This is a genomic window from Arthrobacter sp. C9C5 (genome assembly GCF_013359735.1).
GTDB lineage: Bacteria > Actinomycetota > Actinomycetes > Actinomycetales > Micrococcaceae > Arthrobacter.
In genome coordinates this window covers 1-54951 of the sequence record NZ_JABFMX010000018.1, presented here as the reverse complement: position 1 = coordinate 54951, position 54951 = coordinate 1, and the positions used below count along the sequence as shown (strand labels likewise).

Annotated in this window: 56 protein-coding genes (1 of these 56 only partly in view); 21 read left to right on the top strand and 35 right to left on the bottom strand. The window is 68.6% G+C overall.

Features of this window, described 5'->3' with window-relative positions:
- Positions 1 to 376, top strand: partial view of a helix-turn-helix domain-containing protein gene (locus tag HNO80_RS14255; RefSeq protein WP_249777355.1) — the 3' portion only. Its footprint begins 71 nt before the window's first position; only the last 376 of its 447 coding nucleotides appear in the window; its start codon lies off the left edge, out of view; its stop codon occupies positions 374 to 376.
- A 74-nt stretch (positions 377 to 450) separates the two neighbouring features.
- Positions 451 to 693, top strand: a complete 243-nt coding sequence (locus HNO80_RS14250) for a hypothetical protein (RefSeq protein ID WP_175323511.1) — start codon at positions 451 to 453, stop codon at positions 691 to 693.
- Between the two features lie 10 nt (positions 694 to 703).
- Here HNO80_RS14250 and HNO80_RS14245 read toward each other — a convergent pair whose 3' ends face one another.
- Positions 704 to 1924, bottom strand: coding sequence for a PucR family transcriptional regulator (locus HNO80_RS14245; protein ID WP_175323510.1), 1221 nt, complete (start codon positions 1922 to 1924; stop codon positions 704 to 706).
- 244 nt (positions 1925 to 2168) lie between these two features.
- Here HNO80_RS14245 and ald point away from each other — a divergent pair, with 244 nt between their 5' ends.
- Complete coding sequence (gene ald, locus HNO80_RS14240; protein WP_175323509.1) at positions 2169 to 3287, top strand: alanine dehydrogenase; 1119 nt, start codon at positions 2169 to 2171, stop codon at positions 3285 to 3287.
- 179 nt (positions 3288 to 3466) lie between these two features.
- Here the strand turns inward: ald and HNO80_RS14235 are convergent, their stop codons facing one another.
- The 6 genes from HNO80_RS14235 to HNO80_RS14210 all read right to left on the bottom strand — a co-directional run bounded on the left by HNO80_RS14235 (position 3467) and on the right by HNO80_RS14210 (position 11635).
- On the bottom strand, positions 3467 to 4555 hold the full coding sequence (locus tag HNO80_RS14235) for a Gfo/Idh/MocA family protein (protein WP_175323508.1): 1089 nt from the start codon (positions 4553 to 4555) through the stop codon (positions 3467 to 3469).
- A gap of 110 nt (positions 4556 to 4665) precedes the next feature.
- Positions 4666 to 6360, bottom strand: coding sequence for an ABC transporter family substrate-binding protein (locus tag HNO80_RS14230; RefSeq protein ID WP_175323507.1), 1695 nt, complete (start codon positions 6358 to 6360; stop codon positions 4666 to 4668).
- Between the two features lie 53 nt (positions 6361 to 6413).
- Positions 6414 to 8666, bottom strand: coding sequence for an ABC transporter ATP-binding protein (locus HNO80_RS14225; protein ID WP_175323506.1), 2253 nt, complete (start codon positions 8664 to 8666; stop codon positions 6414 to 6416).
- Positions 8663 to 9628 carry an ABC transporter permease gene (locus tag HNO80_RS14220; RefSeq protein ID WP_175323505.1) on the bottom strand — a complete coding sequence of 322 codons (966 nt, stop codon included), beginning with the start codon at positions 9626 to 9628 and terminating at the stop codon, positions 8663 to 8665. Before HNO80_RS14220 ends, HNO80_RS14225 begins: the two co-directional genes overlap by 4 nt.
- Before the next feature lie 2 nt (positions 9629 to 9630).
- Positions 9631 to 10617: an ABC transporter permease gene (locus tag HNO80_RS14215; protein ID WP_175323504.1), complete on the bottom strand. Its 987-nt coding sequence runs from the start codon at positions 10615 to 10617 to the stop codon at positions 9631 to 9633.
- 364 nt (positions 10618 to 10981) lie between these two features.
- Positions 10982 to 11635: a TetR/AcrR family transcriptional regulator gene (locus HNO80_RS14210; RefSeq protein WP_502707860.1), complete on the bottom strand. Its 654-nt coding sequence runs from the start codon at positions 11633 to 11635 to the stop codon at positions 10982 to 10984.
- A gap of 125 nt (positions 11636 to 11760) precedes the next feature.
- Between HNO80_RS14210 and HNO80_RS14205 the strand changes: the two genes are divergently transcribed.
- The 3 genes from HNO80_RS14205 (at position 11761) to HNO80_RS14195 (ending at position 14259) form a co-directional block, all read left to right on the top strand.
- Positions 11761 to 12324, top strand: coding sequence for an NAD(P)H-dependent oxidoreductase (locus HNO80_RS14205; RefSeq protein ID WP_175323502.1), 564 nt, complete (start codon positions 11761 to 11763; stop codon positions 12322 to 12324).
- 131 nt (positions 12325 to 12455) lie between these two features.
- On the top strand, positions 12456 to 13748 hold the full coding sequence (locus HNO80_RS14200; protein ID WP_175323501.1) for an aminotransferase-like domain-containing protein: 1293 nt from the start codon (positions 12456 to 12458) through the stop codon (positions 13746 to 13748).
- 79 nt (positions 13749 to 13827) lie between these two features.
- Positions 13828 to 14259 carry a universal stress protein gene (locus tag HNO80_RS14195; RefSeq protein WP_175323500.1) on the top strand — a complete coding sequence of 144 codons (432 nt, stop codon included), beginning with the start codon at positions 13828 to 13830 and terminating at the stop codon, positions 14257 to 14259.
- Between the two features lie 57 nt (positions 14260 to 14316).
- Here HNO80_RS14195 and HNO80_RS14190 read toward each other — a convergent pair whose 3' ends face one another.
- Positions 14317 to 15906: an AMP-binding protein gene (locus tag HNO80_RS14190; RefSeq protein ID WP_175323499.1), complete on the bottom strand. Its 1590-nt coding sequence runs from the start codon at positions 15904 to 15906 to the stop codon at positions 14317 to 14319.
- A gap of 226 nt (positions 15907 to 16132) precedes the next feature.
- Here HNO80_RS14190 and HNO80_RS14185 point away from each other — a divergent pair, with 226 nt between their 5' ends.
- Positions 16133 to 16480, top strand: a complete 348-nt coding sequence (locus tag HNO80_RS14185) for a hypothetical protein (protein WP_175323498.1) — start codon at positions 16133 to 16135, stop codon at positions 16478 to 16480.
- A gap of 29 nt (positions 16481 to 16509) precedes the next feature.
- Here the strand turns inward: HNO80_RS14185 and HNO80_RS14180 are convergent, their stop codons facing one another.
- The 4 genes from HNO80_RS14180 to HNO80_RS14165 all read right to left on the bottom strand — a co-directional run bounded on the left by HNO80_RS14180 (position 16510) and on the right by HNO80_RS14165 (position 21511).
- Entirely contained in the window at positions 16510 to 18006 is a 1497-nt protein-coding gene (locus HNO80_RS14180) for a dihydrolipoamide acetyltransferase family protein (protein WP_175323497.1), read from the bottom strand.
- Between the two features lie 11 nt (positions 18007 to 18017).
- Positions 18018 to 18998 (bottom strand): alpha-ketoacid dehydrogenase subunit beta, encoded by a 981-nt coding sequence (locus HNO80_RS14175; RefSeq protein ID WP_175323496.1) that lies wholly within the window; start codon positions 18996 to 18998, stop codon positions 18018 to 18020.
- Positions 18998 to 20245, bottom strand: coding sequence for a thiamine pyrophosphate-dependent dehydrogenase E1 component subunit alpha (locus tag HNO80_RS14170; protein WP_175323495.1), 1248 nt, complete (start codon positions 20243 to 20245; stop codon positions 18998 to 19000). Before HNO80_RS14170 ends, HNO80_RS14175 begins: the two co-directional genes overlap by 1 nt.
- Positions 20246 to 20392: 147 nt before the next feature.
- The gene (locus tag HNO80_RS14165) at positions 20393 to 21511 is read right to left on the bottom strand and encodes a histidinol-phosphate transaminase (protein ID WP_175323494.1); all 1119 of its coding nucleotides are present in this window, start codon (positions 21509 to 21511) and stop codon (positions 20393 to 20395) included.
- 59 nt (positions 21512 to 21570) lie between these two features.
- On the opposite strand from HNO80_RS14165, the gene HNO80_RS14160 reads away from it, so the two are divergent.
- Positions 21571 to 21999, top strand: a complete 429-nt coding sequence (locus HNO80_RS14160; RefSeq protein WP_175323493.1) for a phage holin family protein — start codon at positions 21571 to 21573, stop codon at positions 21997 to 21999.
- A gap of 44 nt (positions 22000 to 22043) precedes the next feature.
- Here HNO80_RS14160 and HNO80_RS14155 read toward each other — a convergent pair whose 3' ends face one another.
- Together HNO80_RS14155 and HNO80_RS14150 are read right to left on the bottom strand one after the other, a co-directional pair.
- Entirely contained in the window at positions 22044 to 23531 is a 1488-nt protein-coding gene (locus tag HNO80_RS14155; RefSeq protein WP_175323492.1) for a hypothetical protein, read from the bottom strand.
- Entirely contained in the window at positions 23531 to 23827 is a 297-nt protein-coding gene (locus HNO80_RS14150; RefSeq protein ID WP_175323491.1) for a hypothetical protein, read from the bottom strand. Before HNO80_RS14150 ends, HNO80_RS14155 begins: the two co-directional genes overlap by 1 nt.
- 199 nt (positions 23828 to 24026) lie before the next feature.
- Here HNO80_RS14150 and purB point away from each other — a divergent pair, with 199 nt between their 5' ends.
- The 4 genes from purB (at position 24027) to HNO80_RS14130 (ending at position 27847) form a co-directional block, all read left to right on the top strand.
- Positions 24027 to 25469 carry an adenylosuccinate lyase gene (purB, locus tag HNO80_RS14145; RefSeq protein ID WP_175323490.1) on the top strand — a complete coding sequence of 481 codons (1443 nt, stop codon included), beginning with the start codon at positions 24027 to 24029 and terminating at the stop codon, positions 25467 to 25469.
- 109 nt (positions 25470 to 25578) lie between these two features.
- Positions 25579 to 26493: an endonuclease/exonuclease/phosphatase family protein gene (locus tag HNO80_RS14140; protein ID WP_217500940.1), complete on the top strand. Its 915-nt coding sequence runs from the start codon at positions 25579 to 25581 to the stop codon at positions 26491 to 26493.
- Positions 26494 to 26552: 59 nt separating this feature from the next.
- Entirely contained in the window at positions 26553 to 27224 is a 672-nt protein-coding gene (locus HNO80_RS14135; RefSeq protein ID WP_175323489.1) for a histidine phosphatase family protein, read from the top strand.
- 119 nt (positions 27225 to 27343) lie between these two features.
- Positions 27344 to 27847 carry a GNAT family N-acetyltransferase gene (locus HNO80_RS14130; RefSeq protein WP_175323488.1) on the top strand — a complete coding sequence of 168 codons (504 nt, stop codon included), beginning with the start codon at positions 27344 to 27346 and terminating at the stop codon, positions 27845 to 27847.
- Between the two features lie 26 nt (positions 27848 to 27873).
- Here the strand turns inward: HNO80_RS14130 and HNO80_RS14125 are convergent, their stop codons facing one another.
- The 4 genes from HNO80_RS14125 to HNO80_RS14110 all read right to left on the bottom strand — a co-directional run bounded on the left by HNO80_RS14125 (position 27874) and on the right by HNO80_RS14110 (position 31583).
- Entirely contained in the window at positions 27874 to 28266 is a 393-nt protein-coding gene (locus HNO80_RS14125; protein ID WP_175323487.1) for a nuclear transport factor 2 family protein, read from the bottom strand.
- Positions 28267 to 28382: 116 nt separating this feature from the next.
- Entirely contained in the window at positions 28383 to 29573 is a 1191-nt protein-coding gene (locus HNO80_RS14120; protein WP_175323486.1) for a 4-hydroxybenzoate 3-monooxygenase, read from the bottom strand.
- Positions 29574 to 29691: 118 nt separating this feature from the next.
- Positions 29692 to 30471: an IclR family transcriptional regulator gene (locus HNO80_RS14115; RefSeq protein WP_175323485.1), complete on the bottom strand. Its 780-nt coding sequence runs from the start codon at positions 30469 to 30471 to the stop codon at positions 29692 to 29694.
- Positions 30472 to 30506: 35 nt separating this feature from the next.
- Positions 30507 to 31583 (bottom strand): FUSC family protein, encoded by a 1077-nt coding sequence (locus HNO80_RS14110; protein ID WP_249777360.1) that lies wholly within the window; start codon positions 31581 to 31583, stop codon positions 30507 to 30509.
- Between the two features lie 187 nt (positions 31584 to 31770).
- Between HNO80_RS14110 and mscL the strand changes: the two genes are divergently transcribed.
- Positions 31771 to 32298, top strand: coding sequence for a large conductance mechanosensitive channel protein MscL (gene mscL / locus HNO80_RS14105; RefSeq protein ID WP_175323484.1), 528 nt, complete (start codon positions 31771 to 31773; stop codon positions 32296 to 32298).
- Positions 32299 to 32404: 106 nt separating this feature from the next.
- On the opposite strand, the gene HNO80_RS14100 is transcribed toward mscL, so the two are convergent.
- Positions 32405 to 33364, bottom strand: a complete 960-nt coding sequence (locus tag HNO80_RS14100; protein ID WP_175323483.1) for a diacylglycerol/lipid kinase family protein — start codon at positions 33362 to 33364, stop codon at positions 32405 to 32407.
- A 213-nt stretch (positions 33365 to 33577) separates the two neighbouring features.
- On the opposite strand from HNO80_RS14100, the gene HNO80_RS14095 reads away from it, so the two are divergent.
- Positions 33578 to 33811, top strand: a complete 234-nt coding sequence (locus HNO80_RS14095) for a hypothetical protein (RefSeq protein ID WP_175323482.1) — start codon at positions 33578 to 33580, stop codon at positions 33809 to 33811.
- A 113-nt stretch (positions 33812 to 33924) separates the two neighbouring features.
- Positions 33925 to 34551 (top strand): hypothetical protein, encoded by a 627-nt coding sequence (locus HNO80_RS14090; protein ID WP_175323481.1) that lies wholly within the window; start codon positions 33925 to 33927, stop codon positions 34549 to 34551.
- A gap of 22 nt (positions 34552 to 34573) precedes the next feature.
- On the opposite strand, the gene HNO80_RS14085 is transcribed toward HNO80_RS14090, so the two are convergent.
- The 12 genes from HNO80_RS14085 to HNO80_RS14030 form a co-directional block, all read right to left on the bottom strand.
- Complete coding sequence (locus HNO80_RS14085) at positions 34574 to 35392, bottom strand: IclR family transcriptional regulator domain-containing protein (RefSeq protein WP_175323480.1); 819 nt, start codon at positions 35390 to 35392, stop codon at positions 34574 to 34576.
- 104 nt (positions 35393 to 35496) lie between these two features.
- On the bottom strand, positions 35497 to 36168 hold the full coding sequence (locus HNO80_RS14080; protein WP_175323479.1) for a 3-oxoacid CoA-transferase subunit B: 672 nt from the start codon (positions 36166 to 36168) through the stop codon (positions 35497 to 35499).
- A complete protein-coding gene (locus HNO80_RS14075; RefSeq protein ID WP_175323478.1) occupies positions 36168 to 36827 on the bottom strand; it encodes a 3-oxoacid CoA-transferase subunit A in 660 nt (219 codons plus the stop codon). The genes HNO80_RS14080 and HNO80_RS14075 overlap by 1 nt, the downstream gene beginning before the upstream one ends.
- A gap of 4 nt (positions 36828 to 36831) precedes the next feature.
- Positions 36832 to 38028: a thiolase family protein gene (locus HNO80_RS14070; RefSeq protein WP_175323477.1), complete on the bottom strand. Its 1197-nt coding sequence runs from the start codon at positions 38026 to 38028 to the stop codon at positions 36832 to 36834.
- The gene (gene pcaC, locus HNO80_RS14065; protein ID WP_175323476.1) at positions 38025 to 38507 is read right to left on the bottom strand and encodes a 4-carboxymuconolactone decarboxylase; all 483 of its coding nucleotides are present in this window, start codon (positions 38505 to 38507) and stop codon (positions 38025 to 38027) included. Before pcaC ends, HNO80_RS14070 begins: the two co-directional genes overlap by 4 nt.
- Positions 38504 to 39322, bottom strand: coding sequence for an alpha/beta fold hydrolase (locus HNO80_RS14060; RefSeq protein ID WP_175323475.1), 819 nt, complete (start codon positions 39320 to 39322; stop codon positions 38504 to 38506). The genes pcaC and HNO80_RS14060 overlap by 4 nt, the downstream gene beginning before the upstream one ends.
- Complete coding sequence (locus tag HNO80_RS14055) at positions 39315 to 40799, bottom strand: lyase family protein (protein WP_349627359.1); 1485 nt, start codon at positions 40797 to 40799, stop codon at positions 39315 to 39317. The genes HNO80_RS14060 and HNO80_RS14055 overlap by 8 nt, the downstream gene beginning before the upstream one ends.
- Positions 40796 to 41407 (bottom strand): protocatechuate 3,4-dioxygenase subunit alpha, encoded by a 612-nt coding sequence (pcaG, locus tag HNO80_RS14050; protein WP_175323474.1) that lies wholly within the window; start codon positions 41405 to 41407, stop codon positions 40796 to 40798. Before pcaG ends, HNO80_RS14055 begins: the two co-directional genes overlap by 4 nt.
- Positions 41400 to 42305 carry a protocatechuate 3,4-dioxygenase subunit beta gene (gene pcaH / locus HNO80_RS14045; protein WP_175323473.1) on the bottom strand — a complete coding sequence of 302 codons (906 nt, stop codon included), beginning with the start codon at positions 42303 to 42305 and terminating at the stop codon, positions 41400 to 41402. The genes pcaG and pcaH overlap by 8 nt, the downstream gene beginning before the upstream one ends.
- A 45-nt stretch (positions 42306 to 42350) precedes the next feature.
- Complete coding sequence (locus tag HNO80_RS14040; RefSeq protein ID WP_175323472.1) at positions 42351 to 44303, bottom strand: sugar phosphate isomerase/epimerase and 4-hydroxyphenylpyruvate domain-containing protein; 1953 nt, start codon at positions 44301 to 44303, stop codon at positions 42351 to 42353.
- Complete coding sequence (locus HNO80_RS14035; protein ID WP_175323471.1) at positions 44303 to 45184, bottom strand: shikimate dehydrogenase; 882 nt, start codon at positions 45182 to 45184, stop codon at positions 44303 to 44305. The genes HNO80_RS14040 and HNO80_RS14035 overlap by 1 nt, the downstream gene beginning before the upstream one ends.
- Before the next feature lie 126 nt (positions 45185 to 45310).
- The gene (locus tag HNO80_RS14030; protein WP_175323470.1) at positions 45311 to 46153 is read right to left on the bottom strand and encodes an IclR family transcriptional regulator; all 843 of its coding nucleotides are present in this window, start codon (positions 46151 to 46153) and stop codon (positions 45311 to 45313) included.
- 226 nt (positions 46154 to 46379) lie between these two features.
- Here HNO80_RS14030 and HNO80_RS14025 point away from each other — a divergent pair, with 226 nt between their 5' ends.
- Positions 46380 to 47699, top strand: coding sequence for an MFS transporter (locus HNO80_RS14025; RefSeq protein ID WP_175323469.1), 1320 nt, complete (start codon positions 46380 to 46382; stop codon positions 47697 to 47699).
- 141 nt (positions 47700 to 47840) lie between these two features.
- Here the strand turns inward: HNO80_RS14025 and HNO80_RS14020 are convergent, their stop codons facing one another.
- A complete protein-coding gene (locus HNO80_RS14020) occupies positions 47841 to 48917 on the bottom strand; it encodes an ATP-dependent DNA ligase (RefSeq protein ID WP_175323468.1) in 1077 nt (358 codons plus the stop codon).
- A 214-nt stretch (positions 48918 to 49131) separates the two neighbouring features.
- On the opposite strand from HNO80_RS14020, the gene HNO80_RS14015 reads away from it, so the two are divergent.
- Complete coding sequence (locus tag HNO80_RS14015) at positions 49132 to 49368, top strand: hypothetical protein (protein WP_175323467.1); 237 nt, start codon at positions 49132 to 49134, stop codon at positions 49366 to 49368.
- Positions 49369 to 49372: 4 nt separating this feature from the next.
- Here HNO80_RS14015 and HNO80_RS14010 read toward each other — a convergent pair whose 3' ends face one another.
- Genes HNO80_RS14010 through HNO80_RS14000 form a run of 3 tightly spaced genes read right to left on the bottom strand, consistent with a single transcriptional unit; the run spans position 49373 to position 51050 of the window.
- Positions 49373 to 49660, bottom strand: coding sequence for a MoaD/ThiS family protein (locus tag HNO80_RS14010; protein ID WP_175323466.1), 288 nt, complete (start codon positions 49658 to 49660; stop codon positions 49373 to 49375).
- Positions 49661 to 49668: 8 nt separating this feature from the next.
- A complete protein-coding gene (locus tag HNO80_RS14005) occupies positions 49669 to 50799 on the bottom strand; it encodes a WD40/YVTN/BNR-like repeat-containing protein (RefSeq protein ID WP_175323465.1) in 1131 nt (376 codons plus the stop codon).
- Positions 50800 to 50849: 50 nt separating this feature from the next.
- Positions 50850 to 51050, bottom strand: a complete 201-nt coding sequence (locus tag HNO80_RS14000) for a hypothetical protein (RefSeq protein ID WP_175323464.1) — start codon at positions 51048 to 51050, stop codon at positions 50850 to 50852.
- 103 nt (positions 51051 to 51153) lie between these two features.
- Here HNO80_RS14000 and HNO80_RS13995 point away from each other — a divergent pair, with 103 nt between their 5' ends.
- The 4 genes from HNO80_RS13995 (at position 51154) to HNO80_RS13980 (ending at position 54895) form a co-directional block, all read left to right on the top strand.
- On the top strand, positions 51154 to 51663 hold the full coding sequence (locus HNO80_RS13995) for a universal stress protein (protein WP_175323463.1): 510 nt from the start codon (positions 51154 to 51156) through the stop codon (positions 51661 to 51663).
- Between the two features lie 235 nt (positions 51664 to 51898).
- Positions 51899 to 52246: a metal-sensitive transcriptional regulator gene (locus tag HNO80_RS13990; RefSeq protein ID WP_175323462.1), complete on the top strand. Its 348-nt coding sequence runs from the start codon at positions 51899 to 51901 to the stop codon at positions 52244 to 52246.
- A 73-nt stretch (positions 52247 to 52319) separates the two neighbouring features.
- On the top strand, positions 52320 to 52550 hold the full coding sequence (locus tag HNO80_RS13985; RefSeq protein ID WP_175323461.1) for a heavy-metal-associated domain-containing protein: 231 nt from the start codon (positions 52320 to 52322) through the stop codon (positions 52548 to 52550).
- 74 nt (positions 52551 to 52624) lie between these two features.
- The gene (locus tag HNO80_RS13980; RefSeq protein ID WP_175323460.1) at positions 52625 to 54895 is read left to right on the top strand and encodes a heavy metal translocating P-type ATPase; all 2271 of its coding nucleotides are present in this window, start codon (positions 52625 to 52627) and stop codon (positions 54893 to 54895) included.
- Positions 54896 to 54951 lie beyond the last annotated feature (56 nt).

Genomic DNA, 54951 nt, shown 5'->3' with positions numbered 1-54951 from the left:
CAACGGCAGCAACGACATCACCGTCTTCGTCGACGGCACCGTGCACCGCCTGCCGCCCGCGGCGAGGGATGCCGTCGTCGACCTGCTGGGCCGCTTCAGCCGGGGCGAGTCGGTCACCGTCAGCAGCGTGGAGGAGATGCTGACCACCTCGAAGGCCGCGGAGCTGGCGGGCATCTCGCACACGTACCTGCGGAACATGACGGACCGCGGCGAGATCCCGGTAGAGTACCGCGGCACGCACCGGCGGATCCGGCTGGCCGACATCATGGCGTGGCTGGAGACGCAAAAGAAGAAAACCGCGGCGGAAAATACGGCACCCGCGGCCGTCGGCGACTCTGCTCTCAGCAAAGGTAGCGGCGGCGCGGATGCTTCGTGACAGCGTGATAAGGATCAAACAACGATCCCGTCCCGGCGCGGAAACGCGGCAGAGACCGGGGTTACGCTTGAATTGTGGGTAAGTTCAGAGGGTGGCACATCCTGGCCGGCATCGCCGCCATGGTGCTCACCGGCATCCTCGGAACGGTGATGGGGCTGAACAACACCGCGGCCTTCATGGCCAGCTGCGTCGCATTCGTAGCTGTCGCCCTGTGGACGGACAGCCGGATATCGCGCCGGAGGCGCACAGCGCGGGAGACGGCGCCCGGCGCCGCGCCCGGCCCGGAGCGGAATTCCGCGCTCCGGGACGAACGCTGACCCCCGGCGCCTAGATCCTTGGCCTTTCGGCCCAGCGCCGCGCCTTCAGCGCCGCGTGCAGTTCCAGTCGGACCATTCCCTTGAGCGGATCAACGCCCAACACTTGGCGGATCCTGCCGAGCCGGTTGTAGATGCTGCTCCGGTGCAGGTGCAGCTTGGCCGCCACCTCCTGGACCGAGCTGTCATTGTCGTAGAAAAGCTCCAGCACCGGCAGCAGTTCACCGTTCCGGTCGTGGTCCTCCAGCATCCGGAAGTACACCGAGCCCGCATCCGCCCACGCTCCGGCCCCGCCGCCCGCCGAGGCCAGCAACTGGTAGAGGCCGGTGGCGCGGCAGTCCACCAGTTCGCCCAGCTGGGGGTCCACGGCCGCGGCCTGCGCCGCCTGCCGGGACTGCCGGTACGCCTCGGCCAGTTCGCGGGGCCGGGAGAAGCCCTCGGAGGTGCCGAGGATGATCCGGCGGACCGGGCGGCCTGCGCGTTTGGCCAGTTCCAGCTGGTAGTGGACCAGCACCTGGGCGTGGTCGGCCCGTCCGGTGGATTCCTTGAACAGCACGACGGCGTGCGTCTCGGTTCCCGCGCTGAACAGCGCCGCGTCCACGCCGATGGTGGCCTGCAGCGCCGCGGACCGGTGGATCAGTGTGGAGGCGATCGGGTCCGAGCCCTCGGCCCAGCCATCGGCGTCGAGGACGGTCACCAGCTGCCACGGCCCGCGGCCCTGCACTTCCTTCCAGCCTGCGACGGCGGCGACGGCGTTCGCCTCGCCCCGGCAGGCGGCGAGGAACTCCTGTTCGCGCCGGCGGCGGAACTCGGACTCGGCGGTGTTCGAGTCCAGCAGCAGGGCGGAGAGCTCCTCCAGCTCGCGCGCCACCTCCGGCAACTGGGCCAGGACGGTGCCCGCGGTGGGCTCCTCGGCGTCGAGCTGGACCCAGAGGTAGCCGACCCGGAATCCGCGGACCAGCAACGGGACACAGACGCGCCCCAGCATGCCCAGTTCCTCGTTGGCCGGCACCACGACGGGCCGCACCGCCGTCGCGATGCCGTGCGAGAGCTGCCAGGCGCTGACGTCCACCGCAACGCGCTTGCTGAGCAGGAAGTTCACCCGGACCCGGTCCGCGTGGGACTGGTTGGAGCTGTAGGCGAGCAGGACGCCGTCGAGGTCTTCGAGCGAGAGCCCGCGCCCGAGCCGGAGGGCCACGCGCTCGACGAGCTGCTCTACGTCCTGCTGCTGCATGCTGCCACATTACTGCCCCGCGGGTCCCGGCGCCGAACGGAACGGCGACGGACAAGAGGCGACACCTGACGTTTCCTGACTCGACAGCTGTCGAGCCGGGCTTTTGTTAATCCCCGGAAATACGGGGGCGGGGCGCGGGGCGGGACCGGCGGCCCTGTCGCCTGCCTCACAGCCGGTCCTATTCTGGAATCACGACTTCCCCTGCACACCCGGCCCGCACGGCCACCACCCCTGGAGCCCAAAAATGATCATCGGCGTCCCCAAAGAAATCAAGAACAACGAATTCCGCGTCGCCATCACGGCCGCCGGCGTGCACGAATTCCGCCACCACGGCCACACCGTCCTGGTCGAGCGCGGCGCAGGCCTGGGCTCCGGCATCACCGACGAGGAATACGCCATTGCCGGTGCCGAGATCGTCACCGAGGCCGACGACGTGTGGTCCCGGGCCGACATGGTCATGAAGGTCAAGGAACCGGTCAAGGCCGAATACCACCGCTTCCGCAAGGGCCTGATCCTCTTCACCTACCTGCACCTGGCCGCCGAGCCGGAACTGACCCAGGAGCTCATCAACTCCGGCGTCACCGCCATCGCCTACGAGACCGTGCAGGAGGGCCGTGCGCTGCCGCTGCTGGCCCCGATGTCCGAGGTTGCCGGCCGCCTGTCCGTTCAGGTCGGCGCCACCTCGCTGATGGCTCCGGCCGGCGGCAAAGGCGTGCTGCTCGGCGGCGTCCCGGGCGTCCGCCCGGCCAAGGTCGTTGTCCTGGGCGCCGGCGTGGCCGGCACCAACGCAGCCGCCATGGCCCTGGGCCTCGGCGCCGACGTCACCATCCTGGACATCAACATCAACCGCCTGCGCGAGCTCGACGCCCAGTACCAGGGCCGCCTGAAGACGGTTGCCTCCAACGCCTACGAGATCGAGAAGTCCGTGGTCGACGCCGACCTCGTGATCGGTTCCGTGCTGATCCCCGGCGCCAAGGCCCCGAAGCTGGTCACCAACGAGCTCGTCTCCCGGATGAAGCCCGGCTCCGTGCTGGTGGACATCGCCGTGGACCAGGGCGGCTGCTTCGAGGACACGCACCCCACCACGCACCAGGAACCGACGTACAAGGTCCACAACACGATCTTCTACTGCGTCGCCAACATGCCCGGCGCCGTGCCGAACACGTCCACCTACGCCCTGACCAACGTCACGCTGCGCTACGCGGTCTCGCTGGCCAACCTGGGTGTCAAGGCCGCGTTTGAGCGCGACGCCGCCCTCGCTGCCGGCCTCAACATCGCCGCCGGCCAGGTCGCGCACCGCTCGGTTTCCGAGGCACACAATCTGCCCCTCGTCGCCGACTGGCACCAGCTGGTCTCCGCGTAACCAACCGATCCCGGCATCGTCCTGCTGCGCTGGACGACACACATCCTCTGCGTGCTGCTCCCCATCGTTCCCCTCGCCTCGCAAGCTCGGCCAGGGAACCCGAACGGTGTGGGCCCCCTTCGTCGCTTTGACGCACGCTGCCGGATGTCTGTCGTCCAGCGTTGCGTGCGTTAAGCCCTCTACGCGGCCAGTTCCCGCGCCTTTTCGATTAATTTCAGCACTTCCACCGGCCCGGCGGGATCCACCGGGAGCGGCAGGGCCGAGGACGTGCCGCCGTCGATGATTTTCTCGGCCAGGATCCGGTAGAACTCCGGGTAGGCGCCGCGCTCGGTGGGCAGGCGGTCCAGGTGGCCGTCGCGGCCCAGCAGGCCGGCCCACTCGCGGTCCTCCACGCCGTAGTCTGCGTCGAGCGGACTCCCGCCGGCGGCGAGATAGGGCTCCTGCGGGTCCACGCCGTGTTTGGTGAAGCCGCCTTCGCTGCCCAGCAGGCGGTAGCGCGGCCCCTGCTGGGCGCACAGCAGGTTCATCGAGAGGTGGCTCGTCACCCCGGAATCATGCCGCAGGGCCACAAAAACGTCGTCGTCCGCCCGTTCCCCGGGGCGCCGGGCCGCCAGTTCCGCGTGGATGACGGCGGCCGGGCCGAAGAGCTCGAGCGCCTGGTCCAGCAGGTGCGTGCCGAGGTCGAACAGCACCCCGCCGCCGTCGTCGGGGGTGGCCGCCGCCTTCCACGCTTTCGTGACATTAGGCGCCCAGCGCTCGAAGCGTGATTCGAAGCGCGTGACCGTGCCCAGGACGCCGCTCTCCAGCAGGGCGCGCACGGTCAGGAAATCCCCGTCCCAGCGCCGGTTCTGGAAGACGGTGAGCACCCGGCCCAGCCGTGCCGCGAGTTCCATCAGCTCCTGGCCCTCGGCGCTGCGCACCGTGAAGGGCTTGTCAACGACGACGTCGAGCCCGGCCTCCAGCGCGGCTTTGGCCAGCGGGTAGTGGGTGGCCGGCGGCGTCCCCAGCACCAGCAGGTCCAGCCCGCCGGCGAGTTCGAGGATGGCGGCCGGGGTGTCGACTATCCTGGCCGACGGGTAGGCCGCGGCGCCCGCCGCCTTCCGGCCCGCGTCGGAGGTGGCAATGACGTCGAGGAAAAAGGCCGGGTTGGCCGCGATCAGCGGCGCATGGAACACGCTGCCGGAGAGGCCGAAGCCGGCGACTGCGGTGCGGATCGGGGCCGGTTCAGGCGGTGCGACGGGGGCGGAGCGGGCGGGATCGGAGGTCATGGCACCACGCTACCCGCCGACGCTCCCTCAGGTCCGGCAACAATTCGGGCGACGCTCCCCCCACGAAGTGAGGGAGCGCCGCCCGAAAAGCCGCTATAGGTGACGGAGCGTTACTTCTGCCAGCCGACGAGGCTCCAGTCCGGGGTCTGGAACAGGGACGCGCCGTAGTTGGCGAGGCCCGTGCGGGCGAAGTAGATCTGCGGGCCGTTCATGATGACGCCCATGGAGTAGTACTTCGCCATGTGCTTCTTCTCGACCTCCATGGCCGCCTTGTTGCGCTCGGCGTCGTCCTGGATGGACGCGAGGTCCTTGATCGCCTTGTCCAGTTCGGCGTCGCCGAGGCCGTTTTCGTTGGTCTTGGAATCGTAGAACTGCTTCACGCCTGAGGTCGCGTCAGCACCGACGGTGTAGCCGCTGATGGTCAGCTGGAAGTCCCGGCTGCCCAGGACCTTGCCGAAGTCGGCGTCGCCGCGCTGGTCGATGCCGACCTCCATGCCGGCGGCCTGGAGCTGCTTCTGCAGCGTCTGGACCGTGGCGAGCGAGGTGGGGTCATCACCGAAGTTGGTGATCTTGAAGGAGACGGCCTTGCCGCCCTTCTCCATGGTGCCCTTGGCGTTGGGAGCGTAACCGGCCTCGGTCAGGACCTTCTTGGCCTGCTCGGCACCGGGTTCGGCGACGGGGTAGTTGTCCTGGTAGTACTTGGAGAACGGCATCAGCATCATCGATCCTGAGCTTTCCTCTTCCCAGTTCAGGCCGCCGAAGCGCACAGCGCGGACGGCCGGACGGTCAACGGCGGTGAAGATGGCCTTGCGGACCGCGACGTCGGTCAGCGGGGCCTTCTGGGCGTTGAGGTTCAGGCCGCCGGCGAACAGGCGCTGGCCGCGGCGGACCTCGGAGTTCTTGGTGCCTTCGAGCTGCTTGTACTTCGTCAGCGTGCGGCCGTCAGCCATATCGATTTCGCCGTTCTTGAACGCGGCGATCTCGGCGCTGGCCTCGAGCTGGCGGAAGACGACCTTTTCCAGGACCGGCTTTTCGCCCCACCACTTGTCGTTCGGGACCATGGTGACGGTCTTGGCGGCGGAATCGAACTTGTCCACCTTGAACGGGCCGGCCATCCACTCCGGGTGCAGTTCGCCGGCGAAGCCTTCGTTGAAGATCTTAGGGGTGTTGACGGCCTGCGGGATGAAGCCGCCGAAGATGTCGCTCAGAGGGTAGACCGGCTGGGTGGTGGTGGCAATGACTTCCTTGTCGCTGCTGCCGGCCTTGACGGAGTCGATGAACTCGTAGGCGCCGGACGAGACAATGTCGATGTCCTTGTTGGTGCCGTTGAGCATCTTCCAAGTGTTCACGAAGGTCTCGGCGTTGATGGGGGTGCCATCGTTGTACACGGCCTTCGGGTTGATCTTGATGGTGATGGTCTGCTTGCCATCCTTGACCTCACTCTTGAAGTCTTCGCAGAAGTTCTTGTTCAGGTTGGCGGTGCCGTCGAAGTCGAGCTTCCAGCAGCCCACGTAACCGGCCTCGTCAATCGGGTAGTGCAGTTCGGTGTTGTCCGCGGAGTTGCCCGCGTTGGAGTAACCGTTGAAGTCGGGGCCGATGTTGCCTACCGGCAGCGTCACGGTGCCGCCCTGCTTCAGTTCATCCGCCTTCTTGGCGTTGACGCTGATGAGCTTGTTGATATCGCCGGAGGCATCCTGGGCCTTGGCGCTCTCGGCGGTCGTGGTGGCGCCGCCTCCGCCGCAGCCGGTCAGCGCGAGGGCTGCCGCTACGGCGGCCACCCCGCCGATCCTGGTCAGATTCTTCATAATGATCCCCTTCATTCTTGGTGCGAGTTGTGGTTCAGGTGCGGTTTGGTGCGTCAGAGGGACTCGTGGACAACCAACATGTCCGCGTCCAGTTCGCCGTCCGGGTAGAAGCAGGCGAATTGCTGGTCTGTGGGGGCCGACGGAGGGCCGTCGGCCGGGCGGCCCGTGGCCGGGGCAGGCGCCGTCGCGGTTTCCAGCGGCGGCTCCAGGGTCAGGCACTTTTCCTGCTTGGCGGCCGGGAGCGCGGCGAAGACCGGGCAGCGGGTGGCGAAGTTGCAGCCCGTCGGCGCATCGAGCGGTGAGGGCAGGTCGCCCTGCAGGATGATGCGTTCGCGGGTGCGCTCCAGCTGCGGGTCCGGCACCGGGATCGCCGAGAGCAGGGCCCGGGTGTAAGGGTGGCGCGGGTTGTCGAAGACGTTGTCGACATCCCCGATTTCCACGATTTTGCCCAGGTACATCACGGCCACGCGGTTGGAGATGTGGCGCACCACGGACAGATCGTGGGCCACCATCAGGTAGCTCAGCCCCAGTTCGGCGCGGAGTAGGTCGAGCAGGTTGATGACGCCGGCCTGGACGGATACGTCCAGCGCGGACACCGGCTCGTCCAGGACCACCAGTTTGGGGTTCACCGCCAGGGCGCGGGCGATGCCGATGCGCTGGCGCTGGCCGCCGGAGAACTGGTTCGGGAAGCGGTTGACGTGGTCCGGCTGGAGGCCCACAAGTTCCATCAGCTCCATGATCCGCTTCCGGATGGCAGGCTTCGCCATCCCGGAGTTCTCCAGCGGTTCGGCCAGTACCTCGTAGACGGTGAAGCGCGGATCCAGCGCCCCGGTGGGGTCCTGGAACACCATCTGGAGTTCCTTGCGCATGGCGGCCTTGGTCTTGGCGTCCGAGGCGGCTTTGTTGCTCAGGCCGCCGATCTTCACCTCGCCGTCCTGGTCGCGGTGGAATTCCATGATTTCCAGCAGCGTGGTGGTCTTGCCGCAGCCGGACTCGCCGACGATCGAGAAGCACTCGCCCTCGCGGATATCGAAGCTCAGGCCGTCCACGGCCTTGACCGTGCCGATCCGGCGTTTGAGCAGGGCGCCCTTCATCAGCGGGAAGTGCTTCTTGACGTCCGTGAGCTCCAGGACGGCCTTTCGCTCGGCACGGGGCACCGCGTCGAACCGGGAGACGGGTACCTCGGGGGCGTGGAAGATCTGGTGGACATCCACGTCCGCGCCGAGGTCCTCGCTCTTGATGCAGGCCGCCCTGTGCTCGAGGGTGCCGTCGCCGGTTCCGCCGACCGGCGCGAGCGCCGGTTCGCCCTGCAGGCAGGCGTCGCTGACCAGCGGGCAGCGCGGGGCGAAGGAGCATCCGGTGGGTGCATGGATGAGGTTCGGCGGGATGCCCTCGATCGGCACCAGCGAGGTCTTCTCGGCCACGTCAACGCGGGGCACGGCGCCCAGCAGGCCCATGGTGTAGGGCATCCTGGGGTTGTAGTAGATGTCGTCGACGCTGCCGGTCTCCACCGGCTTGCCGGCGTACATCACCATGATGTCGTCGGCCATGCCGGCCACGACGCCCAGGTCGTGCGTGATCATCACGACGGCGGCGCCGGTTTCTTCCTGCGCGGTGTGCAGCACCTCGAGCACCTGCGCCTGGATGGTGACATCGAGCGCCGTCGTCGGCTCATCGGCGATCAGTACGCGCGGGTTGTTGGCAATCGCGATGGCGATCATCACGCGCTGGCGCATGCCGCCGGAGAATTCGTGTGGGAAGGCCTTGAGCCGGTCCTTGGGGCTGGGAATTCCCACCATGCCCAGGAGTTCGACGGCGCGGGCCTCCTTGGCCTGCTTGCTCATGGTCGGGTTGTGCACCGTGAGCGCCTCGATGATCTGGTTGCCCACGGTGTACACCGGGGTCAGCGAGGACAGCGGGTCCTGGAAGACCATGGCCATCTCGTTGCCGCGGTAGCGGCACATGGCCTTGTCGCTGAGCCCCAGCAGTTCCTGGCCCTTGAGCCGGACCGAGCCGGTGACCTCGGCGGTTTCCGGCAGCAGGCCCATGATGGCCATCGAGGTGACGGACTTGCCCGAGCCGGACTCGCCGACGATCCCGAGGGTCTTGCCGGGCATCAGGTCGAAGTCGACGCCGCGGACCGCGTGCACCACGCCGTTCTCGGTGTTGAAGCGGACGTTGAGGTCGCGGACGGAGAGCACGGCACCCGCCGGGGCATCACTGTAGTGCCCGTGGGCGGAGTGCAGGCCGGCCACATGCAGCCGTTCGGCGGTGCTGAGGTCGGTGGCGGTGGTTTCGCTGCTCATGAGGTCTTCTTCTTTTTCTTGGCGCTGCCAATGGAGCTGGAGCTGGGATCGAACGCGTCGCGGAGACCGTCGTTCATCATGGCGAGCGAACCGGTCAGCAAGAACATCACGGTCAGCGGCACCCAGAACATCCACGGGAAGGTGGAGACCTGGGAGGTCGCCTGGCCGATCAGCACGCCCAGGCTCACATCCGGAACCTTGATGCCGATGCCGATGAAGGAGAACGCGACCTCGGCGAGGATGGCGCCGGTCACGCCGCGGGTGATGTCCAGGACCAGCAGCGAGCCGATATTCGGCACGAGATGGCGCCAGACGATGCGCCGCGCGGGGATGCCCATGTACTGGGCGGCCTTGACGAAGTCGCGCTGCATAAGCGACATCGAGAGCGAGCGGATCAGGCGGGCGGTGCCCATCCAGTTGAAGATCAGCAGGACGATGATCAGCAGCAGCCAGCTGGGGAGGTTCTGCTGCAGCCCGTTGCCGCCGCCGCTCGTGGCCACGGCCACGACCAGGAGGGCCGGCATCATGATCAGGGCTTCCAGGATGAACAGCATCACCTTGTCGACCTTGCCGCCGAAGTAGGCCATGGTGCAGCCGTACACCGCGGCGATCAGCACGGACACGAGGCCGACGACGAGGCCGATCAGGATCGAGACCCGGGTGCCTTCCACGGTCAGGGCGTACAGGTCGATGCCGGCCTGCGAGGTGCCCAGCAGGTGCTCCGAGGACGGGCCCATGCCGATGTTGAAGGGGTCGATCGTCTCCTTGTCCCAGCTGGAGAAGATCCCGCCGATCAGGGACAGCACGGTGAGCAGGACGAAGATCACCAGGCCGGTCACGGCGGTCTTGTTGCGCAGGAAGCGCCGCACGATGATCCTCGACTTCGCGATCACGACGTCGTTGTTCTCGATCTTGGCTTCTTCCGCGACGGCGGCCGGATCGATGGCGTTCAGGTTCGTCATGGCTACTGCACCCGCACTCTCGGGTCGACAAGGGTGGTGGCGAAGTCGGCGAGGATCGCCCCGATCGCGAAGATCACGGAGCCGTAGGCGAGCGTCGCCGTGGCCGCGTTGACATCCTGCAGCGCGATCGCGTCGATGCTCCAGGACCCGACGCCGTGCCAGGCGAAGATCTTCTCGGCGAAGAAGCCGCCGGCGAAGATGGCCGGGATGGTGAAGGCGATACTTTGCGCCACCGGGATGAACGAGACGCGCAGGGCGTGCCGGGTGATGGCCTGGTTGCGGGTGAGGCCCTTGGCCCGGGCGGTGCGGACGAAGTCGGCGTTGACGTTGTCCAGCAGGTACTGCCGCTGGGCGATCTGGTAGGCGCCCCAGCCCACGATCGTGATCGCGAAGGTCGGCACGGCGTAGTGGGCCAGCATGTCGAGGAACTGCACCCAGCCGTCACCGTCCAGCCCGGGGGTGGAGATCCCGGTGACGAACAGGAGGCGGTCGCCCACTGCTTCGTTGATGTTGATGGCGCCGAGCTGGACCAGGAAATAAGCGATCGGGGCCGGCACGATGTAGACGAGGTAGCTGTACGAGGTGATCGCGCGGTCGGAGAACTTGTACTGCCGGGCCGCGGTGTAGACGCCGAGGGCGACGCCGATGATCAGGGTGAGGATGATCGAAGCCAGGAACAGTCGGGTTGAGATCCAGACCCGGTCGCCGAACTCGGCGTTCACGAAGGCGCCGTTGGGGCTGCGTCCCCAGTCCCAGCGCGTGACGACTCCGGTGAGCCAGTCCACGTAGCGTTCCCAGGGACTCAGAGCCGGATCCAGTCCTTTGAGCCGGAAAGAGTTGGCGATCTGTTCCGGCGTGGGACGCGGAATTTTTTCCTGCTCCAGCAGCGCGGGCTGAAGGCTGGTGACCGCCAGGAAGTACCCGGCGCTGGTGGTCAGGAAGATCATGAACGCATACGTGACGGCACGTTTGGCAAGGTATCGGAGCATGGGGCTAGTTCAGGATCGCCGTGGCCTGCGCGGTTCCGGAGGCCACCGGACGGGCTGGACCAGCCTGTCCGCGGGCCGGGGTCGTTACAACATTCACAGCGTGGATCCTTCCGTCGTCCCCCCATAAGGCAGCGGGGTGTCCGCTGCCGATCCGGGATCTCGGCCAGCGGGTGCCTGGCCGCCCGCAGGCCTTGCGGCCAGCCCAGTCGGGCTATGTTGCGGGTCACATTCCAGAGGAAACTACCACATAGGAATTGCGGGGAGGAGCGCGAAAGGGGGCGAAACGGTACGCCCACTACCAGATCGTTATGAATAACTCATTTGAATTGATTTGACTTGGCAGTCTCCGAGCCGATCGGTTAGCCTACGCGCCGCGCACCACCCGGGTGGCCAGCTCCCGCCAGGACTCAACCAGCCGGTCCGGGGCGACCCCGTGGACCCAGACGGCGTGCAGGATGCGCTCCGGCTCGAGGGTCACGCTCAGGGCGCCCGCCATCAGCCAGGGATCCGCGGTGACCCCGGCTTCGCGCAGCAGCAGTTCCAGATGCCGGCGCCAGAGCACCGCGGGGGGCACATCGAACCGGTTGTGGGCCGACGCGTCCGCGGCGCGGGCGAGTTCACCAAATTCCAGCACCCAGGCGATCCGCTCCGCGCCAAAGGCGATCAGCCGTTCCAGGGGCGGCGCACCGGGCCCCAGCGGGGGCGGCCCGAACATGAACCGGCCCTGGAACTGCGCCTCGGCGTCACTGAGCAGGCTCATCATGAGTCCCGCCCGGCTGCCGAAGCGCCGGAAGACGGTCCCCTTGCCCACGCCGGCGCGCCCGGCCAGGGACGCCATGGTGAGGCCGTCCGCCCCGCACTCCTCGATCAATTCCCGGGCGGCCCGGAGCAGCAACTCACGGTTGCGGGCGGCATCCCTGCGTTCGGACTCGGCGGCGCCCCGGACGCCGGGGGGATGGCCGGGTTGAACTGGGGGGCCGGCTGCTTGACCACCGGGACGGATTGGGATGAGGCTCACAGCGCCCATTGTAGCGCCGGGGAATATTAACCGGACCGCAGTCCGTTTAGTCCTGGTGAAGGCCACCAAAGCCTCCGCGACCATCCAGCCGCCGGAACCTCCGCGGCGCGATACAAGGAGTTCCCATGACCACCAACACCGTTCTCACCCTGGTCGGCAGCCTGCGCGCCGGCTCCACCAACGCCCAGCTGGCCGAAGCCATCCAGCTCAACGCTCCCGAGCAGGTCGACGTCGTCATCCACGAGAGCCTCGGCAACATCCCGTTCTACAACGAGGACATCGACGTCGAGGGCCAGGTTCCCGCCGCCGCCGCAGCGCTGCGTGCCGCCGCGAACGACGCCGATACCCTGCTCCTGGTCACGCCGGAATACAACGGCACCGTTCCCGCGCCGCTGAAGAACGCCATCGACTGGCTCTCCCGGCCTTTCGGTGCCGGCGCCCTGAGCGGCAAGCCCACCGCCGTCGTCGGCACCGCGTTCGGCCAGTACGGCGGCGTCTGGGCCCAGGACGAGGCCCGCAAGGCCGTCGGCATCGCCGGCGCCAAGGTGCTTGAGGACGTCAAGCTTGCCGTCCCCGGCTCGATGGTCCGCTTCGCCGAGGTCCACCCGAAGGACGATGCCGAGGTCGTGGAGCAGATCAAGGGCGTGTTCGAAGCCCTGGCCGAAGCCCGGACCGCCGACGCCGCCTAAGCAGGCTCCCCACAGACCGACACCCCCGGCAGCGCCCCCCACTGCCGGGGGTGTCCTGCGTCCGGGATCCCCCGACGATCTTTGTGAACAAAAGTTTTCCCAGTGACAACGTGGACCTGTATCCTAGGACTGTGACCCACGAAACACTTGATGCCGCCGCAGAGCTCCTTCCGGCCGAGGCAATTGACGCAATTGAACGTGCGGCTACGTCCGCCCACCGCCACGAGAGGCTTTTCTCGGAGCGCGCAGCAAATATCAAGCAGTCGGCCGTCCGGGACGTCTTCGACATCTCCCTGCGTCCGGGCCTGGTCTCCCTCGCCGGCGGCAGCCCCTACCTCCAGTCCCTTCCGCTGGAGCGGCTGGGCCAGTCCGCGGCGAAGATCATCGCCGAACAGGGCCTGACGGCGCTGCAGTACGGCGGCGGGCAGGGTACCGAGGAGCTCCGCACGCAGATCTGCGAGGTCATGGCCGCCGAGGGGATTCTCGACGCGAAGCCCGAAAACGTCGTCATCACCGCAGGCTCCCAGTCCGCGCAGGACGTCGCGACCAAGGTCTTCTGCAACCCGGGCGACGTCGTACTGGTGGAGGATCCCACCTACGTCGGCGCGCTTAACACTTTCGAGGCCTACCAGGTCGAGGTGGGGACGGTGCCGATGGACGAGCACGGAATCATCCCGGATCTCCTCGAGGCCAGGATCGCCGCCCTGCAGACCGCGGGCAAGAACATCAAATTCCTCTACACGATCCCCAGCTTCAACAATCCGTCCGGGATCACACTCGCCGCGGAACGCCGGCAACAGGTAGTCGATATATGCCGTAATGCGAATATTTTGGTCCTGGAGGACAACCCGTACGGCCTCCTGCGCTTCGACGGCCAGCCGCTGACCCCGCTGCGGGCCGGCAACCCGGACGATGTCATCTACATGGGCTCCTTCTCCAAGATCTTCGCCCCGGGGCTGCGGATCGGCTGGGCCCTGGTCCCGGCGCACCTGCAGCGCCGCTACTACCTGGCCTCGGAAGCCGTCACCCTGTGCCCGCCGACGCTCAACCAGATGCTGGTCTCCGCCTACCTGCGCGACTACGACTGGCGCGGCCAGATTGCCACCTACCGCGGGCTATACCAGGAGCGTTGCGAGGCCATGCTCGCAGCCCTCGAGGAGCACATGCCCGAGGGGCTGAGCTGGACACGGCCGGAAGGCGGCTTCTTCATCTGGGTCACGCTGCCCGAGGGCATCGACACCTACCCCCTGTTGCAGAAGGCCATCGATGCCGGCGTGGTGTTCATTCCCGGTGCGGCATTTACCCACTCGGACGAGCCCTCCAACAAGCTGCGGCTCGCCTTCAGTGCGGTGCCGCCGGACGCAATCGAGGAAGGCGTCCGGCGCCTGGCGCCGGTGCTGCGGGAAGCCGTCGCGGCGTTGTAGCCTGAACTATTGCTGTTGACTGAACGGCGCCTGATCTATTCATGCCAGACGTATTCATGCCAGACCAGAGGAGTCCCCTATGACCGGAATCATCGTTGTCGGCGTCGATGGCAGTGAGACTGCCCTGAAGGCGGCCCAAACGGCCCGGGACCTGGCTGTCTCGCTCGGCGCGACGCTGCACGTGGTCAGCGCGTTCGACAGCGACCGGACCGAGGTGTTCGGCAGCGGCAGCGACCGGTGGATTGTTTCCGACGCCGACGACGCCGAGAAGGTTGCCAAGGGTGTCGCCGACAGTCTCCGGACGGCCGGGATCAACGTCACCTACGCGGCAGCCCGGGGCAAGCCCGCGGAAGCGCTGATTCACGAGGCGGAACGTTCCGACGCGCAGATGATCGTGGTCGGCAACCGCCGGATGCGCGGCCTGGGGCGCGTTCTCGGGAGCGTTGCCAACAGCGTGGCCCACGGCGCCCCCTGCGACGTCTACATCGCCAAGACCGACAGCCCCGAGTAGCGGCGCAACTGCAGATGCCGGCGCGCGGGCCCAAGGCTGCGCGCCGGCTCTGCTGTCCTAGGCGTCCACTGCCTTCAGCATCCGGCGCAGGATCTTGCCGGAGGAGGACTTCGGCACCGCATCGATGAATTCCACGCGCCGGATCTTCTTGAACGGCGCCACCCGTGCGGCCACGAATTCCTCCACCCCGGCTTCGTCCAGCAGCTCGCCCTCGGCGTTTGGCTGGCGCACCACGAAGGCCATCGGCACCTCCTGGCCGTCGGCGTCGGGGGTTCCGACCACGGCGGCGTCGGCGATGCCGGGGTGGGTGAGCAGCAGCGCCTCGAGCTCGGCCGGCGCAATCTGGTAGCCCTTGTACTTGATCAATTCCTTGAGCCGGTCCACGATCGACACCACGCCGTCCGCCCGCACCGTGGCGATGTCCCCGGTGTGCAGGAAGCCGTCCGCGTCGAGGGTGTCCGCCGTCTCCTCGGGCCGGTTCAGGTAGCCGAGCATCACGTTGGGCCCCCGGCACAGCAGGTGGCCCGGGGCGCTGGTCCCCTCCGCGGGGACCTCGATTTCCTCGCCCGTGGCCGGATCCACCAGCCGGCAGTCCATGTTGGGGACGGTGTAGCCCACCGAGCTGACCGGAACGTCCGTCGCATCGACCGGTATCAGGTGGGAGACGGGACTCATCTCGGTCATGCCGTAGCCCTGGAGCACCCGGCAGCCCAGCCGCTCGGCCAGCCGCGCCCCCAGTTCCCCGTCCAGCGGCGCCGCGCCGGACAACGTGGTGTGCACGGAGCTGAGGTCGTAGTCCGCCACCAGCGGGTGCTTGGACAGTGCCACGGCAACCGGCGGGGCGATGAAGAGGTAGCTGCACTTGTGGTCCTGGACCATCCGCAGGAATTCCGCGAGGTCGAACTTCGGGATGGTGACCAGGCGGGCGCGCTCCCGAAGGGCCAGGTTCAGCAGCACCGTCAGTCCGTAGATGTGGAAGAACGGCAGCAGTGCCAGCAGCCGGTCGTCCGGCCGGACCTTGAGCAGCCCCCGCGACTGTTCCACGTTCGCCACGAGGTTGCGGTGGCTCAGCATCACGCCCTTGGGCCGTCCGGTGGTGCCCGAGGAGTACGGCAGCACGGCGAGGTGGGTGGCAGGGTCGAAGCTGACATCCGGGGCGGGTGCGCCGCTGGTGAGCAGCTCCGTCAGCGAGGGGTGACCCTCAGCGCCGTCGAGCACCACCAGCCGTTCCGCGGGTATGCCCACCTGGCCGGCCGCTTCCCGGGCGGCGGGCAGCAGGGCGGAGATCGTAAAGAGCCAGCTGGCTCCGGCGTCGGTAAGTTGTTTCGCGATCTCCTCGGCCGTGTACAGCGAATTGACGGGAGTGACGGTGGCGCCGGCCCGGAGCAGGCCGTGGAAGACGACAGTGAACGCCGGGATGTTCGGGCAGAGGATGGCGGCGACGCCGTGGATGCCCAGCCCCTGGGCGGCGACGGCGCCCGCGAGGGCGTTGATCCGGTCGCGCAGCTCGCGGTAGCTGGTTTCCGCTCCGCTGCTGCCGTCGACGACGGCGACCCGGTCCAGGTCCGCCTCCTGCAGGCCGCCGAAGAGGTACTCGTAAAGGCTGACGTCGGGAATTTCAACAGCGGGGAACGGGCTCGAGAACACGCAAAATCTCCTTTGATCGGCGTTCGCCGGCTCGGCGGCGGCTGGTGCCACTCTAGTGCCGCCGCGTGGCTTCGGGACAGGATTCCAATGGATTTGACCGCCGTCACCCTTCGTCGTGGGCAGGCTCACCCGGATTTGCCGGCACCGGCGCGGTGCGCGGCGGTAAAATTGGAGGTGCCCCCGATGGCGCGGACAGTCCTATCCGCCCACTCCCCGGGGAGAAACCATGCCTACTCTTCAGCGCCGCCAGCTCGTCGGCCACGATATTCTGCTGGCCCGCCACGGAAACCACATCAGCACCATGCGGGTCGACCGTGCCGCCGGCCGGGTGGTCGCGTACCTCGACGACGGCTCGGTGGACAGCGCCCCCAATTTGATCTCCCCGGCGCTGCGGATGCCCGATACGGTCCGGAGCATCCTGCGCGAGGACTGGAAGTTCCTGGGCGCGGTCACGGCCGCCAGTTTCGGTTTCGCCGGCGTGGTGTTTGCTGCCGCGGCCGCCGTTGCCGGCTGGGGCAGCGACCCGGGCATGACGGAGCTGCTCTCGTCCTTCGCCGCCTACGGATCGAACTAGGCCGCACGCACTCGGCGTCAGTCCAGCACTCAGTCCAGCAGCAGGGCGGGCTCTTCCAGGATGGCTGCGACGTCGGCCATGAAGCGGGCCGAGAGGTCTCCGTCCACCACCCGGTGGTCGAAGGACCCTCCGAGCGTCGTGATCCACCGGGGAATCACCTCACCGTCGAGCACCCAGGGCTTCTGCTTGATGGTGCCGAAGGCCACGATCGCCACCTCGCCGGGATTGATGATCGGCGTTCCGGTGTCGATGCCCAGGGCGCCGATGTTGGTGACCGTGAGGGTGCCGCCCTGCATCTGCGCCGGCTGGGTCTTGCCCGCCCGGGCGGTGGTGGCCAGCTCATTGAGGGCCAGCGCGAGTTCCTTGAGCGACAGATCCTGGGCGTTCTTGATGTTGGGCACCATCAGGCCGCGCGGGGTGGCGGCCGCGATGCCCAGGTTCATGAAGTGCTTGACGTGGATCTCGGCACTGTCGCTGCCGTCTTCCGCATCCACCCAGCTGGCGTTGACGCTGGGGTTGCGCGCCGCGGCCCAGATGACGGCCTTCGCGAGAATCAGCAGCGGCGAAACCTTGATGCCCTCGAAATCGCGCGAAGCCTTGAGCCGCTTGACGAACTCCATGGTGCGGCTGGCGTCCACGTCCACGAAGATGCTCACATGCGGGGCCGCGAAGGCGGACTCGACCATGGCCCGTGCGGTGGCCTTGCGGACGCCCTTGACCGGGATGCGCTCGATCCGCTGCTCCTGGGGGCGGCCGGTCTTGCCCCAGAACGAATCCGCCTGATCCAGCTCGGCGTCGCGCTGGGCCTGGTAGCTGACGAGGTCCTCACGGGTTACCTCACCGCGCGCGCCGGTGGGAACGACGTCGGCCAGGTCGATGCCGAGGTCGCGGGCAATCTTCCGGACCGGGGGCTTGGCCAGGACGCGGTTGACGAGGCCGGTGATGGCCCCGCCCAGCGTCGGGCGCTGGTCGACAGCTTCGGCTTCCGCCGCGACGGGACGTGCCGCATCGGAGACCGCTTCCGGGCTGATCCAGATGTCGTGCGCCTCGATCCCGGCCCGTTCGACGGCGGGAGCGGAGGCCGCCGGGGACGCCGCAGCTGGCGCTGCGATCCGGCGGCGGCGTTTGACGGCGTCGGCCTTCGGGCCGGAACCAACCAGCGGGCCGCCGGCCGGAGGCCCGGCCGACTCTGCGGCGTCGGACGCGTCCTGCTCCAACTTTCCGTACATCGGCGCTTCGGGAGCCGGCGCAGCGGCAGCCGTCGGGGTTGCGGCGGGCGCGGCAGCGGCGTCGGAAACACTGATGATCGGCGTTCCGACGTCGACCGTCACGCCCTCCGGGACCAACAGCTCGGTGACTGTTCCGGCGTACGGCGAAGGAAGCTCCACGAGGGACTTGGCGGTCTCGATTTCGCACAGCACGTCGTTGACGGCCACGGTGTCACCGGCCTTGACCTTCCAAGACACGATTTCGGCCTCGGTCAGGCCCTCGCCCACGTCGGGAAGGTTGAACTTGTTCACGGTCATGGAGGTCCCCGTCAGTAGGCGAGGGCGCGTTCCAGCGCCTCAAGGATGCGGTCGATGTCCGGAAGGTAGTCTTCTTCCACCTTGGCGACCGGGTAGGGCATGTGGAAGCCGCCGACGCGGATGACCGGGGCTTCGAGGGAATGGAAAGCCCGCTCGCTGACCCGCGCCGCGATCTCGCCGCCGATGCCGCCGAAGGTCGGCGCTTCGTGCGCCACGATCAGCCGGCCCGTTTTCCGGACCGAGGCCGTGACGGTGTCGAAATCGATCGGCGAAATGGAGCGCAGGTCGATCACCTCGACGCTGTGGCCGTCCTCAACCGCGGCGGAGGCGGCCGCGAGGGCCACGGGGACTAGCGGGCCATAGGCCACGACGGTAGCGTCCGACCCCTCACGCAGCACATGGGCCTTGAACGGGTCCGCGGACTGGCCCGGGGAGTCGGTGTCGACCTCGCCTTTGAGCCAGTAGCGCCGCTTCGGCTCGAAGACGATCACGGGGTCCAGGCAATCGACGGCCTGCTGGATCATCCAGTAGGCGTCGTGCGGGTTGGACGGGGTGATGATGCGCAGCCCGGCGGTGTGGGCGAACAGCGCCTCGGGGGACTCGGAATGGTGTTCAATCGAGCCGATGCCGCCGCCATAGGGAATGCGGATGACGACGGGGACGGTGAGGTTGCCGTTGCTGCGCGAATGCATCTTCGCCAGCTGCGTGGTGATCTGGTTGAAGCCCGGAAAGACGAAGCCGTCGAACTGGATCTCGCAGACCGGCAGGTAGCCGCTCAGCGCCAGGCCGATCGCGGTGCCGATGATGCCGGATTCGGCGAGCGGGGTGTCCACGACGCGGTCGGCGCCGAACTCCCCGATCAGGCCGTCGGTGACGCGGTAGACGCCGCCGAGCGGGCCGATGTCCTCGCCCATCAGCAGGGTCCGGGGGTTGTTGCCCAGCGTCGCGCGCAGGCCCTCGTTGATGGCCTTGGCAATGGTCATGGTGGTCATCAGTTGGCCGCCTCCGTGTCGGCAGGCTCTGCCTCGTCGGCGAAGCCCGCGCTGTATTCCTCGAACCACGCCAACTCCTCGGCCACCAGGGGGTGCGCCTCGGCGTAGGTGTTGGCGAAGGCCGTCCGGATGTCCGGGGTTCCCAGGTCGTGGATGGTGCTGCGGACGTAGGCCGCGAGCTCGTCGCCGTCGGCCCTGACCTGTTCGAAGAAGGCGTCGTCGGCGAGGCCTTCGGCGCGCAGGTACTTCTCGAGCCGCTCCAGCGGATCCTTCGCCCGCCATTGCGCTTCTTCGTCCGAGCCGCGGTATTTCGTCGGATCGTCGGCGGTGGTGTGCGCGCCGACGCGGTAGGTGAAGGCCTCGATCAGCACCGGGCTCTTGCCTTCGCGGGCGCGTTCGAGGGCCCACTCGGTGACGGCGTGGACCGCGATCACGTCATTGCCGTCCACCCGGATGCCGGGGAAGCCGTAGCCCTTGGCGCGGTTGGAGAGCGGAATGCGGGTCTGGACGGCGGTGGGAACCGAGATGGCCCAATGGTTGTTCTGGCAGAAGAACACCACGGGGGCGTTGTAGGAGGCGGCGAAAACCATGGACTCGTGGACATCGCCCTCGGAGCTGGCGCCGTCGCCGAAATAGACCATGACGGCGGCCTTGGGCTCCTGGGAACCGGCCGGCGCCTCCCCCGCTGCCGCCTGGGCCGCGGCAAGCTTCTGGTCGCGCTGGATGCCCATCGCGTAACCGACCGCATGGGGCGTCTGGGCGGCGAGGACCAGCGTGTAGAGGTGGAAGTTGGTGTCCTTGGGGTTCCAGCCGCCGTTGGACACCCCGCGGAACTGCCGCAGCAGCTCGGCCAGGTCGACGTTGCGGGTCAGCGCGACGCCGTGCTCCCGGTAGGTGGGGAAGATGTAATCCTGCGGCTGGCTCGCCCGGCCGGACCCGATCTGCGCGGCTTCCTGGCCGGTGAGCGGGACCCAAAGGGCCAGCTGGCCCTGCCGCTGCAGGGCGGTGGCCTCGACGTCGAAACGGCGGATCTTTGCCATGTCCGCGTAGAAACCGCGGAGCTTCCCAGCGTCGAGCCGCGCGGCGTACTCGGAAAAGACCGGATCTGAGCCCAGGGTGCCGTCCGGACCCAGCAGCTGGACCATCGGGACAGCGGGGTCGCCCAGCACCGCCTCGGCCTGCGCCTCGAGCTGGTCATCCACCTCGGTTCCGTCGAACTCGGTAGAGGGCAGATGTGTGGCGCCCATACCGTCTCCTTGCCTGCCGCATCCGAATGCGCCGCAATCGCTGGGATATATGCCGGACCGGGCATGCATTCCAGGTCCGGCATATATTTTGGCTTACTCGTCCCTACTTTATCCGCAGCGAACTGCCGGCGGACTTCGTGTTAAGCGCTAGGAACGCTGTGTGGGTTTTGTATAGATCGCACACAATTCGAGGAAACGGGTGTTGGCTTCGGCCTCGCCGATGCTCACCCGCACCCCTTCGTTGCCGAAGGCCCGGACGGACAGTGCCCGCTCCCCCGCCAGTGCGGCAAATTCCGCGCTGTTGGCGCCCAGATTGAGCCAGACGAAGTTGCCCTGGGCGTCCGGTACGAACCAGCCGAGCTCGCGCAGGCCCTCGGTCACGCGGTCCCGTTCATCGACCAGGCTTTGTACCCTTTCTACAACCTCGCTGAAGTGCTGCAGCGACGTGACGGCCGCCGCCTCCGCGATTTGGGAAACCGCGAAGGGCGTCGCGGTGACGCGCAGGTGCTGCGTGAGGTCCGGCTGGGACACGCTGTAACCCACGCGCAGTCCGGCCAGGCCGTGCGCCTTGGAAAAGGTCCTCAGGACGACGACGTTCGGGTACTTGCGGTACATCGCGATGCCGTCGACGGCGTCCTCGGCCCGGACGAACTCTTGGTAGGCCTCGTCGATGACCACCACAATGTCCGAGGGGACAGTCTTGAGGAACCGTTCGGTCTCCTCGGTTGTGAGAATGGGGCCGGTGGGGTTGTTAGGGGTGCACAGCAGGATCATCCGGGTGCGGGCCGTCACTGCGGCAGCCATCGCGTCCAGGTCGTGCCGGCCGTCGGCCGTCAGCGGGACCTGCACGCTCTCGGCGCCGGCGAGGCCAACGCTGATGGGATAAGCCTCGAAGGAGCGCCACGCGTAGATGACCTCATCGGCCTTGCCGTCGTCGTTCTGGCCGGCAAAGGTGGCCAGTAGTTGGTTGAGGGCACCGAGGCTGCCGGCGCCGGTGACGATGTCCTCGGCCGGGACGTCCAGGAAGCCGGCGAGCGCCCCGCGCAGCTTGCTGCTTAGCGGGTCCGGGTAGCGGTTGAAGTCGGTCTGCGCCGCGATGGCCTGCTGCACTGCAGGGATCGGGGCCAGCGGGTTCTCGTTGGAGGAAAGCTTGTAGCTCACGAGCCCCTCGACCGGGACCGGCGGTTTTCCGGCGGCGTAACGGGGAAGGAGGTCCACTACCGGCCGCGGGCGGATCCCTCCGGCCTGGTTGTCTGATGAAGTCATGCCTCTTAGCCTACTTCGCCCTCCTGCCGGTACGACCGGTGATGTGACAGCATGGGGCCATGCGCTCACTCTTCGTGCGGGTCATCGTCAATGCTCTGGCCCTCTGGATCGCCAGCTGGATCCTCCCCGGGCTGGATATTTCCACGTCCGCCACCACCGGGGCCGTGGCCAATAGCGGCGTCACGCAGGGCACGGACACGATCGGGATCATTCTGGCGTACCTGTTCATCGGGCTGATCTTCGGCCTCGTCAACGCCCTCGTCAAGCCGCTGGTCAGCCTGCTGTCGCTGCCACTCACCATCCTCACGCTGGGGCTGTTCACGATCGTCATCAACGCCGCGATGCTGTACCTCACCTCCTGGCTGAGCGCCTACACGCCGGTGCACTTCACCATCGACTCCTTCTTCTGGACCGCGGTGTTCGCCGCCATCATCATCACCGTGGTTTCCCTCGTCGCCGGGCGGCTCCCGGGCGGCCGGCGCCGCTAGCCGGGCCCACGCGAACACTCCCGCCGGCACTACCCGGCCACCCCCTAGCCGGACACCCCCGCCGGCGCCGCACCCGCCGCCGCAACCGGTGCCGCAGCCGGCCGCGCGTCCGTCGCGGCCCGGGCTGAGGGCAACACGCCGGTCCCGCGGTTGGGCCCCGGAGCCGTGACCACTCCCTGCGACGGCAGCGGCTCCCGCCGCAGGGAAAATCGGGTCACCGTTGCGGTGCCGCCGGCACCAACCACGGCGGCCAACGCGGCGGTGGACGCCCGCAGCGAGGGATCCCGGCTCGCCGCGACCGCCTCCGCCCCGACCGCATAGTTTTCCAGTCGGTGGCCGGGACCGAGACCGAAATCCTGCGGCGGCGGCATGACCAGGTCATTGGTCAGGGTCACGGTCACGCGGTCCTTGGTGTCCGCATTGGCCAGTCCGTCGGCTCCCGGCACCCAGTCGTGCTGGTGCTCCAGGTGCAGGCTGCCGATGCCCGGCTCAGGGGTGATGCCGCCAACCGGGGAACCGGCGGTCAGTACGAACTTGAGGTCGAATTCAGCCAGGAAGGCTTTGTCCCTGCTGAGGTTCATGGCGTGGATGCCGCCCTGGCTGTAGCCGACGATGGCGAGCTGTTCGCCCGCCTCCACGCCGGCCTCGCGCAGCGCCTGCCTGATGGCAGCGGTGGTCGCCTGCGAATCGTAGCCAAGCCCCTCGGCGATGCCTGCCGCATCGAAGGGGTTCGTTCCCTCGGGCAGCCCGCCGAGCTGGGTTCCCGGGATGACGACAACCCAGGCGCGCCGGCTGCCGCCGTCGACCCGGATGACTTCAATGTCGCCGCTGTTCCGGCCCACCGTGTCCGCCCGCCGCAACAGGCCCGCCGGGGACAGGTCCACGTCCGAGGCGGCGGTTTCGCTGCCGACAACTGTGACCGGCCGCGGTTTCAGGAACCCCAGTCCCGGCGCGGCCGCCAGGTCCCGGATTGCGCGCCGGACATCCGTGGGGCCGCTGAGCGCGCCGACGGCCCCGGCCAGAGGAACGGGCAGGCCCAGCAGGAGGGCCAGGCTGCGCGGAGCCATGGCCACGCCGTGTTCGACGTGGTCGCGGATCCCCGGAAGCTCGAAGAGTCTTTGCGGGGATCCGTATTCGGGCGCGTAGAGCCCCATCCGGAGCAACAAGGCGTTCCGGGCTTCGGTGAATTCGTATTCCCGGTGGCTGGCCCGGACCTGGGCGGCGATGTGTTCCAATTCGGCCCTGACGCGGCTGACGTCCCGGCCGGCCTCCCCCACCGCGATGATCGCGTTGCTGCCGCTGCGGTAGGAGTCGGACTGATAGTCGAACAGCGCCCGGCGGACGCCGTCGGCCTCCGCCTCCAGGGCGTAGAGCTGGCGCACCACCCCATCCAGGGCCGCCGCGCCCGCCAGCAGTTCCTCGAACTGGAAGCTGAGGCCGCCGATCCCGCCACGGATCCGGAGCATCCCGTCCGGGGGCGGCGCGGAGGGGCGGGGGACTGCTCCGGAGCCCGCCGGGGTGGCCTCCGCCATCAGTACCCCGGCCGTCCCGACGAAAGCGTCACGTTCTGGGCGTGCCGCAGGACCACTGCCGCCGCGTCCTGCAGCCCGTCCCGGCCCCGCCGCACGGCCGCGGCTTGAAGCGACAGCGTGGTGCGGTAGGCGCGGCCGGCCGGGGACTGCCAGCCTTGGAGTTCCATCCGGCTCAGTGCGGCCAGGGCGGCACCCGCCTGCTCCGCACATGACGCAACCCTGGCAGCCAGCTGCTGTACCTCATAGCTGCGTGAGGCGCACGCCGCCGCGTCCGCCGCCGTCAACGTGCCGCTCATGATCCGGGCCCCTTTCATCTGCAGTTCAGTCCCGGGTTCGAGGCTAGGGGCCGGCCGGCGGCGCCGAAAGCGGCCGGGACAGCTATGTGGAAAAGCAGCCGCCTCGCGCAGGAGCGCGGAATGAGCCCCGTCCGCGGCGGGAATGTCACACGGAACTGCCCGCTTAAGGCCCGGCGGCACTTCGTGAAAGAATCGGACCATGCCTGAAACTGCCGCCACAGCTGAGACCCGCACGCCGTCCGGACGCGTGGCCCTCGCCGCGTCCGACCACCAGATCGCGCTCGGCCCGCTCGACGGCCGCTACCAGTCGGCGGTCGCGCCGCTGGTGGACTACCTCTCCGAAGCCGCCCTGAACCGTGACCGGGTCGCCGTCGAGGTGGAGTGGCTGATCCACCTGACCAGCAACAACGTACTGCCGGGCGCCGGACCGCTGAGCGCCGGGCAGCAGGAGCAGCTGCGCGCCATCGTCACCGAATTCGACGCCGCGTCGGTCGCCGAACTGGCCGAAATCGAGGCCGTCACCGTGCACGACGTCAAGGCCGTGGAGTACTACATCGGCCGCCGTCTGCCGGGCATCGGGATCGAGCACCTGACCGCCATGGTGCACTTCGGCTGCACCTCTGAGGACATCAACAACCTCTCCTACGCGCTCGGCGTCAAGGGCGCCGTGGAAGACGTGTGGCTGCCCGCGGCCCGCAAGCTGGTCACGCAGATCAGCACGATGGCCGAGGCCAACCGCGCGGTCCCGATGCTGTCCCGCACGCACGGACAGCCCGCCACCCCCACCACGCTGGGCAAGGAACTGGCCGTGATCGCCCACCGGCTGACCCGCCAGTTGGACCGCATTGCCCGGACCGAGTACCTCGGCAAGATCAACGGCGCCACCGGCACCTACGCCGCCCACGTCGCCTCCGTGCCCGGCGCGGACTGGGAGCAGGTCGCCAAGAGCTTCGTGGAAGGCCTGGGCCTGGTCTGGAACCCGCTGACCACGCAGATCGAAAGCCACGACTGGCAGGCCGAGCTGTACGCCGACGTCGCGCGCTTCAATCGGATCCTGCACAACGTGTGCACCGATATCTGGAGCTACATCTCAATCGGCTACTTCGCGCAGGTCCCGGTTGCCGGTGCCACGGGGTCCTCCACGATGCCGCACAAGGTCAACCCGATCCGCTTCGAGAACGCCGAGGCCAACCTGGAGATCTCCTCGGGCCTGCTGGACGTACTGGGCTCTACGCTGGTCACCTCCCGCTGGCAGCGCGACCTCACCGACTCCTCCTCGCAGCGCAACATCGGCGTGGCTTTCGGCCACTCCCTGCTGGCCATCTCCAACGTGGCCAAGGGCCTGGACCGCCTGGACGTGGCGGAGGACGTGCTCGCCAGGGACCTCGACACCAACTGGGAGGTCCTCGGCGAGGCGATCCAGATGGTCATGCGGGCCGAGGCGATTGCCGGCGTCGCGGGGATGGAAAACCCGTACGAGCGGCTCAAGGACCTGACCCGCGGCCAGCGGGTGGACGCCGCCCGGATGCAGGAATTCGTCCAAGGCCTGGGCCTGTCAGCCGATGCCGAAGCCCGGCTTCTGGCCCTGACCCCGGGCAAGTACACCGGCATCGCGGACAAGCTGGTCGACCACCTGGCCTAGCCATGCTCGCCCTGAATTCACCTTCCGGCAGGCCGCCGTTTACGCGGCCGTCGAGGACTGGCCAGCTTCAGAAAGGAAGCTGGGGCTGTTACCGACCCGAGGAGACCCCTTGCCGAGCGACGCACCGTCGACAGCACGGACCGTTCTGACCGACCCCGGCCCAGCGGCCGGTCCCGACGCCGACCCCGGCCCAGGAGCCGGCGCGGCTGCTGACGCCGCGGCCGACGCGGCTGCCTTGAGCCTGATGAGCTTCAACATCCGCTGCGACATCGCGGAAACCCTCCCGGGCCAGGCCGACTACTGGCCGGAGCGCGTTCCGGCATTGCAGGCCGTACTGGCCGAGGAGCTGCCCGAGGTGCTGGGCATCCAGGAGGGCCTGGAGCACCAGCTTGCCGTGATCGGCGAGGCCCTTCCGGACCATTACCGGATGATCGGCCACGGCCGCGAAGGTGGCCGTCGGGGCGAGCACTCCTGCATCTTCTACGACTCCCGCCGCCTGCGGTTGCACGAGTGGGACCAGTTCTGGCTCTCGGATACGCCCACGGTGGCCGGCTCGGCGACGTGGGGCAACCACGTCACCCGCATCGCCACCTGGGGCCGGTTCGAAGACAACCACACCGGACGTGAGCTGATGGTGGTCAACACCCACTTCGACCACGAGTCCGAGAACGCGCAGCTGCGCAGCGCCGAGGCCATCGTGGAGCACGCAACGCGCTTCGAGCCGGGGCTGCCGACCGTGCTGATGGGCGACTTCAACGCCGACGCCGGTGCCTCCGGCGCGTACAGCACCCTGGTGGGGAGCGGCACCTTCCGGGACTCCTGGACCGCGGCCAAGCAGCGGCTGACTCCGGAGTACGGGACGTTCCCGAACTACAAGGACCCGGTCATCGGCGAAAGCCGCATCGACTGGATCGCCGTCACGCCGGAGATCCAGGTGGCCGAGGCGGCGGTCAACACCTTCCGGCTGGACGACCGTTACCCCAGCGACCACGCCCCGATCCAGGCCACGGTCCGGATCCCTTGACCGCTGGAATCACGGGCGGCAAGCGGAGCCGGGCCCGGCACAGCCGGTAAAATCGCTGCATGAGGCTTCTGCTGATCCGCCACGGCCAGACCCCGGGGAATGTCCTGGGGCAGCTGGACACCGCCCATCCGGGCCCCGGACTGACCGAACTCGGCGAACGCCAGGCGGCCGCGCTGGCCCGCTCCCTGGCGAACGAGCAGATCGGGCTGCTCTACGCGTCGACCCTGATCCGCACCCAGCTCACGGCCGCACCGCTCGCCACCACCCGCGGGCTGGAGATTGAGGTGCTGGAAGGGCTGCGGGAAATCGAAGCCGGGGCGCTGGAGAAGCTCACCGACCGCGAATCCCACCTGCGCTACCTCGGCACGGTGTTCGCCTGGACCGCGGGCGAGCTGGACCGGCGGATGCCCTCCGGCCCCAGCGGCCACGACTTCTTCGAACGCTACGACGACTCGATCGCGAGGATCGCTGCCGCTGCCTCCGCCGGCGGCGCGGACGCCGCCGTCGCCGTCGTCAGCCACGGCGCCGCAATCCGGGTCTGGACCGGCCTGCGCGCCGCCAATGTCGAGGCGGAGTTCGCCGCGCGGCACGTGCTCGCCAACACCGGCATCGTGGCGCTCGAAGGCGATCCCGACGCCGGCTGGCGGCTGATCCACTGGGACGACAGCCCGGTGGGCGGACTCGCCCTGGCGGACCCGACGGCGGAGGACCCTATCGGCCGCCCCGCCTGACACGAAGGGCGCACCCGGCCGACCGGCGATTTCGCAGAACCCTAACCTGCAGGAAACACCACGGAAACCGCCGCTCCGTAGCCTTGGTCTGCATAACCCTTCGGCGAATCGAGGCAGCGATGCAGACCAACCCGCGGCTCAACATCCGGCAGGTCCCCTGGTCCAACCCCGTGGGAGCCGACCTGCGGGCAGCCCAGCAGGCGGAACTGGACGCCCGCTTCGGCCACCGCGGGCACGAGTCCGGGCCGCCGCCGTCGGAAGCCGACACCGCGGTGTTCCTGGTCGCGCACGACAAGGCGTCGGGCCAGCCGGTGGGCTGCGGCGGGTTGCGGCTGCTGGACGAGCAAACTGCCGAGATCAAGCGGCTTTACGTGCTGCCGTACACGCGAGGTTCCGGCGTGGCCAGTTCCATCCTGGCGGCGCTCGAGGGGCACGCCCACGCCCTCGGCATCACCACCCTGACCGCTGAGGCGGGGTCGGTGCAGACCGACGGGCGGCAGTTCTACCAGAACTCGGGCTTCGTGGCCGTGCCGAACTTCGGCCCGTACATCGGCGTGGAGCACTCGTACTGCTACGCCAAGCCGATCGATTCGCACAGCGCCGCGCACACCGCCATGGCGTGAGGCAACCGTTGTACCGGGGCACTCAGTCAGGTCCAGAAATCGTCTGACTTGGCCGTGTCCTCGAAGTACTCCCGCCCCTCGGCGATCTTGCCGTCACGGACGACAAACGCGATGACCGAGCCCATGTCCAGGCTCTTGCCGTTATTTTCCGCAACGGTCTGCTGGATCGCGACCGTGTGGCCGTCCCCGCCGACGATGTCCTGGACCTGGGCTTGGAAGTTACCCTGCGTCCGCGCGCCCAGTTCGCCGAAATACGCCAGGATGGCGTCACGGCCCTGTTTCGTCCCCGATAGCACGCCGCTTCCGGCCACGTGCCAGACTGCGTCCTCAGCGAAGATTTCGCTAAGAGTCGCCATATCCCCTGAGTTGAAGGCCTCGTACCCCCGCCGGACCAGTTCAACATTGTCTGCGCTTCCCATGATCGGACACCTCTCTGTCGTCCTTGTCGGGTCATGCTGGGACGGTTAAAGGCTAGTCCTGGCCCGGGGTGGTGTCGATGAAAATATGTCCGCCCGCCAGTGCCCAGAAGGCTGTCCTAGCGGCCTGCCGGCCAGCCCGTGTAGGCCTCGGCAAGGTAGGCGCGGCCGTGCCGCGAAGACACCACGGAATTGAGTTCGCCGAGCTGGCGGGCGCGGGCGAAGTCGTCGGCGCCGGTCGGGGTGTGCAGCATGGAAGTCATCCAGTAGGAGAAGTGCTGCGCCTTCCAGACCCGGTCCAGGGCGCGGTCGCTGTACAGGTCAAGGAGCTTCGTGGAGCCGGTCTTGTAGAAGCTGTCCAGGCCTTCGAACAGCACCTTGACGTCGTGGATGGCCAGGTTCAGGCCCTTGGCTCCGGTCGGCGGGACGGTGTGGGCGGCGTCGCCGGCCAGGAACAGCTTGCCGTGCCGCATCGGGGCGTGCACGAAGCTGCGGAACTTCAGGACCGTCTTGTCGATGACCGGGCCCTCCTTGAGCTGGAAGCCGTTGCCGTTCACGCGGCTGCGGAACGCCTCCCAGATCCGCTCGTCGTCCCAGTTGGTGACGTCCTCGCCGGGGTCGCACTGGAAGTACATCCGCTGCACGGTCTCGGTCCGCTGGCTGATCAGTGCGAAGCCGTTCTCCGAGTTGGCATAGATCAGCTCATCGGAGCTGCGCGGCGCCTCGGCCAGGATGCCGAACCAGGCGAAGGGGTACTCGTGGAAGTACCACTTGCGGTCTGCCTCGGGAATCTGGACACGGCAGTGGCTGCGCGAGCCGTCCGCGCCCGCGATGAAGTCGGCCTGAAGCTCGAACTCGGTGCCGTCCGCGTCCGTGAACCACACCTTCGGCGAACCCTCGATGTCATGGACGCTGGTGTCCGTGACGCTGTACCGGACGTCGCCGCCGTCGGCCTCCCGGCGCGCGGCGAGGTCCATGAAGACGTCGGTTTGCGGGTAGAGCCAGACCGACTCGCCAACCAGGTCCTGGAAGTCGATGCGGTGGCTTTCGCCGTTGAACCGCAGCTCGATCCCGTCATGCCGGTCGCCGTCGCGCAGCACGCGGTCGGAGACGTCCGTGTCCACGAGGAGGTTGACAGTGCCGTGTTCGAGGATGCCGGCCCGGACGGTTTCCGAGATTTCGCGCCGGCTGCGCAGTTCGACCACGGTGGACTCGATGCCCTCTTTGGCCAGCAGGTGGGAGAGCATGAGCCCGGCGGGGCCCCCGCCCACGATGGCCACCTGGGTGGTAATGACTTTTCGGGCTGCCATGCTGTCCTCGCTTCGTTGCGGGGCCCGGAGCGGCGTTCCAAGCTGTCGGCCGCACGCCGCGGCTCCGGACCGGATCGGTCTTCTGCCTAACAGTGTGCGCCCGGAGCAGTGATCTACGTTACAGGTCTTCCATTGAACGGAATTCAGCTGCCGTGCGGGAGTCCCCGAGCCTGCGTCCGATGCCCCGCGCCGCGGTCTGCAGCGCCGGTACCAGCGCCTGCAGCCGCATCTCGCGCAGCGGAACCACGACGCCGAGCGCAGCGACGGTCCGTTTCCTGGCGTCCCGCACCGGGACGGCGATCCCCCAGGTGTCGGGGTCCACGACGCCGGCCAGCTGGGCGTAGCCTTCGTCCGCAGCCTCGGCCAGGAGCGAGCGGAGGTCCCCGGCGCGGAGCCTGTCTGCGGGGTCCTTGAACTGGCGTAGGTACGCCGCCTGCACCGAGGCCGGCTGATGGGCCATCAACGCCAGCCCGGCCGAGGACAGGTGCACCGGCATCCGTCCGGCGACCTTCGCCCGGTTCGCCACCGAGCCGCGGCGCGACAGACGCTCCACGAACAAGGCGTCCCAGCCGTCCAGGACGGCCAGGTTCACGTTCTGGTTGAGCACCTGCTGGATGTCTTCCATGAGCGGCATCGCCGCCTGCCGCAGGGCCAGGGTCGGCGAATTCCGGTTGACCAGCTCCCACAGCCGCAGCCCCAGCCGGACCGATCCCCCGCTGCCGAGCTCCAGGAGCCCGTGCCCGGCCAGTTGCCGGACCAGTCGGTGGGCGGTGGTCAGGGGCAGGCCGGCCCGGTCCGCGAGTTCGGAGAGCTGCAGGGCGGCGGAGCCCTCGGGGAAGGCCTCGATCAGGCGCACCACGCGGTCCACCACGGAGTCCCCCGACCCGGAATTAGCCACGCTTCCTGCTTCCCCGAACTATTGAACGCCTGGGATCAGTCTTCCATTGAACGGTGGCCGGCGGCCACCCGGCGCCAGAGGGCCGGCGCCAGCACGACGGCGACGCCGACGGCGGCTCCGATGACCGTCTCCAGGAACCGGTCCCGCAGCAGGGTTCCCGCGGGCACCGGGGCCACCAGCAGGGTCGAGATCAGCGCCAGCGGGGTGACGAAGACCTGGGCCAGCATGTACTGGCGGGCGATGAACATTTCGGCGCCGAACTGGCAGGCGGCAATCACCAGCACGGTCTGCCACGGGGCCGGCTCCAGCAGCAGGATGGCGGCCAGCAGCACCAGCCCCAGCGCGGTGCCGATTATGCGCTGCACGCCGCGGCTGATGCGGTGCCGCGTGCTGTGCCCCACGAGCGGCACGACGGCCGCCACCATGGCCCAGTAGTTGTGGCCGAAGCCGAGCCATTCGCCGGCCAGGGTCGCGAGGGTGCCGGCCAGACCGGCCGCCACGAGGTAGCCCACGGCTTCGAGCCAGGCAACGCGGCGCTCCGCGGCGGTCAGCCGGACCGGTCGGGGCCACGACCACGGCTGCCGGCGGCTCGGGGCCACCCGGGCGGACAAGCCGATCAGGAGCGAGAGCGCGACGGTCAGGACGGCCACCAGCATGCCCTGCCCGAGCGGGGGCTGGTTGGGGATGGAGGCGATGGCCGCGAAGGCGAAGATGTGGAACAGCGAGCCTGCCGGGCGGAGCCGCCACCAGGCGACGATCAGGGAGCAGCCGCCGGCCACCACCGTGGTCGCGAGGACCTGCAGCCAGATGGTGCCTGTCGGCGTGAGCGCGAACACCGCCCCGGCGCGGGCCGCCAAGGCGCCGAGCAGGATCACGGCGAGCATGAGGGTGCCGGCGCGCAGCTGCAGCACGAACCGGCGGCCGTGGGGCTCGTTGCGGCCGTAGATTCCGGCGAAGGCGCCAAAGGAGGCAAAGATGGCCAGATCCAGCCGGCCCAGCAGCACCAGGGTGATCAGCGGGACAAAGACGCCGACGGCGCAACGGATCGCGACCTGGTGGTCCTTGTTGGCTGGAGCCATGGTGAACATCTCGGCGAGCAATTTCGCGGGCATCACAGGTGGGATGGGTCTTCCTTTGCAGTCGGTTGAGAACGACGGCGGCACTGGCATCCAGCTGAATCGTACGCCGGAAACCGCGGCCAGTCGGCTTCAAATTCCATTCAACGGAAAGAGCCGGGGGCCCGCTGGATGGTAGCGTCTATCGGTTGAACCACCCACACGGCACCCTTCCGGAGGACCCATGCTCAAAGGATTCAAGGACTTCATCCTGCGCGGCAACGTGATCGAACTGTCCATCGCCGTCGTCGTCGGTACGGCCTTCACCGCCCTGGTCACCGCGTTCACCACGAACATCGTGAACCCGATCATCGCGGCAGCCGGCGGCGTCGAGGCCGAAGGGCTCGGCTTCCACATCTGGCCCGGAAACTCCAAGACGTTCGTCAACTTCGGCGCCGTCCTCACGGCCTTCGTGACCTTCCTCATCACCGCGGCGGTGGTGTACTTCATCTTTGTGGCTCCGATGAACCGGATCAACAGGATGGTCAAGCACCGGCTGTCCACCCCGGAGCCGGAGGAGAAGCCGATCCCGGCCGACACCGCACTGCTGGCGGAGATCCGCGACCTGCTGGCCGGGCTGGCCGGCACCGGCGGGACCGCCGCGCATCCCGACGCCGACGGCGGGTCCGCCGGGCTCCCCGACCGCGGTGAAGACGCATCCGGGCTCCCGGGCGGTCGCACGGCCGAGCTCTCGGGGGAACGCAGCCGCTAAACCGGGCATGCTCCCGACGGCCTGGCACGGCCCGAGATCCCCGCCCACCGGCCTGCCGGGCCCCGACACTACCTAGCGGTAGCTCCGGGTCCCGGGCCCGGAACGGCTAGGCCGCCTTCGTCATCCTGATGGTCAGCGCCTCGTGCTCCACCGCGACCTTGAGGTGCTTGGCCTTGCCGATGTGGTCGCCGTCGAGCTGGAACTCCTGCTCGTGGTCGAGGCTGATTTCCGCTGACTTCCCGGCGAAATACTCGACGGACTTGTTCTTGCCGTTCTTCCGGCCGAACATGCCGGCCAGCACGCTGAACCAGCCGAGCTTGCCCACCGGTGCCAGGATGAGGACGTCCAGAATATTGTCATCGATCCTGGCGTCGGGGAAGACCTCCACGCCTCCCGTGATCTGGCCGCAGTTTCCCACCATCACGCTGCGGATCCGGCGCCGGACCGGGTGCTGTCCGTCGATGCTGATCTGCGCCTTGACCGGTTTGCCGGGCAGGTGCCGGATGCCGGCCTCGACGTACGCGAGCCAGCCCACGCGGTCCTTGAGTTCGTCCACGGTGTTCGCCATGATCGCCGCGTCGTAGCCAAGGCCGGCCATGACCAGGAAGAGCTGCTCATCCCGGGCGTGGTCCAGGGTGGCCTTCACTACGTCGACCTTGATGTCGGCGCCGTTCAGGACGTCGTAGCTGGCGGCCACGGGGTCGGTGATGTCGACGCCGATGTTGCGGGCCAGCAGGTTGCCGGTGCCCATCGGGACCAGGCCCATCGGCGTACCGGTGCCGGCGAGGACCTCCGCCACGCAGCGGACGGTTCCGTCACCGCCGGCGGCAATCACGACGTCGACCCCCGCTTCGAGCGCCTCACGCGCCTGGCCCAGTCCGGTGTCCTCGGCCGTGGTTTCGAGCCAGAGCGGCTCCGTCCAGCCCTGGGTCTCGCAGAGCCGGTAGAACGCAGCCTTGAAGTCCTCGCCGGAGGACTTCATGGGGTTGATGATCACGGCGGCGCGCTTGGGCTGCACGGTATTGTCCTGGGCGGCATTGTCTTGGGCGGCATTGGTCTGTGGCATGGCGTCCTTCGGGCATGTGGGCGGGATGGGCCCCGCAGGGAAATCCTATCGGGGTGGGGCGGGATAACTTGCGCGCCGTGGCAGGGAATCATGGACGCGCTGTCCGCCCGGTCACTACACTGGCCATGTTCAGGAACTGAAGCGTGCCGGCACGTCCGGATGCCACTCCGGATTCGCCGGGGCGGCCGCGTTCCAGGCGCGGAAGGCGGCCACATGACCGGACCAGAGGAAAACTACTCAGCCGAAGCTGAAGCCTCGAGCAGGGATCCACACGACTGGGGCCGGGCGATGGCGCTGGCCCTCACCCGGCTCGCGGAGCAGCTGGCCCCGGAAGACGGCGAAGAAATGCATGCCAGCCTCGTGGACCGGCCGCTGCACCTCAGAATCCGTGACGACGCGGCGGGGGTCACAATCACGGTGTCGACGACGGCGGAGTCCGCCAGCTGACGCCCGGGCGGAAATCAAAGCCGCGCAAATCATCAATTCCCTCCCTTGGTGTGCCAGAATAAGCGGGATTTACCGGCACACAGTGAGCCGGGACACTCATCTCATTTGGGGGAATGATGACAGAGCGCGCAGGTTTTGACGCCAGAAAAGAATCCGAATCCTTCGGCAGGGCCGAGCCGTCTTACAGTCAGCGCTGGCCGGACGGGGCCCCTTGGCCGGACTCCTCCGAACACCGGCAGGCGCAACTGCCCGCGCTGCCCCTCCCCCGGGTCCGGACGGAGTCCCTGGAACACTCGGTGCGGGGCACGGTCTTTGCCCTGGCCGTGATCCCGGTCGGCGTCGGACTGTGGCTGATCCTGTGGAAGCTGGGCTGGATGGGTTCGATTGTTGCCTTCGTGACGGCGGCCGGCGCGGCAAGGCTGTACATCGCCGGCAGCACCGTGGGCAGCGGCGGCACCATGCCCAGGCGCGGCGCCTGGGTTGTCGTGGCCGTGACCGTGGCGACGGTGCTGCTCTCGTTCCTGGGCGGCATCTGGCTGGACCTGGCCGATTACCTTGGCGGCTCACCGCTGGCGCTGCTGTTCGAACCGGAGGCCTGGGACCTGCTGGGCTACAACCTGGCCAACAACGCGGACCTGGTCGAAGGCCTTAAGGGTGAGTTCCTGATGGCGCTGCTGTTCAGCGCCCTGGGCTGCTTCTTCACGCTGCGGCAACTGTTCGCCCAGTCCCGCCGAAGCTAGGACCCGTCAGCGTCCGGCAGAGTCAGCGTCCGGCAGAGAGGTCCGCGGAGATGAGTTCCGCGGTGGCGACGGCGGCCTCGCGCACCGAATCCAAGTACGCCTCAGGGTCCGGCTGCGCGGCAACGGCCTGCGCCTGGAGTGAGACGTTGATGGCGGCGACCACCTTGTCCGGCCCGTCGTAGATCGGTGCCGCCAGGGACATCAGCCCGAGCTCCAGTTCCTGGTTCAGCAGGCACCAGCCCTGGGCCCGGACTGTGGCCAGCTCCGCCAGCAGCTCGTCGCGGGTGCCGATGGCGCGCGGGGTGAGCGGCCGGATCCGGGCCGCGTCCAGGTATTCCTGGAGCTCCGCGGGCGGCAGGGCCGCCAGCAGGACCCGGCCCATGGAGGTGGCGTAGGCCGGGAACCGGGTGCCCACGGTAATGCCGACGGTCATGATCCGCCGCGTCGCCACCCGGGCGATGTAGGCGATGTCCGTCCCGTCCAGCACGGCGGCCGACGTCGACTCCCCCAACTTCAGGGACAGCTCCTCCAGGTGCGGCTGGGCGATTTGCGGCAGCGACAGCCCGGACAGGTAGGCGTAACCGAGCTGCAGCACCTTGGCGGTCAGCGCGAAGGCCTTGCCGTCGGTGCGGACGTAGCCGAGTTCCACGAGCGTGTGCAGGAAGCGCCGCGCCGTGGCACGGGTGAGGTCGGTCCGGGCCGCGACCTCGGTCAGGGTCATCAGGGGGTGCTCCGCGTCGAAGGACCGGATCACCGCCAGTCCCCTCGCCAGCGACTGCACGTACTGGTCGCTGGCCGCGGGCGCCCCGTCGGCACGGGTGGCCTTTGCTGCCTCAGTCATTTCACGCCTCTCGATCACGCATCACTTTATACGCGCGAACGTACACTTGAGGCCCCGAAACGGCGCTCCGGCCGGGCCCTAAGTGTACGTTCGCGCGTGGGTGGTCAGGCTGAGGCGGCGGCGAGCGGCACCGGCACGAGCGCTTGCAGTTCCTCGAGGCTGCAGCCGAAGGTCTCCCGGACTTGGACGCCGTCGGGGCCGGTCAGGAAGACGGCTTTGTCGGTGTAGACCCGCGTGACGCAGCCGATCCCGGTCAGCGGGTAGCTGCAGGACTCCACCAGCTTGGACACACCCTCGCGGGTCAGCAGCGTCATCATCACGAAGACGTCCTTGGCGCCGGTCGCCAAGTCCATGGCGCCGCCGACGGCGGGAATCGCGTCCGGTGCGCCGGTGTGCCAGTTGGCGAGGTCACCGGTTGCGGAGACCTGGAAGGCGCCCAGCACACAGATGTCCAAGTGCCCGCCACGCATGATCGCGAAGGAGTCGGCGTGGTGGAAGTAGGAGGCGCCGGGCAGTTCGGTCACGGGAATCTTGCCCGCGTTGATGAGGTCGCCGTCGATCTGGTCGCCGGTGGCTTCCGGGCCCATGCCGAGCATGCCGTTCTCGGTGTGGAGCGTGATGTTCTGCTCCGGTTCGAGATAGTTGGACACCAGTGTGGGCTGGCCGATGCCGAGGTTCACGAAGGAGCCGGGGCTGATGTCCCGGGCCACCAGGCGGGCGAGGTCGTCGCGGCCCAGCGGCTTGTCGGAGGTCTGGATACTCGTCGCGCTGCTCATCAGGCCACCTTCACGATGCTGTTGACGTAAATTCCGGGGGTCACGATGACCTCCGGGTCCAGGCCGCCCGTCGGGACGATCTCGGAGACCTGGACGATGCTGTGTTTGGCCGCGGCGGCCATGATCGGGCCGAAGTTGCGGGCCGTCTTGCGGTAGACGAGGTTGCCCTTGCCGTCGGCCGTGAGCGCCTTGATCAGCGCGACGTCGGCGTGGATGGGGGTCTCGAACACCTGCCACTTGCCGTCCAGGAAGCGGGTTTCCTTGCCCTCGGCCAGCATGGTGCCGTAGCCCGTGGGGGTGAAGAAGCCGCCGATTCCGGCGCCGGCGGCGCGGATCCGTTCGGCCAGGTTGCCCTGCGGCACGAGTTCGAGTTCGATCTCCCCGGCGCGGAACTTGGCGTCGAAGTGCCAGGAGTCGGACTGACGCGGGAAGGAGCAGATCATCTTTTTCACCCGCCCCTCCTTGATCAGCAGCGCAAGGCCCTGGTCGCCTTGGCCGGCGTTGTTGTTGACCACGGTGAGGTCCGTGGCCCCGCAGTCCATCAGGGCGTCAATGAGTTCAAACGGCTGCCCGGCGTTACCGAAACCGCCGATCATGACGGTGGAACCGTCCTGGATCCCGGCGACGGCCTCGCCGACGGTATCTACGAAGTTGAGCATTCCCTTAGGCCTTTCCGGCGGTGACGTTTTCGAGGACGACGGCGAGGCCCTGGCCGACGCCGATGCAGATCGCGGCGACGCCCCAGCGCTCACCGGAGGCCTGCAGGGACCGGGCCAGGGTGCCGAGGATACGGCCGCCGGAGGCGCCCAGCGGGTGGCCCATCGCGATCGCCCCGCCGTGCCGGTTCACGATCGCCGGGTCGATGCCCCAGGCGTTGATACAGGCCAGGGACTGCGCCGCGAACGCCTCGTTCAGCTCCACCGCACCGACCTGGTCCCAGCCGATCCCGGCCTTGGCGAGGGCCTTGTTCGCGGCCTCGACCGGGGCGTAGCCGAAGAACTGCGGATCGTTCGCGTGCACGCCGCGCCCGGCGATCCGGGCCAACGGGTCCAGGCCCAGGAGCCCGGCGGCGTCCTCGGAGCCCAGCCACGCCGCGGACGCGCCGTCCGAGAGCGGCGACGCGTTCCCGGCCGTCACCGTCCCGCCCTCGGGACGGAACACGGTTTTCAGCCCGGCGAGCTTCTCCGCCGTGGACCCGGGCCGGATGCCCTCGTCCCGGACCAGGTCCGTGCCCGGGACCGCGGTGACGAGCTTGTCGTAGAACCCCTCGTCCCAGGCCGCCGCGGCAAGGTTATGCGAGGCCGCCGCGAAGTCGTCCTGCGCCGCGCGGCTCACCCCGTATTTCTCGGCCAGCCGTTCGGTCGCCTCACCCAGCGAGACCGTCCAGTCCGGGCGCATGTTTTTGTTCACCAGCCGCCAGCCCAGCGTCGTGGACACCAGGGACAAATCCCCGGCCGGGTAGGGCTTCTCGGTCTTCGGCAGCACCCACGGCGCCCGCGACATCGACTCCACCCCGCCCACCAGCACCAACTCCGCGTCCCCGGTATTGATCTGCCGGGACGCGATGATCGCCGCGTCCAGCGAGGACCCGCACAACCGGTTCACCGTGGTCCCCGGCACCGAGACCGGCAAACCGGCCAGCAGGGCACCCATCCGGGCCACGTTCCGGTTCTCCTCGCCCGCGCCGTTCGCGTTGCCGAACACCACCTCATCAATCCGCCCCGCGTCCAGGCCCGGCGCACGCTTGACCGCCTCGCCGATCACATGCGCGGCCAGATCATCCGGCCGCACCCCGGCGAGTCCGCCGCCGAACCTGCCGAACGGGGTCCGCACGGCATCGTAAACAAAAGCCTGAATCATACTGTCGTTTCCGTTTCGGTGCTGTCCATGGTGGTGCTGTCCATGGAGTGGAAGACCTGCTGCGCGGTCTTGAAGGCGGTGTTGGCGGAGGGAACCCCGCAGTAGATGGCGGTCTGCAGCAGGATTTCCTTGATCTCGTCCCTGCTCAGGCCGTTGGTGAGGGCGGCACGGATGTGCATCGCGAGTTCTTCCCAGTGGCCGTGCGCCACCATCGCGGTGATGGTGACGGCGGAGCGCATCTGGCGGCTGATCCCGGGCCGGGTCCAGATCCCGCCCCAGGCGATCCGGGTGATCATGTCCTGGAAGTCCTCGGTGAAGGCATCCTTGTTGGCGTTGGCCCGGTCCACGTGGGCGGCGCCGAGCACCTCGCGGCGGACCTTCATGCCGCCGTCGTAGATCTCCTGGCTGGTGGCGTCCGGCTGCACGACGCCGTTCCGTTCCGGGCCGGCCCCCGGGCCGCCTGGCCGGAGGCCAGTCACTTTGCGGCTCCGCGGGATTCGGTCCAGCTGATCAGGCTGCGCAGCAGTTCGGCCACGTGCCCCGGGGCCTCGAAGGGTGCCAGGTGGGATACGCCCTCCAGCGTCGCGGCGCTGGCCGTGCCCCCGCCGGCGGTGATGCCGGCGGCGATCTCCTCGGCGAACGACGGCGGGGCGACGGTGTCCTCGGCGCCGGCCAGGGCCTGGGTGGGGACCCGGAGGCTGCAGAGTTCATCCCGCACGTCGAAGCCGGCGAGGGCCTCGCAGCAGAAGGCGTAGCTGAACCGGTCCGCGTCCCGCAGGGTGTGCAGCAGGCGGCTGCTGAGCTCGGGCTGACGCTCCATGAAGCCCTGCGCGAACCACCGCTGGGCGGAGCCCTCGATCATCACACCGGTGCCCTGGTTGCGGACGGTTTCGGCCCGTTCCAGCCAGCCTTCCGGGGTGCCGATCTTCGCGCCGCTGCACTGCACGGACAGGCTCTTGAGCCGTTCGCCGTGCTTGATGCCCAGCTGCAGGCCGGTGGCTCCACCGAGGGAGACTCCGGCGTAGTGGAACCGCGCGCCGGGCGCGATCGAATCAACCAGTTCCACGACGGCGTCGGCCAGTTCGGCGACGGTAAAGGATTCGGCCGCGGCCGGCGAGACGCCGTGGCCGGGCAGGTCCCAGGCGACGACGTCGACGTCGTTGCCGAGCAGTGCGCCGGCCTGGCTCCAGAGCAGCGTGGATGTGCCCAGCGACGGGCCCACCACGAGGAGGGGCTTGTCGCCGAGCTCGCGCACGGGCGAGAGCAATACGGCCTTGACGGTTGGTCTAGCCACGGTGGGCTCCGTTCTCTTCGGTCGTTGTGTTTAGTTCGATCGGTTCGAGCAGGGGCGCCGCGAAGTCGGGCCACGCCGCGAGGATGCGCCGTGAGATTTCGGCGGCCTGGCCGAGGTAGTTGGCCGGGTCCAGCAACTCCTCAAGCCGCTCGTCGGAGAGCAGTTCGGCCGGGACGGCCGCGCGGAGCAGCTTGCGGTAGGTGCCTGGCTGTTCGGCCGCGGGCACCTGCAGGGTCTGGTCCACCACGTCCTGGAGCCGGCGTGGGCCGTCCGCTCCCAGCAGCGGGCCGACTGCGGCGCTCACCGCCTCGGAGAGCAGCAGCGGGCCGGAGAGGTCCAGGTTCCGCCGCATCGCCGACGGGAAGACCTGCAGGCCCTCGGCCAGCTCGCGGAGCTGTCCGGCGGCGCCCAGGGCCAGCCGGAGCAGGGAGCGCAGCGCTGGCCACTCACTGTGCCAGGCGCCGTCGGCGCGCTCGTCGTTGAAATTGGCCGCGGCGAGGTGCAGCTGGGCCGCCAGCGCCGGTGCCTGCAGCGCGGCGCTGCGGACCAGCACGGACAGTACCGGGTTCTGCTTCTGCGGCATGGCCGAGGAGCCTCCCCGGCCAGCGGCCCGCGGCTCGGCGAGTTCGGCCACCTCCGGGCGGCTCAGGAAGAGCACGTCGGCGGCGATTTTGCCCGCGGCGTCCGTCACGGCGGCCAGGGCGTCGCCGAGCGCGGTGACCGCGAGCCGGTTGGTGTGCCAGGGTGCCGGGGCCGCGGCCAGTCCCAGCCGGGCGGCCAGGCGGTCGGCCAGGTCGAGCGGCGCGAGGGCCGATCCTTCGGTCAGCACGGTGCCGGCCGCCAGGGTTCCGGCGGCTCCCCCGGTCTGCACCGGCAACTCCAGTGCCTCTAGCCGGCGTGCGGCAGCGGCGAGCCCGTGGAACCACTGCGCGGCCTTGAGCCCGAAACTGAACGGCAGCGAGTGCTGGGTCAGGCTCCGGCCCACGCACAGCGTCTGCTGGTGCCGCTCCGCGAGGGCGGCGAGGGCCGCCGTCGTCCTCTTGACGTCGGTGAGCAGTTCCCCCACGGCTCCGGCCGCCAGCAGCATCAGGGCAGAGTCGAGCACGTCCTGGCTGGTCAGCGAGGCGTGCACGGCGCGTCCGGCGCCGATGCCGGCCGAGTCGAGGGCCGTGACCTGCTTGCGGAGGTCGGCGAGCAGCGGGATCACCGGATTGGCGCCGCCCTGGGCGCGGACGGCGATTGAAGCGATGTCGTAGCGTTCGACGCCGGCGGCCTCCGCCACGAGGGCGGCGGACCCGGCCGGGGCCAGGGACGCTTCCTCAAGGACCGCGGCCCAGCCGGCTTCGACCCGAAGGATGGCGGCGAGCACCGCCCGGTCCCCGGTCAGCGCCGCCACCCGGGGCGACGCCGACACCGGGCTTAGCAGGCCGAAATCGCCGTCCCGGCCGGCAGCGGCGTCACCGTTGGGAATCGTCACTGCGAGGCGTCCTGAACGCCGGCATCCTCGATGCCACTGCCTTCAGCTCCGGTGCCTTCAAAATCGAGGAACACCGTCTCGCCGTCGCCCTGCAGCCGGATGTCCCAGCTGAGGCCGCCGTCGGGATCGCGCCGGGCGATCAGGGTCCGGCGGCGTTCCGGCTCCAGGGAGGACAGCAGCGGGTCCGCGGCGAGGGCCTCCTCGTTCTCCGGCAGGTAGACGCGGGTGAAGAGCCGGTTCATCAGGCCGCGGGCGAACAGCACCACGGAGATGAACGGCGCGGCGCCGGGCGCGGTGGGGCCCGGGTTGACGGTGGTGAAGGTGAAGACGCCGGTGTTGCCGACGGCGCTGCGGCCGAAGCCGGTGAAGGTGTAGCCGTCGCGGACCAGGGAGCCGGTGCGCTGCGGGACCTGGCCCTCGGCGTCGGCCTGCCAGATCTCCAGGATGGCGTCCGGGACCGGATGGCCGGCGCCGTCGAACACGGTGCCCTGCAGCCGGATCGAGCCGGCGGACCCGGGGGCCAGCAGCTCCCGGTCCTTCGCGTAGGGCAGGGCGTAGCCGTAGAACGGGCCCACCGTCTGGCCGGGTGTGGGGGTCAATTTACTCATGGTCGTCTCCTTCTGCGCCCAGTGCCTCGTTCTCGGTCCAGGTCCGCTTCGAACCGGTCAGGACAATGTCCCAGTTGTAGGCCAGCGCCCACTCCGGCTTGGTCTGATCATGGTTGTAGCTGGCGACCAGGCGGTCCCGCGCGTCCTGGTCCACGATCGACTGGTAGATCGGGTCCAGGGCGAAGAGCGGGTCGCCGGGGAAGTACATCTGCGTGACGATCCGCTGCGTGAACTCCTGGCCGAAGAGCGAGAAGTGGATGTGGGCCGGCCGCCAGGCGTTCAGGTGGTTCTTCCACGGGTAGGCGCCGGGCTTGATCGTGGTGAAGCTGTAGGACCCGTCCGCGCCCGTGATGCAGCGGCCGACGCCGGTGAAGTTCGGGTCGAGCGGGGCCGGGTGCTGGTCACGCTTGTGGATGTAGCGGCCGGAGGAGTTGGCCTGCCAGATCTCCACCAGCTGGCCCGCCACCGGCCGGCCGTCGCCGTCGAGCACGCGGCCGGAGACGATGATCCGCTCGCCCATCGGTTCGCCGTTGTGCTGGATGGTGAGGTCGGATTCGAGGGCGTGCACGTCCATATGCCCGAAGGCCGGCGAGTACAGCTCAATGGTCTCCGGGTCCGCGTGTTGCAGGCTCTTGGTCGGGTGGCGGAGGATACTGCTGCGGTACGGAGGGTAGTCCAGCCGCGGCTGGGTTTCCGCCGCGGCGCCGTTCCGGCGGGCCTGCGCGTAGGCGTCGCCCAGTGCCTTCATCTCGTCACTGAGGATCTGCTGTGATTCCGCGGCAGTGTCCAGGGCCGGAACAGCCTTTGCGGCCTGCGGTGTGGCCTCGGGCGCTGCGTCGGATACGTCTTCGGTGATCGGGTCCGCGTTGAAAATTTCGAGGTTGATTTCTTCAGGCACAGCAGCCTCCTTTCGTTGGGGTGGGTCGAACCTGGCCGGGAACGGTCAGGCGGTGAGTTTGAGCTGGTGCAGGTGGTCGTACTGGACGGCATGCCGGACCGGGGCGTTGGGGGCCCCGTAGCCGTCGTAGGAGTCGCGGCGTTCCACCATTTCGAAGAACACGCTGCCGACGGTGGCGGTGTAGAAGTGCAGGAATTCGCCGTCGGCGTCACGGTCGTAGAGCAGGTTCAGCTCGCGGAGTGTGGCGAGGAACCCGGGGTCCAGGTCGAAACGCGCGTCCAGGTCCTCGTAGTAGTTCGCCGGGATGCGCAGGAACTCCAGGCCGCGGCCACGCGCGGCCCGGGCCGTGGCCACGAGGTCGTCCACCGCAAAGGCGATGTGTTCCTGGTAGGTCCGGCGCGCGATTCGCGCGGGCGCGCCCCCCGCTGCCTCCTGGCCGCCCTCCTGCTGGTGCAGCGGGGCCAGGTTCAGCACCAGCCGCACGCCGCGGTCCCGGGTGGTCATTACCTGGGAGCGGACCAGCCCGGTGGGGCTGGCCACTTCGGCGTACGGCTGCGGCTCGAGGGCCAGGGCGCTGGTGTAGAAAAGCACGGCCTCGTCGAAGTGCTGCCACGGCTGGGCGAGGTTGACGTGGTCGATCACGGCCTGCGGCCCGGCGAGCCTGCCTCCGGCGCGGTCGGATCCGGGCAGGCCGGCGGGCGTGCCGAACTCGTTGACCCAGGCGGCGGTGCCGTCCGGGCTGCCCTGGCACAGGAAGATTTCGGTGGAATCCGGGGCGGCGAAGCCCTGGAAGATTTCCTCGTTCGCCTGGCTTTTGCGCGGCACCGCGGGGGCCTTGAGCTGCTGCGCCCGGGCGGCCGCGATCACGGGTGAGTCGACGTCGAAGCCGACCGCGGCAATGGCGGTCTCCGCCGCGGCGGGGGCTTCCTCGTTGATGATCACGCGCGCGTGGCCCATGGTCCACAATTGCACATTCTTGGTCCGGTGCCGGCCGTTGAACGCGAAGCCGAGCTGGCCCAGCAAAGTCTCCAGGGCGGCGGTGTCGGCGGCCCGCACCTCGGCGAAGTTGAAGCCCGCCGGTTCGGACACCTGCGGCAGCGTGGCCAGTTCCATCGGATGACGACGGCGGCCAGCGGTCCCGGCGGCCGTTTCGGCCGCCTCTGCTGCCGAGGGGTGCGCCTCCAGCCACTGTGCGCTTTGTTCCTCGAGCCAGATCAGCGATCGCATGGCATCCACCGCGGTGCGTTCGACGTCGGACTGCCGGAAGACGTCGTTGAAGACCTCCAGCGAGACAGGGCCGGAGTAGCCGGCGCGGACCACATGGCCCATGAACTTGGCGAGCTCGAACTGCCCTTCGCCCGGGAAAACCCGGTAGTGCCGGCTCCAGGACAGCACGTCCATGGACAGCTTCGGGGCGTCCGCCACCTGGACGAAAAAGATCTTAGCCGGGTTGAACCGCTCGATTGGGGCCGTCTCCCAGTCCCGGGACAGGATGTGGAAGGAGTCAAGGCAGGTGCCCAGGTTCGGGTGGTTCACCAGTTCCACCAGGCGGTGGGCGTGCTCGTAGTCGTTGACGTACTTGCCCCATGCCAGGGCCTCGTAGGCGACCTTTACACCGTGCTCGCCGGCGAGCGAGGCGAGCCGGGACAGTTGCGCGGCGCGGAGCTCGTCGTCGTCGATGCTGGCGGTGGCCACATTCGAGCAGACCAGGATGGTGTCCATGCCCAGCCGGGACATCAGCCGGAACTTGGCCTCTGCCCGGCGCAGGTTGGCGGCGAGCAGCTCCTCCGGCACGCTGTCGAAGTCGCGGAACGGCTGGTACAGGTCGAGGCTGAGGCCCAGGTCCGCGGCCATCGACCGGATCTCCTCCGGGCTCAGCGAGGAGGTCACGAGGTCCTGCTCGAAGATCTCGATCCCGTCGAACCCGGCGACGGCACAGGCCTGCATCTTCTCCTTCAGGGTGCCGGAGAGGCAGACGGTGGCGATTCCGGTGCGCATCAGGCGGCCACCTCCTCGGCGGCCACGAGCTCCAGGAAGTGGGCCCGCATCCGGTCCGCGTCCGCTTCGAGGCCGGTGAAGATCCGGAATGCGTCGGCTGCCTGGCCCACGGCCATCCGGCCGCCGTCGAGCACCTCGCAGCCCTTGGCGCGGGCTTCGCGGACCAGTTCGGTCTCGATCGGCCGGTAGACGATGTCCGCGACCCAGTGCCGGGGCTCCAGCAGGGACATGTCCAGCGGGACACCGGGGTGGGCGGCCATGCCCACGGGGGTGCAGTGCACCAGCCCGTCGGCGAGCGGCATGAGCTCGGGAAGCTCCGCCGTCGTCCGGGCCGTGACTTGGCTGTGCGGGAAGAACCCGGCCAGTTCGGCCGCCCGGTCGGCGCAGCGGGCCGCGTCGGTGTCCACGAGGTCCAGCCGCCGGACACCGGCGGTCAACAGGGCGTAGGCTACAGCGGACCCGGCGCCGCCGGCGCCGAGCTGCACGACGCGGTCCAGCTTCGCCCCGGGCAGGCCGGAGGCGAGGGCGGAGGCAAAGCCGGAGAAATCGGTGTTGTGGCCGATGAAGCGGCCGTCCCGGATGGTCACGGTGTTGACGGCACCGAGGCGCCGGGCGTCCGGCGAGATCTCGTCGAGGTGTTCCAGCACCAACTGCTTGCACGGGTGGGTGATGTTCAGTCCGTTGAAGCCGAGCCGCTGGGCGCCGGTCAGGAGTTCCCCGACGGCCTGGCCGGGAAGGCCCAGCTCGGTGAGGTCGATGGGGCGGTAAAGATACCGGAGGCCCTGCACATCGCCTTCGCGTTCATGCATGGGGGGCGTGAGGGACGGCGTGACGCCATCGCCTACGAGGCCCACGAGGAAGGACTCTGCTCGATTGCTCATCCGTCTAGCTCCTTTGACAACGGCACTCGGCGGCCGCACTGCGGGCGGCAGGCCGGGTGGTAGGGATTACATTACCGCAGTTGTTCACATATTGCACTGATGTTCTTATTACGAACATATATTTCTTCACTGCTGGGGAAGCCGGGCCGAGAGCTCGGCAGCGGCGGACTGGAGCAGCGGCACGAGGGCAACAAGCGCCTCCATGCTCATCCGAAAGACGGGTACCGCGGTGGCCAGCGAGGCGAAGGCGTGGCCCTGGGAGTTGAAGACCGGGACGGCGACGGCGCGCATGCCCAGCTCGTTTTCCTCGTCCATGGTGGCGTAGCCGCGCTTCCGGACCAGCTCGATTTCGGCCCGGAAGGCGTCCCGGTCCGTGATGGAGAGTTCCGTCAGGGGCTCCAGCTCGAGATCCTCCACCAGCCGATCCCGGGTGGCGTCGTCGGCAAACGCGACCAGCGCCTTGCCCACCGAGGTGGTGTGCAGCGCGCCGAGGTGGCCCGGATCGGAGGTGACGCGGAAGGTCTGCGGGCCGTCGACCTTATTGACGGTGAGGTGGTGGTTTCCGTCCCGCACCGAAAGGATGGTGGCCTCGCCGGTCTCCTCGGTGACGCGCCGCAGGATGGGAAGCGCGGTGCCGGCGAAGCCGTGGTGGTTGGAGACCCGCTGGCCGAGCTGGAAGACGCGCAAGCCCAGATGGTAGCGGCGGCCGTCCGGCTCGTAATCCACAAAGCCGTCCCGGGTCAGCGAACCGAGCAGCCGGTAGGTGGTGCTGAAGGGCAGTTCCGCCCGGCGCGAGAGCTCGGCGGCACTGGCTCCGCGGGGTTCATCGCCCAGCAGGACCAGCAGGCCCAGGGCCTTGCCCACCATATCTGTGCGCGAGTCTTCCTTGGCCGGGCGCGCAGGCTTCGCGGTCTCGTCAGCGGTGGCCCCGGCAGCGAGGTCCGGCTCTGTGTCTTGATTCACACTCATGTTCCGATGTTCTCACATAGTGAGAGCTATTGCTAGATGGTGATTATTTTTCTTGACAAGTGACCGCGCTCACAGCCATGCTTGCTACATCGCACAAGTAGCTCCCACCATGTGGCTACTAGTCCGGGTCTTTCCTCGGTCCACCGGCTGCCGCACACTTGAAGCCACCGGCCGGCAGGACCCTCCCGATCCATCCGCGACAACGTCGTCACATCAAAGGAACACCATGAGCCAGACACTCCCGTCTACGACGCCGGGCACTGCCGCACCGGCCGGGACACCAAAGAAGGCGGCCCTCGCCAGCTTCCTGGGCAGCGCCGTCGAGTACTACGACTTCTTCATTTTCGGTTCCGCCGCCGCGCTGATCTTTCCGAAGGTCTTCTTCCCGGACGCGGACGCCAACGCCGCGATCATGTCCTTTGCGACTTTCGGCTTCGCCTATGTGGCCCGTCCCGTCGGCGCCGTCATCCTGGGCCACTTCGGTGACCGGGTGGGCCGCCGGAAGGTCCTGATGTTCACGCTGCTGCTGATGGGCGCCTCCACCTTTGTGATCGGCTGCCTGCCGGACTTCAAGACCGTCGGCTGGTGGGCCCCCGTGCTGCTGGTGATTGCCCGGCTCTGCCAGGGCCTCTCCGCCGCCGGTGAGCAGGCTGGCGCCTCCTCCATGACCCTGGAGCACGCGCCGGACAACCGCCGTTCGTTCTTCACCTCCTGGACCCTGACCGGCACCCAGGGCGGCCAGATCCTTGCTGCCCTCGTCTTCATCCCCGTCCTTGCCCTGCCGGATGAGGTCAAGTACGGCATCGGCTGGCGCATCCCGTTCTGGCTCAGCGCCGTCGTCGTCGTGGTCGCGTTCTTCATCCGCCGCACCCTGCACGAGCCGCCGGCCTTCGAGGAGGCCCAGAAGAGCGCCCAGATCTCCAAGCTCCCGGTCGCCGACCTGCTCAAGCACCACTGGCGCGACGTGCTGCGCGTCGTCGCCTGCGCCTTCATTGCCGCTGTCTCCACCGTGTTCGGCACACTGGCCATCAGCTACGCGAAGAACGTCGCCAACGTGGACGGCACCGTCACGCTGTGGCTGGTCGTGGGCGCCAACTTCGTGGCCCTCGGGACCCAGCCGCTCTTCGGCAAGCTGGCCGACCGGATCGGCCGCAAGCCGGTCTTCATCTACGGCGCGCTCTCCAGCGCGCTGCTGACTCCGGTGTTCCTGCTCAGCCTCGAATCCGGCAGCGTCCCGCTGATGTTCCTGGCCGCGATCGGCTTCTTCTCCTTCGGCTACGCGGCATCCAACGCCGTCTGGCCGTCCTTCTACGCCGAAATGTTCAGCACCAGGGTCCGCTTCTCCGGCCTGGCGATCGGCACCCAGCTCGGCTTCCTGATGGCCGGTTTCGCCCCGGCAATCGTGGCGGCCATGGGTGGCATCAAGCCCGGCGGCTGGGTTCAGATCACCATCTTCACCGGGATCATCTGCGCCATTGCCGCCATCTCCGCGCTGACCGCCAAGGAAACCTTCAAGGTTCCCACCAAGGAACTCGGCCTGCGCTAAGGCCACCGACGCTCCTGCCCAGTTCTCCGTGGACAAGCCCGGCGTGTTTCCGCAACACGCCGGGCTTGTCCGCGTGTCGGCGGTGTCACGGGCGGAAGAACCGGGCGGGAGCGTCGCGTGGACCGGCCGACGGCGGGGCGCTCAGCCGCGGCCGGCGCCCAGCACGGCGGCCAGATCGTAGCTGACCGGCTCCTCCAGCTGGCCGTAGGTGCAGGACCGAGGCTCCCGGTCCGGCCGCCAGCGGACGAACTGGGCTGTGTGCCGGAAACGCTCGCCCTCCATGTGGTCATACTTCACTTCCACCACCCGCTCCGGGCGCAGCGGCGTGAAGCCCAGGTCCTTGCCCCCGCTCCACCGGCTTCCCTCGGCGTTGCGCGGCGTCCGGGCCCCCTCCTCCTGCCTGGCCCGTGCCCACGGGTGGTCAGCGAAATCGGTGACGAGCGGCTGGAGTTCCTCGAACAGTTCCTTCCGGCGCTGCATCGGGAACGCGCCCACCACACCCACGTTGGCGAGCACGCTGCCGTCGTCGTACAGCCCCAGCAGCAGCGAGCCGATCCGGTCCGCGCCGGAAGTGTGCACCCGGTAACCGGCGAGGACACAGTCAGCGGTGCGTTCGTGCTTGACCTTAAACATCGTGCGCTTGTCCGGCTGGTAGCTGGAGTCCAGCGCCTTGGCCACGATCCCGTCCAGCCCGGCGCCTTCGAACTGCCGGAACCACCTCGCCGCGGTGTCCCGGTCCGCAGTGGCGGCGGTCAGGTGCACCGGCGCGGAGCTGTCCGCGAGCACCCGTTCGAGGGCCGCCCGGCGCTCCCCGAAGGGCCGGGCGGTGAGATCCTCGTCGTCGAGGGCCAGCAGGTCGAAGGCAACGAAACTCGCGGGGGTCTGGGCGGCGAGCAGCCGGACGCGGCTGGCGGCCGGGTGGATCCGCTGCTGGAGGGCATCGAAGTCCAGGCGGTCTCCCGCGGCGCCGACCAGGACGATCTCGCCGTCGAGCACGCAGCGCGGCGGGAGGTTTGCCTTCAGTGACTCCACGAGCTCCGGGAAGTACCGGGTCAGGGGTTTGCCGTTGCGGCTGCCGATCTCCACCTCGTCGCCGTCGCGGAAGATGATGGAACGGAATCCGTCCCACTTGGGCTCAAAACTCATCGAGCCCTCCGGCAGGGCGCTGACGGCTTTCGCCAGCATCGGCGCGATCGGGGGCATCAGCGGCAGTCGCATACGGCCTATTCTGTCGGGACCGGCCGCCGACGTCGACCCCCGGGCGGCCGGACGGTCGGGCCGCCGGGCGTCGGACGGATTTCCTCGACAGAGCCTGCGACGGCCCGGAAAACTAACCCACCGCTTACCGGGCCGAAACGCAGCGGCAACATACGGGCAGGACACTGGAAGTGCCGGCAAGAGCAGGCACCAGCTCCAGTCCAGGAGGCCCGCCATGTTGAAAGAAGCCAAGGCCCAGATCACCCGCATCCGCGCCCTCGACCAGCTGCACCGCGGCGACGAGATCGAGGCCCGCCTGCGCGTTGGCCCGAATTACGACGACGTCGTGATCCGCCGCGGCAGCGTGCAGGAAACGGCCCCCGGGATCGGCGTCGTCTGGATCCTGGACCGGCAATCGGGCACGCGCAAGGCGGTCAACGCCGACGAGTGCAGCCTCTGGCGTGTGGCCTAGCCCGCTAACCGCCGGCGACGGACTGGATGATCAGGACCTCCTGGCCGGGCGCCACTTCCGTGCCGAGGCCCTGCAGCCGCCGGATTTCATTCCCGTTGACGTATATATTCACGTAGCGGCGGACGGCTCCGGTTTCGTCCCGCAGGCGCCGGGACAGAGCGGGGAAGTTCGCGGCCACAGTATCCAGCAGCCATTGGACCGTCACGGCCCCGTCCGCGGGCGCAGTCAGGATGGACTGCCCGCCGGCCAGCGGTTGGAGGACGCTGGGAAGCAGCACACTGATCTCGGGCACGGTTAGCCTCAGGCGGAAGCCGCGGCTTGCGCCGCAGGCACCGGGGCGCCGACGACAGCCGCGGCCCGCACGCACAGCACGTCGGGCAGGTGCGAAGCGACCTCGGTGAAGTGTTCGCCTTCGTCGGCGCTGGCGTAGACACTGCCTCCGCGGGTCCCGAAGTAGACTCCGGCGGGTTCGGCGGCGTCGACGCAGGCCGCGTCGCGGAGCACGGAATTGAACTCTGCCCCGGGCAGTCCGGCGTCCAGCCGCTTCCAGCTCGCGCCTGCGTCGTCGGTCCGGTGCACGGCAAGCTTTCCGCCCGGCGGGATCCGTTCGCCGTCGGCCTTCAGCGGGATGACCCAGGCCGTGCCCGCGCGGCGCGGGTGCGTCAGCATGACAAAGCCGAAATCAGCCGGCAAGCCCTCGGCAATCGATTCCCAGCTCTCGGCGTCGTCATCGCTGCGGTAGACGCCGTGGTGGTTCTGCGCGTACAGGCGCCCGTCGACGGCGGCATCGGCGGCGATCTTATGGACGCACTGGCCGAATTCGGGGTTGGGATCGGGCATGAAATAGGCCGAGATCCCCTTGTTCCGCGGCTCCCAGGATGTCCCGCCGTCGAGCGAGCGGTACACACCGCCGGTGCTCATGGCGACGTGCACCTTCTCCCCGTCCGGGTTGACGACGATCGAATGTGCCGCTGCCCCGCCATAGCCGGCCCCCCATTCACTGCGGTGCGGGTGGTCCCAGAGGCCGCGGTTGAGCTCGAAGTGTTCGCCGCCGTCGGTGGATTTCCAGACCGAGATCGGCTCGCAACCGGCCCAGACGACGCCGGGGCGTGACTCGGCGTCGGGGTGGATCTGCCAGACGCGCTCCAGCGCGGCGTCGGTGTCCTCGGGAAAGCGGATGGCTCCGTTTTCCGGCTCGTTCCAGGTTTCGCCGAGGTCGTCGGAATGGAAGACGGTGGGTCCCCAGTGTTCCGAGCGGACCCCGACGAGGATGCGGGTCCGGCCTTCGCGCGTGTCGATTCCGATGCTGGGGATCTCGCTCATCAGGAAATGCGGGCCGGAGAGGGACCAGCTTTGCCGGTCCGGGCTGCTGGCCAGCCAGAGCCCCTTCTTCGTGCCGATCGCCAGGACATAACTCTCTGCGGTAGCCATGCCCTACATGCAACCACCGCGGCCCGGCTGCCGCAATGGTTTTTCGGGGCTCAATCGACGAATTCAGACTGGGTTTCAATGAAGTCCCAGTCGGCGGCGCTCAGCACACCGGTGGGCTTGTCCGGATGCGGGCCGCCGGCCTCGGCAATGCCCTGCAGCACCGGGAGGGGTAACTCCTCGGCCCGCAGGTTCCCGCGCAGCCATTCCTTGCTGGCAAGGTCCAGGTCCAGCCACCACATGAAGATTTCCACCGCTGCCGCCCTTCCCGTGTCCTCCAACGGTAGGCCCGGTGCCGGAGTCGATCAAGGGAGGAAGGCCCTAGCCGGGCCGGAAGCGCCGCGGCAAGAATGGGGTATGCCCGCAGAGCGCACGAGCCCAGCACCTCTGGTTGTCGGCGTCCTCCCCGGCCAGCCCCCGGAGGTGCTCGAAACGGCGGTGACACTGGCGAGAAGCCTTTCCGCCCCGCTGGTCTGTGCCTACGTGGACGAGGCCAGCTACCTCGTGGAGTGGGATCCGGCCCGGTCAGCGCACCGGCTCTCGCTCCACCCGGAGGCCGACAATGCCGAGATCCAGGCAGCCACCGAGCGGCTGCGGGCCGACATCGCCGCCGTCTGCGATGTCCCGGGGGTGGAATGGAACCTGCGGACCCTGGCCGGGGATCCCGCCCGGGCGCTCGGCCGGCTGGCGGCGGATGCCGGCGCGGCCATGATCATCGTGGGTACTCCCGAACCCGGGCTCGGACACCGGCTCACTGCTGCACTCAACGGATCGGTGGCCGCCTGGCTCAGCCATCATCAGGACCGCCCGGTCCTCATCGTCCCGGTGCGGTCCGGCGGAGCAGTCAGGCCCCGCCGCGGCTCCTGAGCGGCCCGGGAAAATAAAGCGAAAGTAGTTATTCGAGGTGCTGGCGCATCGTCTCTACTGCCAAGTAAGGTTGTATTCGTAGGCGGGAAACCACCTACCCCATAGCTGCTCCGGAGTGCGTATCCCCCAATAACGCACTCCGGAGCTCTTTAATTTCCGGACAGAATTCGATTCCCCGTTACGGTACCCCCGTAGGGTACTTGCCAGATACCCCTGGGGGGTATAGCTTGGTGGGATGAACGAGTCCGAAGCCTCCATCACGGCACCCCTGGAGGGCGCCCTGCCCCAGCAGCACGGCTACTCCGCCAACAAGGACGCCTACCTCAAGCGGCTCAAACGGATCGAGGGCCAGGTCCGCGGCATTGCCCGGATGGTCGACGAGGACAAGTACTGCATCGACATCCTGACCCAGGTCGCCGCCGTCACCAAGGCCCTGCACGCCGTCAGCCTCGGGCTGGTGGAAGAACACATCGGCCACTGCGTGGTCGGGGCGGCCGCGGAGCCGGATCCGGAACTTCGCGCCGAAGCCATCGACTTCAAAGTGAAGGAGGCCACCGATGCCATCGGGCGCCTGCTGCGGTAGCGGCAACACCACTCACCACACCCCTCACAAGACGACCGGGCTGATAATCCAGTCCCCCACCAAGGAGCAAGCCATGAGCACCGTTTCCACCACCGTCGAGGTATCCGGGATGACCTGCGGGCACTGCGTGTCCTCCGTCTCCGAAGAACTTGAAGCGCTGGCGGGCGTCGAAAGCGTCGACGTCGACCTCAACGCCGGCGGGATCTCCACCGTCACGATCACCTCCGACAAGGCACTCTCTCCCGCCGAAATCGGCGAAGCGGTCGCCGAAGCGGGCTACCTCGTGGTCGCGAACGAGGCCTGAGCCCGGCGCCGGGCGGCCTCCCGAAAGCGGGACCTGAGCAGGACTTCACCGAGCACGACCGAGGAGAACATTCCGTGAGCAACGCGCAACTGCTGGACCAGCCCGGAAGCCGGGTGATTGAACTCGACATCGAGGGCATGACCTGCGCCTCCTGCGTCGGCCGGGTCGAGCGCAAGCTCGGGAAGCTCGACGGCGTGCAGGCTTCGGTCAACCTCCCGCTGGAGTCTGCCCGGGTCACTGTCCCGGCCAACATCACCGACGAGCAGATCGCTGCGACGGTGAACGCCGCCGGCTACAAGGCCACGGTCAAGACCCCGCAAGCGCCGGCTTCCCCGGCCGAGGACACTGCGGCCGGACCGGCGGCGACGCTGAAACCCCGGCTCCTTGCCGCGGCCGCCCTCACCGTGCCGGTCTTCGTGCTCTCGATGCTTCCGGCCGTCCAGTTCCCGAACTGGGGCTGGGTTGCCGCCGCGCTGGCGTTGCCGGTGGTCAGCTGGGCGGCGTGGCCGTTCCACCGGGCCGCGGCAGTGAACGCCCGGCACCTGTCGTCCACCATGGACACGCTGGTGTCGATCGGCGTAACGGCTGCCTATATCTTCTCCGCCTGGCAGCTCCTGGCCGATCCCCGCCTCACCGAGCACCCGGGCATGGAGGGCATGGGTTCGACCGGCCTGTACTTCGAGGTCGCCTCGGTCGTCACCACCTTCCTGCTGCTCGGCCGCTACCTGGAGGCGAACGCCAAGCGCAAGGCCGGTGACGCACTCAAGGCCCTGCTAAACCTGGGCGCCAAGGATGCCACCGTGCTCCGCGACGGCACCGAGTTCCCGGTCCCCGCGGACCGGCTCCGGGTCGGCGACGTCGTCGTCGTCCGCCCGGGCGAGAAGATCCCCACCGACGGCGTGGTCATCGAGGGCACCTCCGCCGTTGACGCCTCCCTGGTGACCGGGGAATCGGTGCCGGTTGAAGTGGGCCCGGGCAGCGCCGTCACGGGGGCCACCATCAACACCTCCGGGCGGATCCTGGTCCGCGCCACACGGGTCGGCGCCGACGCCACGCTGGCCCAGATGGGCAGGCTGGTCTCCCAGGCGCAGTCGGGGAAGGCCCCGATCGCCCGGCTCGCAGACCGCATCAGCGCCGTCTTCGTCCCGGTGGTCCTCGCCATCGCCGCGGTCACCTTCGGCACGTGGCTGCTCTTGGCCGGGCCGGAGGTCAGCGGCGCCGAGCTTCGCGCCGCCTTCACGGCAGCCGTCGCGGTGCTGGTCATCGCGTGCCCGTGCGCCCTGGGGCTCGCCACCCCGGTCGGTCTGCTCACCGGCACCGGCCGCGGCGCCCAGCTGGGCATCCTGATCAAGGGTCCGCAGGTGCTCGAGGACACCCGCACCGTGGACACCATCCTGCTGGACAAGACCGGCACCGTCACCACCGGGCACCTTGCCGTCGCCGGCACCCGCGCGTTCGCCCCGTTCAGCGAAAACGAGGTCCTGCGGCTCGCCGGCGCAGCGGAGGCCGCGTCCGAACACCCCATCGCCCGGGCCATCGCGGCAGCGGCGCTCACCGCGGAGCGGGGGCGCGGCGACGACGCCCGGCTGCCCGCCGTCGTCGGCTTCCGCTCGGCCCCGGGCGGCGGCGTCCGCGGCAGCGTGGAAGGCCGCCTCGTTACAGCGGGCCGGTCCGGCTGGCTGCAGCAGAACGGCGTCGCCGTGTCCGGCCCGCAGTTGGCCGCCCTGGCCGCGGCCGAGGACGCCGGAGCCACCGCCATCTGGGTGGCCGTGGACGGGGAGCCGGCCGGCATCGTCAGCTTGCGCGACACACTGAAGCCCGGCTCCGCTGCGGCCATCGCCCGGCTCCGGGAGCTGGGGCTGCGGCCCATCCTGCTGACCGGCGACAACGCCGCGGTGGCCGGCCAGGTGGCCGCCGCCGTCGGCATCCCGCCGGAGGACGTCTTCGCGGGAGTCCTGCCGGAGGGCAAGGTCGACGCCGTGCGGACGCTGCAGGCCGGCGGCGCCACGGTGGCCATGGCCGGCGACGGCGTGAACGACGCCGCAGCGCTGGCCCAGGCGGATCTGGGCATCGCGATGGGCTCGGGCACCGACGTCGCCATCGAAGCCGCGGACCTGACCGTAATGGGCAACGATCTGGGGCAGGTGGGCCTGGCCATTGAGTTGTCCCGCCGGACCCTGGCCACGATCAAAACGAACCTGTTCTGGGCCTTCTTCTACAACGCCATCGGCATTCCGGTGGCTGCGCTGGGCCTGCTCAACCCGATGATCGCCGGCGCGGCCATGGCGGCCAGCTCCGTGCTGGTGGTGGCCAACTCGCTGCGGCTGCGCAGCTTCGGCAAGTAGCCCGATGGGGAGGCCTGCCCATCGACAGTTTTTTGCGCGGCAGGGTAGGTTCGAGG

Coding starts and splice junctions, on each gene's coding strand:
- HNO80_RS14130 (WP_175323488.1), top strand. CDS start 27,344: ATGCAGACCAACCCGCGGCTCAACATCCGGCAGGTCCCCTGGTCCAAC.
- purB (WP_175323490.1), top strand. CDS start 24,027: ATGCCTGAAACTGCCGCCACAGCTGAGACCCGCACGCCGTCCGGACGC.
- HNO80_RS14095 (WP_175323482.1), top strand. CDS start 33,578: ATGACCGGACCAGAGGAAAACTACTCAGCCGAAGCTGAAGCCTCGAGC.
- HNO80_RS14005 (WP_175323465.1), bottom strand. CDS start 50,799: ATGGCTACCGCAGAGAGTTATGTCCTGGCGATCGGCACGAAGAAGGGG.
- ald (WP_175323509.1), top strand. CDS start 2,169: ATGATCATCGGCGTCCCCAAAGAAATCAAGAACAACGAATTCCGCGTC.
- HNO80_RS14245 (WP_175323510.1), bottom strand. CDS start 1,924: ATGCAGCAGCAGGACGTAGAGCAGCTCGTCGAGCGCGTGGCCCTCCGG.
- HNO80_RS14160 (WP_175323493.1), top strand. CDS start 21,571: ATGCGCTCACTCTTCGTGCGGGTCATCGTCAATGCTCTGGCCCTCTGG.
- HNO80_RS14205 (WP_175323502.1), top strand. CDS start 11,761: ATGACCACCAACACCGTTCTCACCCTGGTCGGCAGCCTGCGCGCCGGC.
- HNO80_RS14195 (WP_175323500.1), top strand. CDS start 13,828: ATGACCGGAATCATCGTTGTCGGCGTCGATGGCAGTGAGACTGCCCTG.
- pcaG (WP_175323474.1), bottom strand. CDS start 41,407: ATGAGTAAATTGACCCCCACACCCGGCCAGACGGTGGGCCCGTTCTAC.
- HNO80_RS14085 (WP_175323480.1), bottom strand. CDS start 35,392: ATGACTGAGGCAGCAAAGGCCACCCGTGCCGACGGGGCGCCCGCGGCC.
- HNO80_RS14075 (WP_175323478.1), bottom strand. CDS start 36,827: ATGCTCAACTTCGTAGATACCGTCGGCGAGGCCGTCGCCGGGATCCAG.
- HNO80_RS13990 (WP_175323462.1), top strand. CDS start 51,899: ATGAACGAGTCCGAAGCCTCCATCACGGCACCCCTGGAGGGCGCCCTG.
- HNO80_RS14220 (WP_175323505.1), bottom strand. CDS start 9,628: ATGACGAACCTGAACGCCATCGATCCGGCCGCCGTCGCGGAAGAAGCC.
- HNO80_RS14135 (WP_175323489.1), top strand. CDS start 26,553: ATGAGGCTTCTGCTGATCCGCCACGGCCAGACCCCGGGGAATGTCCTG.
- HNO80_RS14235 (WP_175323508.1), bottom strand. CDS start 4,555: ATGACCTCCGATCCCGCCCGCTCCGCCCCCGTCGCACCGCCTGAACCG.
- HNO80_RS14185 (WP_175323498.1), top strand. CDS start 16,133: ATGCCTACTCTTCAGCGCCGCCAGCTCGTCGGCCACGATATTCTGCTG.
- HNO80_RS14155 (WP_175323492.1), bottom strand. CDS start 23,531: ATGGCGGAGGCCACCCCGGCGGGCTCCGGAGCAGTCCCCCGCCCCTCC.
- HNO80_RS14215 (WP_175323504.1), bottom strand. CDS start 10,617: ATGCTCCGATACCTTGCCAAACGTGCCGTCACGTATGCGTTCATGATC.
- HNO80_RS14230 (WP_175323507.1), bottom strand. CDS start 6,360: ATGAAGAATCTGACCAGGATCGGCGGGGTGGCCGCCGTAGCGGCAGCC.
- HNO80_RS14100 (WP_175323483.1), bottom strand. CDS start 33,364: ATGCCACAGACCAATGCCGCCCAAGACAATGCCGCCCAGGACAATACC.
- HNO80_RS14025 (WP_175323469.1), top strand. CDS start 46,380: ATGAGCCAGACACTCCCGTCTACGACGCCGGGCACTGCCGCACCGGCC.
- HNO80_RS14165 (WP_175323494.1), bottom strand. CDS start 21,511: ATGACTTCATCAGACAACCAGGCCGGAGGGATCCGCCCGCGGCCGGTA.
- HNO80_RS14020 (WP_175323468.1), bottom strand. CDS start 48,917: ATGCGACTGCCGCTGATGCCCCCGATCGCGCCGATGCTGGCGAAAGCC.
- HNO80_RS14035 (WP_175323471.1), bottom strand. CDS start 45,184: ATGAGCAATCGAGCAGAGTCCTTCCTCGTGGGCCTCGTAGGCGATGGC.
- HNO80_RS13985 (WP_175323461.1), top strand. CDS start 52,320: ATGAGCACCGTTTCCACCACCGTCGAGGTATCCGGGATGACCTGCGGG.
- HNO80_RS14070 (WP_175323477.1), bottom strand. CDS start 38,028: ATGATTCAGGCTTTTGTTTACGATGCCGTGCGGACCCCGTTCGGCAGG.
- HNO80_RS14225 (WP_175323506.1), bottom strand. CDS start 8,666: ATGAGCAGCGAAACCACCGCCACCGACCTCAGCACCGCCGAACGGCTG.
- mscL (WP_175323484.1), top strand. CDS start 31,771: ATGCTCAAAGGATTCAAGGACTTCATCCTGCGCGGCAACGTGATCGAA.
- HNO80_RS13995 (WP_175323463.1), top strand. CDS start 51,154: ATGCCCGCAGAGCGCACGAGCCCAGCACCTCTGGTTGTCGGCGTCCTC.
- HNO80_RS14175 (WP_175323496.1), bottom strand. CDS start 18,998: ATGACCACCATGACCATTGCCAAGGCCATCAACGAGGGCCTGCGCGCG.
- HNO80_RS14110 (WP_249777360.1), bottom strand. CDS start 31,583: ATGCCCGCGAAATTGCTCGCCGAGATGTTCACCATGGCTCCAGCCAAC.
- HNO80_RS14040 (WP_175323472.1), bottom strand. CDS start 44,303: ATGCGCACCGGAATCGCCACCGTCTGCCTCTCCGGCACCCTGAAGGAG.
- HNO80_RS14120 (WP_175323486.1), bottom strand. CDS start 29,573: ATGGCAGCCCGAAAAGTCATTACCACCCAGGTGGCCATCGTGGGCGGG.
- HNO80_RS14125 (WP_175323487.1), bottom strand. CDS start 28,266: ATGGGAAGCGCAGACAATGTTGAACTGGTCCGGCGGGGGTACGAGGCC.
- HNO80_RS14080 (WP_175323479.1), bottom strand. CDS start 36,168: ATGAGCAGCGCGACGAGTATCCAGACCTCCGACAAGCCGCTGGGCCGC.
- HNO80_RS14015 (WP_175323467.1), top strand. CDS start 49,132: ATGTTGAAAGAAGCCAAGGCCCAGATCACCCGCATCCGCGCCCTCGAC.
- HNO80_RS14030 (WP_175323470.1), bottom strand. CDS start 46,153: ATGAGTGTGAATCAAGACACAGAGCCGGACCTCGCTGCCGGGGCCACC.
- HNO80_RS14170 (WP_175323495.1), bottom strand. CDS start 20,245: ATGGGCGCCACACATCTGCCCTCTACCGAGTTCGACGGAACCGAGGTG.
- HNO80_RS14090 (WP_175323481.1), top strand. CDS start 33,925: ATGATGACAGAGCGCGCAGGTTTTGACGCCAGAAAAGAATCCGAATCC.
- HNO80_RS14180 (WP_175323497.1), bottom strand. CDS start 18,006: ATGACCGTGAACAAGTTCAACCTTCCCGACGTGGGCGAGGGCCTGACC.
- HNO80_RS14150 (WP_175323491.1), bottom strand. CDS start 23,827: ATGAGCGGCACGTTGACGGCGGCGGACGCGGCGGCGTGCGCCTCACGC.